65 protein-coding genes and 1 tRNA gene (2 of these 66 cut by a window edge) are annotated in these 53,552 nt (G+C 64.3%); 21 read left to right on the forward strand and 45 right to left on the reverse strand.

Going from position 1 to position 53,552, the window contains the following annotated elements; genetic code table 11:
* The 3 genes in view from B2W22_RS03480 to B2W22_RS03490 are tightly spaced (at most 30 nt apart) and all read left to right on the forward strand, a layout consistent with a single transcriptional unit that may run on beyond the window.
* A protein-coding gene (locus B2W22_RS03480; RefSeq protein ID WP_217467861.1) for a beta-glucosidase crosses the window boundary here: on the forward strand, window positions 1-897 show its 3' portion. The gene continues 249 nt to the left of window position 1, outside the view; the window shows 897 of its 1,146 coding nt (coding positions 250-1,146); its start codon lies beyond the left edge, outside the window; its stop codon occupies window positions 895-897.
* A 3-nt stretch (window positions 898-900) separates the two neighbouring features.
* The gene (locus B2W22_RS03485) at window positions 901-2,697 is read left to right on the forward strand and encodes an ABC transporter ATP-binding protein (protein WP_175185712.1); all 1,797 of its coding nucleotides are present in this window, start codon (window positions 901-903) and stop codon (window positions 2,695-2,697) included.
* 30 nt (window positions 2,698-2,727) lie between these two features.
* The gene (locus B2W22_RS03490; protein ID WP_286936196.1) at window positions 2,728-3,543 is read left to right on the forward strand and encodes a DUF2243 domain-containing protein; all 816 of its coding nucleotides are present in this window, start codon (window positions 2,728-2,730) and stop codon (window positions 3,541-3,543) included.
* Between the two features lie 445 nt (window positions 3,544-3,988).
* Here the strand turns inward: B2W22_RS03490 and B2W22_RS28430 are convergent, their stop codons facing one another.
* A complete protein-coding gene (locus B2W22_RS28430) occupies window positions 3,989-4,507 on the reverse strand; it encodes an SDR family NAD(P)-dependent oxidoreductase (protein ID WP_349679447.1) in 519 nt (172 codons plus the stop codon).
* A 282-nt stretch (window positions 4,508-4,789) separates the two neighbouring features.
* On the opposite strand from B2W22_RS28430, the gene B2W22_RS03500 reads away from it, so the two are divergent.
* On the forward strand, window positions 4,790-5,683 hold the full coding sequence (locus B2W22_RS03500; RefSeq protein WP_175124313.1) for a manganese catalase family protein: 894 nt from the start codon (window positions 4,790-4,792) through the stop codon (window positions 5,681-5,683).
* 61 nt (window positions 5,684-5,744) lie between these two features.
* Here B2W22_RS03500 and B2W22_RS03505 read toward each other — a convergent pair whose 3' ends face one another.
* Both B2W22_RS03505 and B2W22_RS03510 read right to left on the reverse strand, forming a co-directional pair.
* Window positions 5,745-5,984, reverse strand: a complete 240-nt coding sequence (locus B2W22_RS03505; RefSeq protein ID WP_175124314.1) for a hypothetical protein — start codon at window positions 5,982-5,984, stop codon at window positions 5,745-5,747.
* Between the two features lie 22 nt (window positions 5,985-6,006).
* A complete protein-coding gene (locus tag B2W22_RS03510; protein WP_175124315.1) occupies window positions 6,007-6,735 on the reverse strand; it encodes an SDR family oxidoreductase in 729 nt (242 codons plus the stop codon).
* A 141-nt stretch (window positions 6,736-6,876) separates the two neighbouring features.
* Here B2W22_RS03510 and B2W22_RS03515 point away from each other — a divergent pair, with 141 nt between their 5' ends.
* Window positions 6,877-7,101: a hypothetical protein gene (locus B2W22_RS03515; protein WP_175124316.1), complete on the forward strand. Its 225-nt coding sequence runs from the start codon at window positions 6,877-6,879 to the stop codon at window positions 7,099-7,101.
* 28 nt (window positions 7,102-7,129) lie between these two features.
* On the opposite strand, the gene B2W22_RS03520 is transcribed toward B2W22_RS03515, so the two are convergent.
* The 4 genes from B2W22_RS03520 to B2W22_RS03535 all read right to left on the reverse strand — a co-directional run bounded on the left by B2W22_RS03520 (window position 7,130) and on the right by B2W22_RS03535 (window position 8,998).
* Entirely contained in the window at window positions 7,130-7,276 is a 147-nt protein-coding gene (locus tag B2W22_RS03520; protein ID WP_175124317.1) for a hypothetical protein, read from the reverse strand.
* A gap of 106 nt (window positions 7,277-7,382) precedes the next feature.
* Window positions 7,383-7,892: a ferritin-like domain-containing protein gene (locus tag B2W22_RS03525; RefSeq protein WP_286936197.1), complete on the reverse strand. Its 510-nt coding sequence runs from the start codon at window positions 7,890-7,892 to the stop codon at window positions 7,383-7,385.
* A 152-nt stretch (window positions 7,893-8,044) separates the two neighbouring features.
* Window positions 8,045-8,608, reverse strand: a complete 564-nt coding sequence (locus tag B2W22_RS03530; RefSeq protein ID WP_286936198.1) for a DUF4142 domain-containing protein — start codon at window positions 8,606-8,608, stop codon at window positions 8,045-8,047.
* 132 nt (window positions 8,609-8,740) lie between these two features.
* Entirely contained in the window at window positions 8,741-8,998 is a 258-nt protein-coding gene (locus B2W22_RS03535; protein ID WP_175124320.1) for a DUF1488 family protein, read from the reverse strand.
* 457 nt (window positions 8,999-9,455) lie between these two features.
* Between B2W22_RS03535 and B2W22_RS03540 the strand changes: the two genes are divergently transcribed.
* The 5 genes from B2W22_RS03540 to B2W22_RS03560 all read left to right on the forward strand — a co-directional run bounded on the left by B2W22_RS03540 (window position 9,456) and on the right by B2W22_RS03560 (window position 12,448).
* Window positions 9,456-9,680 (forward strand): CrpP-related protein, encoded by a 225-nt coding sequence (locus B2W22_RS03540; RefSeq protein WP_175124321.1) that lies wholly within the window; start codon window positions 9,456-9,458, stop codon window positions 9,678-9,680.
* A 216-nt stretch (window positions 9,681-9,896) separates the two neighbouring features.
* Window positions 9,897-10,148, forward strand: a complete 252-nt coding sequence (locus B2W22_RS03545) for a hypothetical protein (protein WP_175124322.1) — start codon at window positions 9,897-9,899, stop codon at window positions 10,146-10,148.
* 354 nt (window positions 10,149-10,502) lie between these two features.
* A complete protein-coding gene (locus B2W22_RS03550) occupies window positions 10,503-11,381 on the forward strand; it encodes a ZIP family metal transporter (protein ID WP_175124404.1) in 879 nt (292 codons plus the stop codon).
* Between the two features lie 194 nt (window positions 11,382-11,575).
* Window positions 11,576-11,875, forward strand: coding sequence for an acid-activated periplasmic chaperone HdeA (hdeA, locus tag B2W22_RS03555; RefSeq protein WP_056563757.1), 300 nt, complete (start codon window positions 11,576-11,578; stop codon window positions 11,873-11,875).
* Window positions 11,876-12,139: 264 nt separating this feature from the next.
* Window positions 12,140-12,448: a hypothetical protein gene (locus tag B2W22_RS03560; protein WP_175124323.1), complete on the forward strand. Its 309-nt coding sequence runs from the start codon at window positions 12,140-12,142 to the stop codon at window positions 12,446-12,448.
* An 11-nt stretch (window positions 12,449-12,459) separates the two neighbouring features.
* Here B2W22_RS03560 and B2W22_RS03565 read toward each other — a convergent pair whose 3' ends face one another.
* The gene (locus B2W22_RS03565; RefSeq protein WP_286936199.1) at window positions 12,460-13,545 is read right to left on the reverse strand and encodes a calcium:proton antiporter; all 1,086 of its coding nucleotides are present in this window, start codon (window positions 13,543-13,545) and stop codon (window positions 12,460-12,462) included.
* 138 nt (window positions 13,546-13,683) lie between these two features.
* On the opposite strand from B2W22_RS03565, the gene B2W22_RS03570 reads away from it, so the two are divergent.
* Window positions 13,684-14,133 (forward strand): low affinity iron permease family protein, encoded by a 450-nt coding sequence (locus tag B2W22_RS03570; RefSeq protein ID WP_286936200.1) that lies wholly within the window; start codon window positions 13,684-13,686, stop codon window positions 14,131-14,133.
* A gap of 49 nt (window positions 14,134-14,182) precedes the next feature.
* On the opposite strand, the gene B2W22_RS03575 is transcribed toward B2W22_RS03570, so the two are convergent.
* From B2W22_RS03575 to B2W22_RS03710, 29 genes are all read right to left on the reverse strand, one after another.
* Window positions 14,183-14,770 (reverse strand): TetR/AcrR family transcriptional regulator, encoded by a 588-nt coding sequence (locus B2W22_RS03575; RefSeq protein WP_286936201.1) that lies wholly within the window; start codon window positions 14,768-14,770, stop codon window positions 14,183-14,185.
* A 111-nt stretch (window positions 14,771-14,881) separates the two neighbouring features.
* Window positions 14,882-15,472 carry a hypothetical protein gene (locus tag B2W22_RS03580; RefSeq protein ID WP_175124326.1) on the reverse strand — a complete coding sequence of 197 codons (591 nt, stop codon included), beginning with the start codon at window positions 15,470-15,472 and terminating at the stop codon, window positions 14,882-14,884.
* The gene (locus B2W22_RS03585; protein WP_175124327.1) at window positions 15,447-15,839 is read right to left on the reverse strand and encodes a phage holin family protein; all 393 of its coding nucleotides are present in this window, start codon (window positions 15,837-15,839) and stop codon (window positions 15,447-15,449) included. The genes B2W22_RS03580 and B2W22_RS03585 overlap by 26 nt, the downstream gene beginning before the upstream one ends.
* A 160-nt stretch (window positions 15,840-15,999) precedes the next feature.
* Window positions 16,000-17,688, reverse strand: coding sequence for an ATP-binding protein (locus tag B2W22_RS03590; RefSeq protein WP_175124328.1), 1,689 nt, complete (start codon window positions 17,686-17,688; stop codon window positions 16,000-16,002).
* Window positions 17,675-19,198, reverse strand: coding sequence for an ATPase domain-containing protein (locus B2W22_RS03595; RefSeq protein ID WP_175124329.1), 1,524 nt, complete (start codon window positions 19,196-19,198; stop codon window positions 17,675-17,677). The genes B2W22_RS03590 and B2W22_RS03595 overlap by 14 nt, the downstream gene beginning before the upstream one ends.
* A gap of 266 nt (window positions 19,199-19,464) precedes the next feature.
* A complete protein-coding gene (locus B2W22_RS03600) occupies window positions 19,465-20,343 on the reverse strand; it encodes a putative Ig domain-containing protein (protein ID WP_175124330.1) in 879 nt (292 codons plus the stop codon).
* 477 nt (window positions 20,344-20,820) lie between these two features.
* Window positions 20,821-21,642 (reverse strand): response regulator transcription factor, encoded by an 822-nt coding sequence (locus B2W22_RS03605; RefSeq protein WP_175124331.1) that lies wholly within the window; start codon window positions 21,640-21,642, stop codon window positions 20,821-20,823.
* A gap of 151 nt (window positions 21,643-21,793) precedes the next feature.
* A complete protein-coding gene (lysC, locus tag B2W22_RS28570; RefSeq protein ID WP_422652830.1) occupies window positions 21,794-21,994 on the reverse strand; it encodes an Rz1-like lysis system protein LysC in 201 nt (66 codons plus the stop codon).
* Window positions 21,897-22,295, reverse strand: coding sequence for a hypothetical protein (locus B2W22_RS03610; protein ID WP_175124332.1), 399 nt, complete (start codon window positions 22,293-22,295; stop codon window positions 21,897-21,899). Before B2W22_RS03610 ends, lysC begins: the two co-directional genes overlap by 98 nt.
* Window positions 22,292-22,702, reverse strand: coding sequence for a M15 family metallopeptidase (locus B2W22_RS03615; protein ID WP_175124333.1), 411 nt, complete (start codon window positions 22,700-22,702; stop codon window positions 22,292-22,294). Before B2W22_RS03615 ends, B2W22_RS03610 begins: the two co-directional genes overlap by 4 nt.
* Window positions 22,703-22,738: 36 nt before the next feature.
* Entirely contained in the window at window positions 22,739-23,047 is a 309-nt protein-coding gene (locus tag B2W22_RS03620) for a hypothetical protein (RefSeq protein WP_286936202.1), read from the reverse strand.
* Between the two features lie 109 nt (window positions 23,048-23,156).
* Complete coding sequence (locus B2W22_RS03625) at window positions 23,157-23,585, reverse strand: hypothetical protein (protein ID WP_286936203.1); 429 nt, start codon at window positions 23,583-23,585, stop codon at window positions 23,157-23,159.
* Window positions 23,585-24,802 (reverse strand): hypothetical protein, encoded by a 1,218-nt coding sequence (locus B2W22_RS03630; protein ID WP_286936204.1) that lies wholly within the window; start codon window positions 24,800-24,802, stop codon window positions 23,585-23,587. Before B2W22_RS03630 ends, B2W22_RS03625 begins: the two co-directional genes overlap by 1 nt.
* Entirely contained in the window at window positions 24,792-25,466 is a 675-nt protein-coding gene (locus B2W22_RS03635; RefSeq protein WP_286936205.1) for a DUF2612 domain-containing protein, read from the reverse strand. The genes B2W22_RS03630 and B2W22_RS03635 overlap by 11 nt, the downstream gene beginning before the upstream one ends.
* A complete protein-coding gene (locus tag B2W22_RS03640; protein ID WP_286936206.1) occupies window positions 25,463-26,674 on the reverse strand; it encodes a baseplate J/gp47 family protein in 1,212 nt (403 codons plus the stop codon). The genes B2W22_RS03635 and B2W22_RS03640 overlap by 4 nt, the downstream gene beginning before the upstream one ends.
* 7 nt (window positions 26,675-26,681) lie before the next feature.
* Window positions 26,682-27,032 (reverse strand): hypothetical protein, encoded by a 351-nt coding sequence (locus B2W22_RS03645; RefSeq protein WP_175124339.1) that lies wholly within the window; start codon window positions 27,030-27,032, stop codon window positions 26,682-26,684.
* Window positions 27,029-27,760: a Gp138 family membrane-puncturing spike protein gene (locus tag B2W22_RS03650; protein WP_175124340.1), complete on the reverse strand. Its 732-nt coding sequence runs from the start codon at window positions 27,758-27,760 to the stop codon at window positions 27,029-27,031. Before B2W22_RS03650 ends, B2W22_RS03645 begins: the two co-directional genes overlap by 4 nt.
* Complete coding sequence (locus B2W22_RS03655; protein ID WP_286936207.1) at window positions 27,753-28,616, reverse strand: baseplate hub protein; 864 nt, start codon at window positions 28,614-28,616, stop codon at window positions 27,753-27,755. The genes B2W22_RS03650 and B2W22_RS03655 overlap by 8 nt, the downstream gene beginning before the upstream one ends.
* Window positions 28,613-28,912: a hypothetical protein gene (locus B2W22_RS03660; protein ID WP_175124342.1), complete on the reverse strand. Its 300-nt coding sequence runs from the start codon at window positions 28,910-28,912 to the stop codon at window positions 28,613-28,615. The genes B2W22_RS03655 and B2W22_RS03660 overlap by 4 nt, the downstream gene beginning before the upstream one ends.
* On the reverse strand, window positions 28,909-29,553 hold the full coding sequence (locus tag B2W22_RS03665; protein WP_286936208.1) for a hypothetical protein: 645 nt from the start codon (window positions 29,551-29,553) through the stop codon (window positions 28,909-28,911). Before B2W22_RS03665 ends, B2W22_RS03660 begins: the two co-directional genes overlap by 4 nt.
* Entirely contained in the window at window positions 29,553-31,217 is a 1,665-nt protein-coding gene (locus B2W22_RS03670) for a phage tail tip lysozyme (RefSeq protein WP_286936209.1), read from the reverse strand. Before B2W22_RS03670 ends, B2W22_RS03665 begins: the two co-directional genes overlap by 1 nt.
* Window positions 31,218-31,385: 168 nt before the next feature.
* A complete protein-coding gene (locus tag B2W22_RS03675; protein WP_175124345.1) occupies window positions 31,386-31,820 on the reverse strand; it encodes a hypothetical protein in 435 nt (144 codons plus the stop codon).
* Between the two features lies 1 nt (window position 31,821).
* Window positions 31,822-32,253: a phage tail fiber protein gene (locus B2W22_RS03680; RefSeq protein ID WP_175124346.1), complete on the reverse strand. Its 432-nt coding sequence runs from the start codon at window positions 32,251-32,253 to the stop codon at window positions 31,822-31,824.
* 9 nt (window positions 32,254-32,262) lie between these two features.
* Window positions 32,263-33,741, reverse strand: coding sequence for a DUF3383 domain-containing protein (locus B2W22_RS03685; RefSeq protein ID WP_175124347.1), 1,479 nt, complete (start codon window positions 33,739-33,741; stop codon window positions 32,263-32,265).
* 4 nt (window positions 33,742-33,745) lie between these two features.
* Window positions 33,746-34,279, reverse strand: coding sequence for a phage neck terminator protein (locus B2W22_RS03690; protein WP_175124348.1), 534 nt, complete (start codon window positions 34,277-34,279; stop codon window positions 33,746-33,748).
* A 292-nt stretch (window positions 34,280-34,571) separates the two neighbouring features.
* Window positions 34,572-34,841, reverse strand: a complete 270-nt coding sequence (locus B2W22_RS03695; protein ID WP_286936210.1) for a hypothetical protein — start codon at window positions 34,839-34,841, stop codon at window positions 34,572-34,574.
* Window positions 34,838-35,194 (reverse strand): hypothetical protein, encoded by a 357-nt coding sequence (locus B2W22_RS03700; protein WP_175124350.1) that lies wholly within the window; start codon window positions 35,192-35,194, stop codon window positions 34,838-34,840. Before B2W22_RS03700 ends, B2W22_RS03695 begins: the two co-directional genes overlap by 4 nt.
* Window positions 35,175-35,930: a hypothetical protein gene (locus tag B2W22_RS03705; protein WP_175124351.1), complete on the reverse strand. Its 756-nt coding sequence runs from the start codon at window positions 35,928-35,930 to the stop codon at window positions 35,175-35,177. Before B2W22_RS03705 ends, B2W22_RS03700 begins: the two co-directional genes overlap by 20 nt.
* Complete coding sequence (locus B2W22_RS03710) at window positions 35,917-36,705, reverse strand: YdaU family protein (RefSeq protein WP_286936211.1); 789 nt, start codon at window positions 36,703-36,705, stop codon at window positions 35,917-35,919. The genes B2W22_RS03705 and B2W22_RS03710 overlap by 14 nt, the downstream gene beginning before the upstream one ends.
* 415 nt (window positions 36,706-37,120) lie before the next feature.
* Here B2W22_RS03710 and B2W22_RS03720 point away from each other — a divergent pair, with 415 nt between their 5' ends.
* Window positions 37,121-38,218: a S24 family peptidase gene (locus B2W22_RS03720; protein WP_175124353.1), complete on the forward strand. Its 1,098-nt coding sequence runs from the start codon at window positions 37,121-37,123 to the stop codon at window positions 38,216-38,218.
* 426 nt (window positions 38,219-38,644) lie between these two features.
* Window positions 38,645-39,916: an MFS transporter gene (locus tag B2W22_RS03725; RefSeq protein ID WP_286936214.1), complete on the forward strand. Its 1,272-nt coding sequence runs from the start codon at window positions 38,645-38,647 to the stop codon at window positions 39,914-39,916.
* A gap of 57 nt (window positions 39,917-39,973) precedes the next feature.
* On the opposite strand, the gene B2W22_RS03730 is transcribed toward B2W22_RS03725, so the two are convergent.
* Window positions 39,974-40,846 (reverse strand): NAD(P)-dependent oxidoreductase, encoded by an 873-nt coding sequence (locus B2W22_RS03730; RefSeq protein WP_191579344.1) that lies wholly within the window; start codon window positions 40,844-40,846, stop codon window positions 39,974-39,976.
* 196 nt (window positions 40,847-41,042) lie between these two features.
* On the opposite strand from B2W22_RS03730, the gene B2W22_RS03735 reads away from it, so the two are divergent.
* Window positions 41,043-41,471 (forward strand): PaaI family thioesterase, encoded by a 429-nt coding sequence (locus B2W22_RS03735; protein WP_056563788.1) that lies wholly within the window; start codon window positions 41,043-41,045, stop codon window positions 41,469-41,471.
* 67 nt (window positions 41,472-41,538) lie between these two features.
* Here B2W22_RS03735 and B2W22_RS03740 read toward each other — a convergent pair whose 3' ends face one another.
* The gene (locus B2W22_RS03740; protein WP_175185727.1) at window positions 41,539-42,996 is read right to left on the reverse strand and encodes a phospholipase D-like domain-containing protein; all 1,458 of its coding nucleotides are present in this window, start codon (window positions 42,994-42,996) and stop codon (window positions 41,539-41,541) included.
* Between the two features lie 217 nt (window positions 42,997-43,213).
* On the opposite strand from B2W22_RS03740, the gene B2W22_RS03745 reads away from it, so the two are divergent.
* Window positions 43,214-43,289: transfer RNA gene (locus B2W22_RS03745), tRNA-His, on the forward strand.
* Between the two features lie 292 nt (window positions 43,290-43,581).
* Here the strand turns inward: B2W22_RS03745 and B2W22_RS03750 are convergent.
* Window positions 43,582-44,238: a GntR family transcriptional regulator gene (locus tag B2W22_RS03750; RefSeq protein ID WP_175185728.1), complete on the reverse strand. Its 657-nt coding sequence runs from the start codon at window positions 44,236-44,238 to the stop codon at window positions 43,582-43,584.
* Window positions 44,239-44,453: 215 nt separating this feature from the next.
* Here B2W22_RS03750 and B2W22_RS03755 point away from each other — a divergent pair, with 215 nt between their 5' ends.
* From B2W22_RS03755 to B2W22_RS03770, 4 genes are all read left to right on the forward strand, one after another.
* Entirely contained in the window at window positions 44,454-45,428 is a 975-nt protein-coding gene (locus tag B2W22_RS03755; protein WP_175124358.1) for a Bug family tripartite tricarboxylate transporter substrate binding protein, read from the forward strand.
* Between the two features lie 24 nt (window positions 45,429-45,452).
* On the forward strand, window positions 45,453-47,048 hold the full coding sequence (gene ggt / locus B2W22_RS03760) for a gamma-glutamyltransferase (protein ID WP_217481065.1): 1,596 nt from the start codon (window positions 45,453-45,455) through the stop codon (window positions 47,046-47,048).
* Window positions 47,049-47,208: 160 nt separating this feature from the next.
* Complete coding sequence (locus tag B2W22_RS03765; protein WP_286936219.1) at window positions 47,209-48,612, forward strand: trypsin-like peptidase domain-containing protein; 1,404 nt, start codon at window positions 47,209-47,211, stop codon at window positions 48,610-48,612.
* Between the two features lie 123 nt (window positions 48,613-48,735).
* On the forward strand, window positions 48,736-49,284 hold the full coding sequence (locus B2W22_RS03770; RefSeq protein WP_286936220.1) for a DUF3455 domain-containing protein: 549 nt from the start codon (window positions 48,736-48,738) through the stop codon (window positions 49,282-49,284).
* Window positions 49,285-49,417: 133 nt separating this feature from the next.
* Here B2W22_RS03770 and B2W22_RS03775 read toward each other — a convergent pair whose 3' ends face one another.
* The gene (locus B2W22_RS03775) at window positions 49,418-49,873 is read right to left on the reverse strand and encodes a hypothetical protein (protein WP_218344415.1); all 456 of its coding nucleotides are present in this window, start codon (window positions 49,871-49,873) and stop codon (window positions 49,418-49,420) included.
* A gap of 158 nt (window positions 49,874-50,031) precedes the next feature.
* On the opposite strand from B2W22_RS03775, the gene B2W22_RS03780 reads away from it, so the two are divergent.
* Window positions 50,032-50,397 (forward strand): hypothetical protein, encoded by a 366-nt coding sequence (locus B2W22_RS03780; protein ID WP_286936222.1) that lies wholly within the window; start codon window positions 50,032-50,034, stop codon window positions 50,395-50,397.
* Between the two features lie 458 nt (window positions 50,398-50,855).
* On the opposite strand, the gene B2W22_RS03785 is transcribed toward B2W22_RS03780, so the two are convergent.
* The 3 genes from B2W22_RS03785 to B2W22_RS03795 all read right to left on the reverse strand — a co-directional run bounded on the left by B2W22_RS03785 (window position 50,856) and on the right by B2W22_RS03795 (window position 53,117).
* The gene (locus B2W22_RS03785; RefSeq protein WP_175124363.1) at window positions 50,856-51,962 is read right to left on the reverse strand and encodes a porin; all 1,107 of its coding nucleotides are present in this window, start codon (window positions 51,960-51,962) and stop codon (window positions 50,856-50,858) included.
* 231 nt (window positions 51,963-52,193) lie between these two features.
* Window positions 52,194-52,913, reverse strand: coding sequence for a glutamine amidotransferase (locus tag B2W22_RS03790; RefSeq protein ID WP_286936225.1), 720 nt, complete (start codon window positions 52,911-52,913; stop codon window positions 52,194-52,196).
* 36 nt (window positions 52,914-52,949) lie between these two features.
* Entirely contained in the window at window positions 52,950-53,117 is a 168-nt protein-coding gene (locus B2W22_RS03795) for a hypothetical protein (RefSeq protein WP_313065589.1), read from the reverse strand.
* Here B2W22_RS03795 and B2W22_RS03800 point away from each other — a divergent pair.
* On the forward strand, window positions 53,116-53,286 hold the full coding sequence (locus B2W22_RS03800; RefSeq protein WP_254594319.1) for a hypothetical protein: 171 nt from the start codon (window positions 53,116-53,118) through the stop codon (window positions 53,284-53,286). The genes B2W22_RS03795 and B2W22_RS03800 overlap by 2 nt on opposite strands.
* Here the strand turns inward: B2W22_RS03800 and B2W22_RS03805 are convergent.
* Window positions 53,283-53,552, reverse strand: partial view of a LysR family transcriptional regulator gene (locus B2W22_RS03805; RefSeq protein ID WP_175124366.1) — the 3' end only. Its footprint extends 651 nt past the window's final position; the window shows 270 of its 921 coding nt (coding positions 652-921); its start codon lies beyond the right edge, outside the window; the stop codon is at window positions 53,283-53,285. The genes B2W22_RS03800 and B2W22_RS03805 overlap by 4 nt on opposite strands.

Here is a 53,552-nt window from a genome sequence, read left to right on the forward strand (position 1 = left end):
GTCGAAGTGATCTGGGACCTGTGCCACTACGGCTGGCCGGCGTGGCTGGATATCTGGTCGCCCTCCTTTCCCGAGGCGTTCGCCCGATATGCCGCCGCAACGGCCCGCCTGATTGCAGGAGAAACCGATATGCCCACCTGGTATTGCCCGATGAACGAAATCTCGTACTGGAGCTGGGCGGGCGGCGACATGGCGCACTTCGGGCCATGCACGCTCGGCCGCGGCCTGGAACTCAAGCGGCAGCTCGCCCGCGCCGCCATCCAGGCCAGCGACGCGATCCAGGAAGCCGACCCGGACGCGCGTCTGGTCTGCGCCGAGCCGCTGATTGCCATTCAGCCCGCGCAACCCGGCGACGCCCTGGAAGCCGCGGCGGCCAGCGAGGCCCAGTTCGAAGCACTCGACATGCTGTGCGGACGCGGGCACGCGGACCTGGGCGGCGACGAGCGCTACGTCGACGTCATCGGGTTGAACTACTACCCCCACAACCAATGGCTGCACCGCGGCGCGCCCCTGCCATGGGACGACGCGCGCTACACGTCCCTGGCCCACCTTCTGCAGGGTTGCGCGCACCGCTACGGCAAGCCCTTGTTCATTGCAGAAACCGGGGCCGAAGGTCTCGCTCGCCCCCGCTGGATGCGCTATGTCGCCGACCAGGTCGCGCTGGCGCAGGCGCGCGGCGTCGACGTCGCGGGCATCTGCCTGTATCCGGTGACGGACTACCCAGGCTGGGAAGACGACCGCCACTGCCCGACCGGCCTCCTCAGCGCGCCCGCGTCCGATGGCCGGCGCAGCGTGTACGCCCCGCTCGAAATCGAACTGCGCGCGCAGGCGGTACGCGCGGGCCGCGGTCCCGCCGGCCTGCTCCCGGCGCCCGCACGCAGCGCCGACGGAGATTGAGCCATGCCAGACCTGCCCGCCCTCCCCACCCATCCCACGGCCTTTCTCTGGCGGTACGTCCGCCAGCGGCCCTGGGCGTTCGGCTTGCTGGGGTTGATCGTCGTCCTGGCCGGGGTGTGCTCGGTGACGGTTCAGTACGCCATGAAGCTCATCGTCGACGCCATGGCCCTGGGCGCAGACGCATCCGTGCAGGTGTGGTGGGCGCTCGGCCTGTTCCTCGCCGTCATCGCCATTGAAGCCGCACTATGGCGCTGCGGCGGATGGCTGGGCTGCCGCAACATCGTGGCCGCCTGCGCGGCGCTGCGGGTCGAGGTCTTCGAGCACCTGAGCCACCATTCCACCCGCTACTTCCGCCAGCACCACTCCGGCGCCCTCGCCAACCGCATCTCGTCCACCGCAAGCGCCGCCGGCGCCATCTACGGCGCCATGGTCTGGAGCATCGTGCCGCCCTGCGTCGACTTCCTGGGCGCCGTCGTCGTGCTCAGCATGGTCGACTGGCGCATGGCCGCCGCCCTGCTCGGCTTCGTCCTCGTGCTGGCCGCCATCATCATCTCCTTCGGCGCGCGCGGGCGCAGCCTGCACCAGCAGTACGGCGAGCAGGCCGCCCACGTCGGCGGAGAAATCGTCGACGCCATCTCCAACATCTGGGCCGTGCAGGCCTTCTCCGCCCAGGCGCGCGAGCGTGCACGCCTTGAAAAGGCGCTCGGCGAAGAAGCCCGCGCCCAACGCCGAAGCTGGATGTACGTCGAAAAGGCACGCGTCATCCATGACGCCTGCCTGTGGCTCGTGGCCGGCGGCATGCTGCTCTGGGTGCTGCGCGCCTGGGAACAGGGCCAAGCCAGCCCCGGCGACGTCGTCGTCGTCAGCGCGCTCACCTTCCGCATCCTGCATGGCTCGCGCGACCTCGCGCTCGCGCTCGTCGGCACCGCGCAGCAGTTCGGCGTCATCGCCGAGATGCTGCGCCTGGTCGGACGGCCACACTCCGTGCCCGATGTACAGAACGCCCAAACGCTGCGCGATCCCGCCGGCGCCATCGCCTTCGAAGGCGTCCAATACACCTACCCCGACGGCTGCCATGCGCTGCGCGGCATCACCCTATCCATCCGCCCCGGCATGAAAGTAGGCCTGGTCGGCGCCTCCGGCGCCGGCAAATCGACCCTGCTCTCGCTATTGCAGCGCGCCGACGAACCGCAACAGGGCCGCATCCTGATCGGCGGCCAGGACATCCGCGAGGTCACGCTAGCAAGCCTGAAAGACGCCATCTCCGTCGTGCCGCAAGACGTCAGCCTCTTTCGCCGGACCATCATGGAAAACATCCGCTACGGCCGGCCCGACGCCACCGAAGAAGACGTCATCACCGCCGCGCGCCAGGCCCATTGCGACACCTTCATCCGGCGCCTGCCCGACGGCTACGCCACCATCGTCGGCGAACGCGGCGCCCTGCTATCCGGCGGCGAACGCCAGCGCATCGGCATCGCCCGCGCGTTTCTGAAGGACGCGCCCATCCTGCTGCTCGACGAAGCCACCTCCGCGCTGGACAGCTACTCCGAACAGCTCATCAAGGACGCCCTGGCCGAACTCATGCGCAGCCGCACCGTCGTCGCCGTCGCGCACCGGCTGTCTTCCCTCACGCGTTACGACCGCATCGTCGTCATCGACGCCGGCCGCATCGTGGAAGACGGCTCGCTCGACGAACTGCTGGCCGCGCGGGGGCCACTCCGTGCGTTGTGGGACATGCAGGCCGGTCACGACCGCCGCAGCAGCCAGGACGGCATCCACCCGATTCCCGCCACCGCCTGACCGCCTTTACCGACTATTCCAGGAGCCCTGATGGAACTCGTCCGCCCTACCGATGATCCGACCGTCCCCCGCCGCCTGCGCCGCGCCAGCTTCCTGCTGGGCTTCGCCATGGGCGGTTTCTTCGATGGCATCCTGCTGCACCAGATCCTGCAATGGCATCACCTGCTCTCCAACATACAGGTCGGCCCCCTGGGCAGCCTGAACGCCCAGGTCGCCGCCGACGGCATCTTCCACGCCATCATGTACGTCATCGCAGCCGCGGGCTTGATCGAGCTATACCGCGCCCGCTCCGCCGCCACGACCGGCCCCGCGCTCCGTCCGCGATGGGGCCACTTCTGGATCGGCTTCGGCGCCTGGCACATCATCGACGCGCTGCTCTTGCACTGGATCACCGGCATCCATCGCATCAAGATGGACGCGGAGAATCCGCTGGTGTGGGACTTGGCCTGGTTTGTCGTATTTGGCGTGCTGCCGCTGCTGTACGGCTGGCGCACACGCAACCATCGCCGTCCGCCGCCCACAGGACGCACGAGCAAGACGTTTGCCAGCTTGCTGGTTGCAGGCGTGCTGACCGGCGGGCTGATGAACCTTTTTCCCTTGCGCGCGGACGCCAACACCACCGTCATCGCACTGCGGCCCGGCGCATCGCCCGGGGCGATGTTTCAGGCGCTGGCCGATACCGATGCGCGCGTCGTGTGGTCAGATTCGCAGGGATCCGTGTGGGTGATGACCGCGATTCCGACGGCGGAGAAGCTGCGGTTGTTTGCGGCCGGCGCGATGTACGTCAGCGGCTCGGTGGCACCGGCCGGTTGTTCGGCGTGGCTGAAGGCAGGCACCACCAGTTGACGTGCGCTTTCCTGCGCCGCCCTCAGACACCCAGCAAAACGATCTGCGGTTCGGAGAAGAGCGCACGCCGCAAGCGCGAAGCGTCATCGCCAAACGCAAAACACCGCGTAAGTCCCACCAGGCCGCCCGCGCGGCCGACGTGGGACGGGCCCCGCAAACCGCTCCATACCCAAAAGACGCAGCCAAGAACCTCAAGAACTCCACCCGCCCCAGCGCCCGCCAAGCTCAAGCCACTGGAGGATCAGATCCGCCGTCAGCCACCGCCCCACCGCGCTGCTGCCGAAACAGCCATCCAGCCATACGGTCCGCCAGCCCCGGCATATTCTGACCCAGCGTAGAAATAGCCCGCGACGCGCTCCCCACGTACAAATCCCGCGTCGGATGCTCCGCCGCGTGCAGAATCGCATCAGCCACCGCCTCAGGCGCGTAAACCGGCGCTGGGAGGCTAGGCTGAACGTCCATATAGTTGCGCGCGTGCGAAGTAAACCCCGTAGCGATCGAAGCCGGCTTGATCAGCGTCACCGACACCGGCGCCGCGCACGATATCGTTCAGCACGCTGTTCAGCCTGTTTTCCTGGCGTCCCACCAACACCACCTTCGCCCCGCGTTCAGCCGCCATCTTCGCTGTCGCCGCGCCGATGCCGCTGCTCGCGCCCGTAATCACCATCACCTGCTCACGTAGCGGTTTCAGTTTCAATTTCATTGAGTGCTCCCGGTTCCTAACGCGAAAACCGCGCAGCGGATCGGGCCAGCAATCCCCATTCCTGAAACGCGCCCCAAACGCCACCCCGTCCGCATCCATCATTTGGCTGCCCGAATTCTCGATGCACCCATCCGGACCGTTGTCGAAAAATTTACCGATGCTGGCAGCGTTGGTAATCGCCGTCGCAAGACGCCTGGTGGTAGTGGCCGACTCGCGCTTCAACGCAACGGCCGCCGTGCTGCAGCCGCCGCAGCGGACCATGCGGAACCCTGTTGCCGGCAACATTCCCGCGCTGGTTCGGCTGGCGGGTCGCGCTCGATGCGATCGCTTTCGTGGCTTTCCTGGCGATCTTTTATCTGATGGTCTTCAAGCAAGCGTGATCGCGAGAAAGCCTGGCCGTCAGGAACATTTGTTGCGGCATCGGTTCGCTGTCCGCGGCTTGCAAGAGGACAGATCCAACCACGGAGCACACACCCTGCGGCACACGTCCGAACGCGCCGCGCACACGCATCCCGGCAGAGCGCCGGGTATCAGGAGAACGTTATGTTTGCACACAACAAGCGACTGCAATACACGGTACGTGTCAGCGAGACCAACCCCGGTCTTGCCAATCTGTTGCTGGAACAGTTTGGCGGCCCGCAGGGCGAACTGGCGGCGGCCTGTCGCTATTTCACGCAGGCGCTGGCCGAAGACGACCCGGGCCGCAAGGACATGCTGCTCGACATCGCCACGGAAGAACTGAGCCATCTGGAAGTCATCGGCACGCTCGTCGCCATGCTGAACAAAGGCGCCAAAGGCGTACTGGCCGAAGCCACGGAATCCGAAGCCGAGATCTACCGGCGTCTGAACGGCCCGGGCAACGACTCGCACGTCACGCAGGTGCTGTATGGCGGCGGTCCGGCATTGATCAATTCGGGCGGCCAGCTCTGGAATGCCGGCTACATCGACACCATCGGCGATCCGTCGGCGGACCTGCGGTCCAACATCGCCGCCGAGGCACGCGCCAAGATCATCTACGAGCGCCTCATCAACGCCACCGATGATCCGGGCGTCAAAGACGCGCTGGGCTTCCTCATGACCCGTGAAGTGTCGCACCAGCGCTCTTTCGAAAAGGCCCTGTATTCGATCGAGCCAAACTTCCCGCCCGGGAAGCTACCCGGCGACCCGCGCTTTGCCTCGGTGTACTTCAACATGTCGCAGGGCGACGGCGACACCCGCGGCCCGTGGAACAGCGACGCCAACTTCGAGTACATCTCGGACCGCGAAGAACAGGGCGCCATCGACGGCGACGGCATGCCCAATGTGAACCTGACCGAAGACGAAGTGCTGGCCCTGCAGGCCATGGCGGCCCGCACGGCGTCGGACCCGAGCAGCGACCCGGTGACGGGTACGGAGCTCGGGCAGGTGAATGCGGCCGACGAACTGAAGCAGCCGTAACGCGACGCGCCGCAGCCCGGCGCATCCCTTGCCCGCCCCGCCCTTTCGGCCGGGCGGGCTTTCATTTTTTGCGGTCGGGCGGCTGACCTTGTCCGGACCGGTTGTCCACGGGCGGGGCGTCCGGCGTGGCGCTTCCCGGGTCCCACACGTCCGCAGGGTCCATGCCGGGCGGAAACTGGCGGCCCGCGCCCGTGCGGTTCGGATCGGCCGGGCGGTCCGAGAGCGTGCGCTCGCCGGGCGGCACCGGCTTGCGGTCCGCGTCGGCGGGGTCGTCCTGATGGGAATGGGGCTTCGTGCTCATGGGTCATCTCCTTGGGGTGTGTTCAGGGCCAGGACGTTTCCTGCATCGGCAACACCATCACCTCGGGCACCACGGTTTCCGGCGGTTGCGTCAATACGAAGCGCACCGCACGCGCGACGTTGGCGGGATCCTGCAGCGTGCTCGTATCGATATCCGGAAGCCGGTCCAGGAGGAACGGCGTGCGCATGCCGCCGGCGATGACGGCGCTGACCTTGATACCCATTCCGCGCAATTCAGCATGCAGGGCATGCGACAGGCCTAGCAATCCCCACTTGCTGGCGTGGTAGGCACTGGCGTTGGGCCACGCACGCCGCGCTGCGGTAGAAGCCACGTTCACGATATGGCCGCCGGGGCTGAGGCGGTTCTTGCCCAGCTTTGCCATCAGGAACGGTCCCGTCAGATTCGTGCGCAGCACGCGCTCCCAGACGTCGGGATCGAGTTGGTCGATGGACGCGGTGACATCGACGCCGGCGCTGTTCACGATCGCGTCCAGCTTGCCGAACTGCCGCACGACCGCGTCCATGCACTCGGCGACGTCGGCCGCCACGCCCACGTCCATGACGCAGGCCATGACGTCCGCGCCGCCTTCTTTCAGCTTGCCCGCGACAGCATTGGCACGCTGCTCGTCGATGTCGCTGACCGCGATACGGGCGCCTTCGGCCGCAAGCTGCTCGCACAGCGCCGCACCCAATCCGCTGCCGCCGCCGGTCACAAGGATTACCCGTCCGTCCAGACTCTCAAATTCATGCATGGTTGCGCTCCATTAAGCCGCGATGCGTGCGGCTGTCCGACGATCGCCGATCCCTGCGCACGAGTCCCGGATGCTGCGATGCGTATTGACCACGCAAAGCCCGCATGCACCAATACCCCGAATGGCGAACAGGAGGCACACATGGCGAACCCCGCATATAAGCGTGTGATGGAGGTGGTGGCAGCCGCCGCCGATGGCACCACCTACCGGATCGACAGATATTGCTCGCAGCCCCAAGGAGATGCGAAGGCCAGTTCTTATTGCTGCCTGCCTGACGGGCAGCTCGTGACATGGCAGGGAGACGGACATTACAAGCTGCCCGACGGCACGATCGTCACGATGGTGGCATCGCGACTGTGCTCCTAGTGCGCTCGGACCGGATCAAGCAGCGCAGCTATATCCCGCGAATCAACAGCCCAACGATGAACAGCACGGCCACGGCGCCAATCCAGACGGCCAGCATCAGCCACGGTCCCCGGCCAGTCCTGGCGCCGCGCCGCGCCGGGCGGGCGCGGCTGGAAGTATCGTCAACAGGTTTCATGATGCGCTCCCGGATCCCCACGCCCCGCTGGTGAGGCGATGACGGCCCTGCGCCGCGAGGACACAGGGCCGCATCAGCATCGTCACCCGCTTCATGCAGGTTGCAATTACTTTGCCTTGCCCGCCTGGGCCGCTTCAGCATTGGTCTGCTGCAGCGCCAGCATGCTCAGCTTCTCGTCGGTGGCCTTTTCTTCGGCCAACGTTTCCTTCAACAGCTTCAGTGCTTCGGTCTCGCCCAGTAGTTGCTTGGCGAAGGTGCAAAGCGTGCCGTAGCTGGCGATCTCGTAATGCTCGACCTTCTGCGCCGCAGCGATCAACGCAGCATCGCGCACCGGGCCTTCCTCAACGTCTTCGATGACGTCTTTGCCTTCTTCCACCAGGCCTTCCATGGCGGCGCACTTGATCCGCTTCAGCCTGAAATCCGCGCCTTCGACGATCTTGTCGATGCGTTCGATCTGTCCGCGCGTCTCTTCAAGGTGCGTGTTGAAGGCTTCGGCCAGCGTGGGGTCAGTAGCGGCGCGTGCCATCTTCGGCAGGGCGCGCGTCAGTTGCTTTTCGGCGCTGTACACATCCGATAGCTCGTGAATAAACAGGTCCTTCAATGTCTTCTGGCTCATGATCACTCCTGTGTGTGGATCGATGGGGAAGCGGGCCTTGCCCGTGCGGTAAACAGCAAGACGCATGCCGGTGAGTCTTACCGAAATAGCGAACGGGCAGGCCCGCTTGATCCATCAGTCGCCGGTGGGGACACCGGCACGTCGCAACGCATTTACTTCTTGGCCGACACGCTTTGCTGCAAGGTCTTTGCGGCCTGCAAGTGCTGCTGCAGGCTGGGCAGCGTTTCGATCGCGAACTGCTTGACCTCCGGGTCCTTCACTTCCTTCGAAGCCTTCTCGAACAGCTTGACCGCGTCCTCGTGCGCGTCCACGCCGATCTCGTCGGCGTACGCCTTGTCGAAGCCTTCGTCACGCAGTCCCATGGCCTTGAGCTTGGCCGTCTGCATCATCGAAGGATCCTTGGGCGGCTCAAAGCCCTTGCTCTTGGCCAAGGCCTCGAGCTGCTGGGCCAACTTGGTGTGATCGTCGATCATCTTCTGCGCAAATTGCTTGACCTCGGCGTTCTGCGACTTTTCCAGCGCCATCTTGCTGCCGGCAACCTCGAGATGGCCGGACTCCGCGGCGTCTGTCAAAAAGCCGCGAGCCTCGCTATCGAGCTTGTTCGTTGCAGCGGGCACCTGGGCGCCAGGGGCCGCCGGGGTTTGCGCAAGCGCAACCGAACTCATGCCGAGGACAATTGCAGCGCCAAGCCCTGCTTTCAAAAGACGGTTTTTCATTCGGACCTCCAGTAGAAAATAAGTCGCCGGCTGTCGGCCTGATGCCGCCCGGCGAACAAGGAACATCCAGCAAACGTCATGCCCGTCCGCGCCGCGAAGCGCGGCCTGCCAGCGACGCGTCCGCGTTCGCAATTAGCCAAAATCGCCCTCGCCCACCTGGATAGGACCGTCGGTCGGCACCCACTGCGTGCGGTGCGCCAGTTCGCGCAACGCATCGGCGCCGCTTTCGAATGCACGCAGCAATTCCGGCGCGGTGTCATCGGCGGCGCCGAACCGCTGCCGCAGCACATCGCCCGATATCTCGAACTGCCGCGTCACACCGGCCGTTTCCATCTCGAATACGATGGCATCGCCTTGTGCTTTCGCGTTGGTCGCTTTGGTGAATTTCATTTCGGTCCCTCCTCGCGAGTGGTTGTCGGAGACGCGCCGCGGTGCGGAGCGCTTGCGGCAAAGGCAGCAAGTCGTGTTCCGTCACACCGCGCAAGTCAAATCTTCCGATCGTGTAGAAATCGCAGCAGTGCATGCGCATCAGCACGCGCGACGCGCCGTCATCTTTCCGCCACGCGCGACGGGAACAATAGTTGCGGCGATCCGGGAGTCACAGCGGCAGGGTTACCGGTCTCTGGTTGGGGAGTCCGGTGGCTGGCACGGCCTCGCCACGTCGCTGTGACCTTTGCGTTTTGTTGGACCGTGAGTCTTCGCCCCGCATCGCGCGGGGCGCTTTTTTGCGGCAGAAATAGCGTGTTTTACGGCGATGTAACAAAGAAACGCAGCGTTACACGCCCTCCGTTGCGCGAGCGCAGTGCCGTCGGCACACTAGCTGCTCGCATCTTTTGGGAGAGTTGCCATGCAAGTGGATATCCAGAAGTTGGGAGCAGACGCCGCGCGCCAGGGGTTGACCCTTTTGGATTGCCCCTATCTTCGCTCCGCAGCCATGCCTGCGCAGACCGGCGAATCAGTCCATGAATGGCGCAGCCGCGTCGAGATGTGGAAAGCCGGCTGGAAAGACGGCGTCAGATCTCGCGTCGTCGGCCGCGCGCCGTCATCCCCCTTCACGATCACCCGCAGGTAGTCACTGCCTGCGGTGCGTATCCCGCCAGGGCCCTGGGCATTGTCCAGGGCCCGATTCATTTGAAGAACCGGCGGGCATTTGGCGGCGCGTTTTCATGGACAAATTCGCTTGCGGGCCTTGGTCGGGAATTCTTGCACTTTGTTGCACCCGCGCGGAGGCAGTTTTTGGAAAATCCCGGGCAGGAAATTTTCCGAACACCACGCTCTGGAGCGCACGATGAATACTGAAAAGGGTATTTGCGTAGATGGATTCAAAGTCCACTGCGATGTCATTGAGTTGCCGAGCGGCAAGTATCGGCTCGACGTCACGACCCGGCGTGACGGCGAACACGACGGGAAGGCCGTCTGGCCCATCCCGAGCGGCAAGCTTTTCTCGGCGCAGCACGAGGCCGAGCGTCACGCCAAATGGATCCTCAAGGGCATCCGGCGCGTCGACGCCAGCGGCGTCCCGCAGTTCTGCCTGACCTGATCTTTGCAAGACCCGGCGCATTGCGCGCTTAAGTCTTCTGGAGCGCCCTCGGGCGCTCTTTTTTCGTTGACCCCGCCCCCGCCGCGGGTCCGGGCACGCGCATTGCTCTGGCGTCACGGTCCTGTAGTGTCAATGCGCTATCGCACCACCGCAGAACCACAGCACGACATGGCCGGCAGCCCAGCAACGAGGCGCCGGCCCTTCAAACCGAGGAGCATCATGAAACGGCCACGCCACCGCACGCAAAAGGATTCAGCGCTTACGGCATACGCATGGCCATCTTGGCCGCTGACGTCGCGACGCTTTCCGGGATCGCGTTAAGTGCCCCGCCCCGCCGTGCAGGACGGCCAAACCCTGCCGGATCCGCGCGCGTCCACGCTGAAGGGCCTGCTTGGAACCTGTCTGCTCGCACTCAGCGCGTTCGGCGTCTTCGCGCTGTGGCGTTACCTGGACGCCTCGCATCCGGCGGTGGGTGCAGCGCTGCTGGGCGGCTTGCTTGCCGCTGGCGCCACCGCGCTGGGCGCGTTGCCGGTGGCCTTTTCGCAACGGGTGCCCGAACGGGTCCAGGACACGTTGCTGGGATTCGGCGCCGGCATCATGCTGGCCGCCTGCGCCTTTTCTCTCATCATTCCGGGCCTGGACGCCGCCCGCGAGCTCGGCAGAGGGCCATGGGGCGCCGGACTCTCCATCGCCGGCGCCATCCTGCTCGGCGCGTCGGCGCTGCTGATTCTGGACCGCGTCTTGCCGCACGAGCACTTCATCAAGGGCAAGGAAGGCAAGCCTGCCCGCAACCTGCGGCGAACGTGGCTGTTCGTGTTTGCGATCACGCTGCACAACTTTCCCGAAGGCCTGGCGATCGGCGTCGGTTATGCCGGAGCAGACCCAGTGCAGGCCGGCTCGCTGGCCTTGGGGATCTCGATTCAGGACGTGCCCGAAGGCCTGGTAGTGGCCATCGCGCTGCTGGCCGCCGGGTATCGGCGCGCGTTCGCGGTGGGATTCGGCATGGCCTCCGGCCTGGTGGAACCGCTGGGCGCAGTGCTGGGTGCAACCATCGTCGGCTGGTCGGCGTCGTTGCTGCCGTGGGGGTTGGGCTTTGCCGCGGGCGCCATGCTGTTCGTCATCAGCCACGAAATCATCCCTGAGACCCATCGGAAAGGTCACGAAGTCCCCGCCACCTGCGGTCTGATGCTGGGATTTGTGTTGATGATGGTGCTGGACACGGCCCTGCAGTGACGTCAGGCCAGCGATACGGCTTAACCGGTATACACGCGTCATTCAGCCCTTTGGTGCAATGTGCGTTGACGACGCTCATCCGTTTTCAGTAATTTAGGCCGGTGAGCCTCGCGCTCACGTTTTTTGTATAGGCCGTTTTTGTCCGTTTCTCAGTAAGCCGTTTCGTCTGCAAGCCAACCCCCAGGAGCTCGAATATGAAGAAGCACCTACTGATGATTGGTCTTATTGGCTCAATGACCTTCGCGGTCACCGGCCAGGCAGCTGATGCGAAAAAGCCTCTCGCGCTATGGCAATGCCAGGATTTCCTAGGCGTCCAAGAGACCTATCGCCCCGTCGTCGTCAGCTATGCAGAAGCGCTTAACAACAAGGGCAAGCCCGAAGAGGCCGTGCTTGACGTCGAGGGCATCAGCACCCGCACGCCGATGCTCGTCAAGCAGTGCAACGAAAACCCCAAACAGATGCTGCGCGACGCCCTGGCGGGTCTGAAGAAATAATTGTTCGCGCTCCCCTGGAGCCTGCGCTCCGGGGGATTTGGCTGAATCCCCCGTTCCCTCACGCTTTTCCCCCGCGCTGCCCATCGGCGGTGTCGCGGTCGCCCTCGCGATGCAGACGGTCCAGAACCGACTAGCGCATGCAGCATGCGTAGCATCGTCCCCATCAACGCGCCCCAAGGTGACGAAGCGGCCGAGCCGGTACTGGCGTCGGCGCGCGGATAGGCACGCGGCTTGCAGCCGGAATGCGTTTTCAAGGAGAACACCATGAACGCCATCCATCCCGGCGGCCGCGATACGGCCGCAGACGCCCACGATCCGGCGCGTGCCGCCACGACCGCAGACGGCAATCCCGCCCCCGACCCGTCGACCGAAGACCAGGTCGATATCGCGGATCGTGTGCAGAAGGATCTCGCCAAGGCCAACGACCGGGAGCGCGCCCGGCAAGATGCGTCAGTGGAGCAACAGGCCATTGATGGCAATTCCGCGCCGCAGCCGGACGTGGAAGGCGGCATGTTCAAGCCGGCCGACGACACGCCGGCCGTGCTGCCGGAGAAGTCCGGGCCGAAGGAGTAAACCTTCCGTCGCTATAGCCCCAGGGTCAGCAGCATCAGGAACGCGCCAAACAGCACAAAGTGCGTCAGGCCTTCGATAGCGTTGGTCTGGCCGTCATTCAGGTTGATGGCCGCCACGATCAACGTGACCAGCATCATCAGCGTCTGCAGCGGCGTCATCGCCATGTCGATCCGCTGGCCGGTGAAGAGGGCCATGGCCTCCATCGCCGGAACGGTCAGGATCACGGTCGACAGCGACGCGCCGAGCGCGATGTTGACCACCGACTGCATGCGATTGGCAAGCGCCGCCCGGAAGGCCGTCAACATCTCGGGCGCGGCCGAGATGCCCGCCACCACCAGGGCGATCAGCCCGACCGGCACATCCATCCCTTCCAGACTGCGGTTCAGCGCATGCGACATCAGCTCGGCCAGCGCGCCCACCGCCACGATGCCGACCGCCATCACGGCGGCCGACTGGCGCCAGCCGGGACCGCCGCCGGGCGGCACGGGCGTGCGCGTCTTTTTTTCGGGATAGCTGTAGCTGAAGAAATAGCTGTGAGGCCCGGTCTGCATGCGCACAAACACGCCGTACATCAGCAGCATCGACACCACGGTGAAGGCGCTATAGGCGCGCCAACTGGGCTGCGGCACGAACTCGGGAATGATCATCGACACCGTAACGGCGGTCAGGATCATCACGCTGTACGTGCGCGCCGAATCGTCGTTGTATGCCTGCTCGCCGTGCTTGAACCCGCCGATCAGGGCGGCCACGCCAAGAATGCCGTTGATATCCAGCATGACCGCCGAATAGATGCTGTCGCGAACCAGCGTCGGCGAGCCCGCCTTGGACGACACGATCACCAGCACGATCACTTCCACCAACACTGCTGACAGCGTCAGGATCATGCTGCCGTACGGGTCGCCGAGCTTCTGCGCGATGCGTTCGGCATGGCGCGCAACGCTCAGGGAGGCGGCAAGGATCGCCGCGATCAGCACGGCCGTTTCCGCCAGGCTTGCTGCTTGGCCTAGACCCTCCAGTTGCGGGTCGATCATGAACCCCGCGATCGCAAGCAGGCAGGCGAGCAGCAGGAACTTTTCGGAATGCAGTAGGGATTTCATCGCAACGTGGCGGGCCGGAACATCGAGAGCCTAGCACGCACCGTTCCAGCCGAGGCGCGCGGAATCGGGCATGCGGCTTGCTGTCCATGGGGTCCGTGCATGTATGGATGGAGCGCCATGCCGAAAAGGAACGCAGCAATGCGGCAAACGAGATCCAGGCCGCAACCACGACCCCGGAAGACCGGCAAACCCAATCCGGTTTCCCATTTTTTTGACCGCTTCGCGTCGCTTGTGACCAAGTGGGCGGGCTCACCCGTCGCCTTTGGCATCGCGCTGATCGCGGTGGTGTTATGGGGGATCTCGGGCCCCGCGTTCGGCTTCTCCGAGACCTGGCAACTGGTCATCAACACTGGCACCACCATCATCACCTTCCTGATGGTTTTCCTGATTCAGCAGAGCCAGAACAAGGACAGCGAGGCGCTGCATCTGAAACTGGACGAGCTGCTGATTGCGGTCAAGGGGGCCGACGAGCAACTTGTCGACGCCGAGCGTCTGGATGAAGACAAGCTGCTTGCCTTGGCGTCCGCATTGACGGCCCGCGCCCGCAAGCAGCATCGTCAACGGGCACGCGGCCGCCGCCGCGATTGACCCATTACCGGGCCGTCGGGCGCGCACTTTCGCACGCGTCGTGCTGCTTTCACGCCTGCACAGCCATTTGCCGGATCGCGGCCTGGGTGATCGCGGCAAACGCCTTCGGATCGTTGAACGCACGCGCGGTCAGCATGGCGCCATGCACGGTGGACATGAAGGCCTGCGCCTCGACCTGCGCGCTATCGCGCAATTGGAGCTGCCCTGCCGTCGCCCCGGCTTCAAGCACCGAGGCGAGCCAAGCGGTCAAATCCTTGAAATAAGCCCGCACCTCGGCCGCGACTTCCTGGGGAATCATCGGCGACTCCGCCGCCAGCATCGCGCAGATGCACATCGACGCGCTGCCTTCGCGGATGCACTTGGCCCAGTAGTCCGTGTAGGCGGTCAGGCGTTCCACCGGATCTGCCACGTGCTGATCCAGCGCCGCCAGACCCGCGAGCGCTTCTTCGCGATGGCGGACGACGACGGTCAGGACGAGTTCGGCCTTCGTCGGGAAGTGATGATGGATGCTGGGTTTGCCGATGCGCACGCGTTCGGACACATCGGCATAGCTGAACCCGTGATAGCCGCCTTCGGCGAGCAGCAGTTTGGTGTGCGCGACGATCTCGGCGGCGCGGGCAGAAAGTTCCAGGCTCATGGCCAGAATGACTCCGATTGGCGGGGGGCAAGTCGATGCGAATGCGCGCCAATCTACTAGTTGGTCGGTTGCGTGTCAAGACGGCCACCGCGCCGCCTTGTCCGTGTCCAACTATGGAATCGCCGACACGTCCCGGCCGGTAGGCGCCTCGAGATTGCCCGAAGGATGCGCCGGCCGCGACAACTGCGCCGGACTCGACCGGGCCGAAGGCATCGGCGGACGTCCCGTACGTGACACACTCGCCGGATCCGCAGGCCGCAACGCGCGAGAGGCTTGCGTGGCCTGCAACGCCCGCGCTGTCCGCAGCCGCCTCACCTGGTCGTCCAGCTGCGCACGCAAGCGCTCGATCTCCGCGTCATCGGCCGAGCGCAACGCGGCAGCGCGCACTTCCTCAATCATCTTTTCCAGCCGCGTCATGTCCGGATCAGGCAATGGATTGCTGACGCGCCGCACCTGCATGCGGCCCATCAACTCGTTAACGCGGTCGCGCAGCGCCACGGCAGCCATCGCGCGCAGGGGCTGCCGTATAAACTTTGGCCATCCGAGCGAAGCTCCCGCGGCCAGTGCCGCCGTCCGCGCCCACGCCCCGCCGACCTTGCTGCGGGGCGCGCTGCGCGCCATGGGAACGGAGAGCGCCTGGCGGTCACGTTCCATCTTGGCCAGAAGGGCCGCCTTGTCAGCTAGCGTGGTCATCTTGGGCATAGTGGCTCCGTGCAGCAGCGGTATCGAGGCGCACCTGGTGGCTCAGCTCCGCAAAGGGCGATCCCTTCGGTGCGCTACGTGTCGAAATGGCGAGCGAAATGAGCGTGATGAGCAACCACGCGCCGGCAACGAGCCACGCGGCAAGTTTGCGATGCTCCGTGTCCCAGAAGCTCACGATGGCGGCCACCGACACGAACCCCAACGTGCCCAGACCGCAGAAAACCAGGGCCACACTGCTGATCACCGTGGCGACGAGCGCGGCCCGGTACAGGGACAGTTCGATGCCGACCAACTCGACATAGTCCCCCGAGCGTTCGGCAGCAAAAGCCGCGATGCGGCGCAATCTGCGCAAGCGTTCTGAAATCATGGCGTCTCCTTGGGGCGATGACGGGCGATGTCAGCAAATCTCATACCCGTTCGCCCCGCGAGACGCCACAACGCGGCTGTTAACGCCAATGCGCCGGCCAGAGCTGCACGTGGAGTCTGAGCGATTGGCCGGCGACGCGATCCTGCTGGAAGGTGTCGCCCTATCCTCGCCCGGCAGCGCGTCTGCCAGTCAGGCGCAGCAGCAACCCCGCCAGTTGCTCCAGCCGATAAGGCTTGGACAACAGCGGAATACCTTCTTGCCCCGCCCTTTTCACTTCCTCGCCCAGAAAGCCGGTCATCAACGCCACCGGAAGATCGGGCCTCTGGGCGCGCACTTCCCGCGCCAGTTGAATGCCGCTCTTGCCACCGGGCATCATGGCATCCGTCAGCATCACATCAATAGCGGCGCCGTCATTCAACACGTCCAAGGCTTCGGCGGCACTGGCGGCGGGCGTCACGACATAACCCAGCTCTTCCAGCATGCTGGCGGTCAGGGTCGCAACGTCCGCGTCGTCTTCCACCAGCAGCACGTTCAAGGCCGCCGGCCGCTCCTGGACCACGCCGGACTCGCCCGATTTTCCCTGCGCAGCCAGCCGCCGTTTCGACCGCGGCAACAAGACCGAAACCGTGGTGCCGACGTCCATCTCGGTGGAGAGATCGATGGCGCCGCCCGATTGTTTGGCAAAGCCGTACGCCTGCGCCAGTCCCAGCCCCGATCCCTTGCCGACATCCTTGGTGGTGAAAAACGGTTCAAACACGCGTTCAGCCACCGCCGGGCTCATGCCGGTCCCCGTGTCCGACACCCGCAATGCAATGTGATCGACGGTCAATTCACCCTTCCCGGATGCGGTCATGTTCTCGGTCCGGATTTCGATCACACCGCCGTCCGGCATGGCGTCGCGCGCGTTGACCGCCAGATTCAGGATGACGAGTTCCAACTCGCCAGGGTCCACTTCGACCGGCCAGAGGTCGTCGGCCAGCGCCAACGCAATGACGATGTCGCCGCGCAGGCTGCGCTCGAGCATCTCGAGCATGTTTTGAACGACCGTGTTCAGGTTGAGAACCTCCGGACGCAACGCCTGGCGGCGCGCGAACGTCAGCAATTGGCGAGACAACGAGGCGCCGCGGTCCACCGCCTGTCGCATCGAGCCATACAAGCGGGTGCGCCGCGCTTCGTCGATGGGACGCTGCAGCATTTGCAGCCCGCCGGAAATGACCATCAGGAGGTTATTGAAGTCGTGCGCCACCCCACCGGTGAGCTGACCCAGCGCTTCGAGTTTCTGAGCCTGGCGCAGCGATTCCTCGATCCTGCTGCGCTCGCGCATCTGCTGCTGAAGCTCGGCGTTGGCCAGTTCCAGTTCGCGCGTCCGGCTTGCCACGACCGACTCAAGCGCCTGCGCGGCCTGCTTCTCAGCTTGCAGCAACGTGCGGATTTCATATTGCCGGGTCCGGGCGCGCGCCGCCGTTTGAACCGTGGTGGTCAATGCGAGGCTCTGAACCGGCCGTTCCAGGAGCGAGACATTGCCCAATAACTCGGTCATTTTCTCGCGCCAGCGCACGATGGGACCGGTTTGCGTCTTGCCGGTCAACACGACGAACGGCAGCCCCGACCACGCCGGCTGCGCCTTCAACCACTCGGACACCAGTTCCAGGTTTTTGCCAAACAGACCTTCCTCGGTCAGGCAGACGGCCAGGGCGCCAGCGTCCGCCTGCGCCAGCACCTCCTCGATATTGCGACAGACGAACGTGTCGAAACCCGCGCGCTGCAGCAGCCGCGCGCCGGCTTCCCCGTCTCGGCCGATCGGTGCGTAGACGAGCACCCGCGATTCAGCGTCCTCAGGTCGATGCATCGGGATTGTTCAGCAGAAGGCGCAAATCGTCGCCGGTGTATTGCGGCGTTCCCGAAAATATTCCGTGAAACGAGGTCAACGGCGGGCCAACGACCAGCCCATCTTCGGACATGCTGAATTCGCGGATGGCATGTTCGTGCGCGCCACTGCGCTTCTTGACGACGGAGATGGCTCGCCGGACGCGTCCGTCGTGCTCGAAATACCGCAACATGATCACCGTATCGCTGAGATAGCTGATGTCCATGGGCGTTTCCATCGGGCCCACCAGACCGTGCTGGGCCAGGATCATCACCGTCGTCACGCCCTGCTGCCCCAGGTAGCTCAGCAATTCGTGCATCTGCAGAATCAAAAAGCGCCCGTCGGGCATGGCGTTCAGATAGCCGTTCAAACTGTCGAACACCACCACGCGCGCGCCATCATCTTCAACCGCGCGGCGAACTATCGCCGTGAATTCGCCCGGCGCCATCTCCGCGGGATCGACTTGTCTGAAGGTCAGAAGCCCTGCGTCCAGCGCGGATTCCAGCGGCATTCCCAGTGCACGTGAGCGCGCGAAGAACGTGGCCCGGGACTCGTCGAACGCGAAAATGGCTGCGTGCTCGCCGCGCTGCGTCGATGCCAGCGCATAGGTTGCCGCAAGCGAAGACTTGCCCACCCCCGCCGCGCCGATCAGCAGAACATTCGTCCCGCGGTCCAACCCGCCGCCCAGCAAGCTATCCAGTTCGGCGTTGCCGCTGGGCGTGGGCGTCGGGGAAAACGCTTTGTGATGCTCCGCCGCAACGAGCCTCGGATAGACCTCGAGCCCGCCCTTCCTGATCGTGAAGTCGTGGTAGCCACCGCGAAAATCCATGCCGCGCATTTTCAATATGCGCAGCCGCCGTCGCTGGGCGCCGTAGTCGACCGCCAATTGCTCAAGTGCGATCACGCCGTGCGAGATCGAGTGCAATTGCAGGTCGTCCTCTTTGGCCGCCTGGTCGTCCAGCAGGATCACCGTACACCGGCGATTAGCGAAAAAATGCTTCATCGCCAGAATCTGCCGGCGATAACGCAGTGAGCCCTGCGCCAGCAGGCGCAGTTCCGACAGGCTATCGATGACGACCCGTGCTGGGTCAAGCTGTTCAACCTTGTCCAGGATCAGGCGCGTGGTCTCGGTCAGCTCCATCTCGGCGGGGTGCAGAACGGTGAGTTCCCGCTCGGGATCCAACACGTCTTCGGACACCAGTTCCAGGATCTCGACACCGTCCAATGACCACCCGTGGCGATGGGCGACCAGACTGAGTTCGGCCGGACTTTCGGAAAGCGCGACATAAAGCGCGCGCTCGCCGTGACGGACGCCTTCCAACAGGAATTGCATTCCCATGGTCGTCTTGCCCGTGCCCGGCCTTCCCTCGCAAAGATACATTTTGTTGGGATCCAAGCCGCCGCCGAGAATGTCATCGATGCCGAGGTTTCCGGTCGAAATTCGGGGGTCTGGCTTGAAAGCCGCAGTCTGTTCTTCAATCGTTGCGCTCATGGCTTTCCCGTAAAAACGAGTGAGAAAGCAAGCATATCGCCATCGTCAATCCCGAATGGCATCCAGCACGAAAGATATGTTACGTACTGAATCGCACCCATCGGACGAGAATCGCGGCTTCAAGTCCGACCAGAAGGAGGTCAGCGCGGGATTGCACGGCCTGGCTCGCCGCTTGGCCCTGTAACAAAGGCGCAATGCAACCCGCAAGAAAACGCCCGCCTTCTGCATACGAATGCAGAAGGCGGGCGTCTTGCGGGTCAATCAGCTTATTCGAACGAAATCTGAAGTTGAGGATTGATCTTCCATTCGAATCGGGCACTGGCCTCGCCGCCGCCGGCGTCCTGGGCCAACACCACATACCGGCCTTCTTGCGGGGTCGGCGGCACCAAGCCCCGTAGCGTGCCGGTGGCCTCGTCGAACTGCAGGCCTTCCGGAAGCCGGGCGGGCGTCGTGCCGTCCTTGTCGAATAGCGTGTAGCGCACCGCACCGCTTCCGCCCGTGGCGTTTACCACCGGCACCGCCGACGGCATCGTGGCGCCCGCCGTGAGTTCGATCGGAAGGGTGGAGACCTCCAGCGCGGGCGCCAGGTTGAAATCGACGGGAATGGAAACGCGGGCGCCGCCCTCGTCGCTGATGGTGGCCGTAAGCCCCGCCATTTTTTCCAGGGACTTGGGCACCGCGCCGCTGACACGGCCGCTGCCGTCGAGCACCAGCCCGGAAGGCATGCGCATGGCGCTGCCGTCGGGATTGGAATAGGAAACGGCGTAGTTGCCGGTGCCGCCGCTGACGTTGATGAACTTGACGGGGCTCTTGATGCGCCCGCCCGCCGTCGCTTGAATGGAGCCGCCCTCAACGTTCAAGGGCGGATTGATGGTCAGTTGCACGGTACGGCTGGCCTTGCCGCCGCCGCTGTCTTCAACCTGGATGAGATACGTCAACGTCTTGGGGCTGGCCACGGAAGGAGCGGCGCCAGACAGCGAACCGTCGGATCCGAACACCAGCCCGGCCGGCAGTTCGGCAGGTTTGCCGCTGGTATCAAGCAGCCGGAAGTTCAACGCCCCGGTGCCGCCCGACGTGCGCACCCGGATCAACTGGGAATTGAGCGTTGCGCCCGAGGTGATGGAGAGGCCCTTGTCCGGTGCCACGGCAGCCGGGCGGGCGCGGGTGATGTCTTGAGATCCCGTGGTTGCCGCGGACGCCGCCGGCGCTTTGGTGCCGGATGAAGGTGCCCCCTTGGCAGGCGCGGCACGCTGAGTGATTTTCCCCACGGGCGGTTTGAAGTCTTCGGCAGCGATGGCTTGGCCAGGCGTGACTGCGATCAGTCCAACAGCGGCTCCCAAGCACGCGAATCGGGAGATTATCTTTTTATTCATAACGGTCCTTGTGACTTAATCAACGATGCGCAGTGCGCATTACACGTCTCTCTACAAGCTGGGCGCGTCGCCCGCCTTATGAGACCCCAATTACCCTGTGCCTTTCAGCTAGGCCTTGATGCTCCGCTTTGCCTCGTTGCATTTACATAACGGAGTCGCGCAAGGCTGCAGGCCACGTTCAGCGTCAACGAATCTGGAAACTGGGCGACACATTATTCCAAGATCAACAGACCGGAATGCAGAGTAGAACTACCTCTTTGCATGCCCAAAATCGCGGTGCGCCTGAGCGAGCCGCCCGTCGCCCTCGGGCTTTATCAGACCGATGAAAAGGCGGGCCAAGGCGAGCGATGTGTTGATGTTCAACTTCGAATAAATGCGCGCCTTGTGGTTGTCCACGGTTCGGACTGAGATATGGAGATCCTCGGCAATCTCCTTGCTGGAGTTTCCAGCGATGACGCCTTGGACGATCACGAGTTCGCGCGGCGTGAGCATGGCTTTGCGCGCTTCTTCCTGGTCCGCGCAGACACGGTTCAAATGGGCACCACGGCTCAGGCGCAGCGCAAAATGAATGGCCTGGCCGAGCCGGCTTGAGTTCAACGGCTTGGCGAAGAAATCGACCGCGCCGCGCCGCATGGCTTCAACCGCATCGCCGAATTCGGGATCTGCCTTGATGAAGATTGTTGGCAACGCCGCGTTCGCCTGGACCAGGTCGCGCTGCAAGGCGGTCTCGGCAGCCGGCTTTCCGAAATCCATGATCAGGCAATCGCACTCGCCAGCCGTATAGATGGATAAGAATTCGCGGACCGTTCGGCTCTGCACGACCTCGATGGAAAAGTCCGCAAGTATTCGGCGGACCGCCCACGCCGACGACTCGTCTTCGTCAACGATGTAAGCCTTTGCGCCTGGGGGGGTGGGATTCGGCCCGGCCGCGGACGCAGCCTTTGCCTGCGGCGCCAGGCGGGAGTCATGGAAGATACGCGGGTGGTACTGCCCCCACCTCAGCGACTGTTCGAAATACGGCATCATCAGTAATGGCAAGAATGCAAAGCGTCTGACATGGCTGGCACCCATCGCTGCTCGCGTCTACCGCTTGAGCGAGCCATCCGGATTGGCCTGCACAGCGCACCGAAGTATAGATACGCGTCCCCTACCCTCCCATCAGAGGATTATTAATCTCGCGGGGGCAAAGACCTCTTCTGTTGATTGCGCCGCGAAGCCGCCGCTACGGCGTGGCCCAGGCCTTCAAGAGAGCGCCATGCCGGACCGCGCATTCGCCATACTGCACCGCAAGCGCCATATAACTGCGGGCTAGATCGTCCCAGTTGTCACTTGTGACTTCCGGCACCGGCGGGCACGGTTGACCCAGGTTCGCCGGAAGAATTGGCCAGACGGCCGGCTTCGTTGATGTGCCGCAGGCGCTCAGCGTCAATGCGGCAGTCAGCAGGCAGAGGCCTCTGAGCTTCGACACGGGTGTACCTCTGGATTGTCATGGAACGGGCAGCGCGCAATATGGCGAGCGCATCCTCCAGACTGTTGGAAACGACGGCCAGGCGCATCGTCTGATTTTTGAATTCGTGCAACTCGGTCAACGTGTGTTCAGCGTTCGCTTTTGCCATGCCGGCGTGAAACTGGTGAAAGCCATACCACCGGACGCTCATGAACAGCGCCGCCACCAACGTTGCGCCGATCAGGTACGGCGCAATATTGCGCAGTTGCGAAATCAAGGGCGTCCCTCCCACTCGCGTGGAATCTGGAAGTGTGGGCCGTCCTTGAGCGTCTTCCAGTCTCCGCCCCACTCCACCGGAACGCCAAGTTCGGCGGCGCAGCCCTTGACCACGGCGGCCAGATCGGCAAAAGCCTGCCAGTCGCTCCATGGAATGCCGCCGTTGACGATGGGCGCCAGATCGACTGCATGGCTCAAGCCGTCCCGCTGAGGCAGGTGGTAGCTGGCCATGGTCTGACTGGCGCCGCGACGCACATAATCATGCTGCTGCGCGAGGGTTCGCACGCCCTCAACCACGGTGAAATCGACCGAGGTGCGCTGGATGGCGAGCTGCACAACATCGACCAGATCCGGGTGCACCCCCTCAAGGCGAGCGAGGCTGCGCTGCGAAAGTCGAAAGACGCTCATCTTTTCAAACTCCTGAGTTTTTACGGGGCGCCCATGTCAGGGCCTTTTTCCGCGAACGCGGTCGATAACGGCCTGCCACAACGCTGGAATCGGCATGGCCTGCACGGCGTCCCAAGCGCGAGAAACAATAGCCATGCCAAACATCCCGGTAAGAAACCCCGTCAAGCCCTCGGGGATTCCCAACATGACCGAAAGATAAGGCGCCGCGTAGTAAGCGCCGAGCGACCCGCTCAACGCCATACTCAATCGGGCAGGCCACGACCCCTGCAGGTATTGCACGGACACAACCGCGCCGAGCACGCCGGCGAACTTTGCCGCGAGGGCGTCGATGTCCTGGATGTTCAAGTGGGCCTCCTGTTGTCGTAAAAAAGCCCGCGGAGGGCGGGCATGGAAAGCGGATCATCGACACGAAGCGCAAGGAGGTACGGGCGAAGAACGCTGAGCAGCTCCACGCTCAACTGGAGACATCATCGGGACCCGCCGGCCGCAGAAGTTCGGCGCGACGCTCCGGCACCAACAATCCTTTGGCTATGTAGAGATCAAGCCCAGCGGCGATGTGAGGATCCTCCACGTTGATAATTCCAGCTCGATTAAAGTCGTCATACACGAGACCCACCTCCATATCGGTGAGCTGTGCCTTCCTGATCCGGATTTGCTCCTCGACAGCGAATCGCTTCATATACTCACGCGGAGAAAAAACGCTTTTCGCCACGGCGGGAACCTCGGGCGCGGCGAACTTGCCGTTTTCATAGAGATAACCCTCCTGCACCCCTGCGTGCGCTTCGACCCACTTGAATTCGGGATGAAAGCGCCCCGCAGGATCGATGCTCGTTGTTTCAGTAACGCGGCCTTCTTGAATCAATGCCCAAATAGTCATCATCATCACCATTCGATAAATACAACACCGGCGCCGCCTGCGCCCCCTGCTGCGGTGGCGTTATACGCCGCACCGCCCGAGCCCCCCGCACCATGAAATCCGGTGGCACCGTTCACGCCCAACGTTACGTTGCCTGTCAGATTGACGGCGTTGGGGCAAGCGCCATAGAGCGTCGCGCCGCCAGGGCCGGACATGGCGTACACGCCATTCAGCACCGCCGCAAAGCTGCCTGCGGAACCGGGCACCCCCAATTGGCCTGTTCCCGAAGCGCCGCCCCCGCCGGAACCGCCGGGCACCCCACTAACGTTCGGCGCCGGGCTTCCACCAGTCGCCGAAACAAACGTACCGAAGGAAGACATTCCGCCGGATGTACCGACCGTGGTGTTGGAGACGCCGCCACTGCCGCCGGCGCCAACCGTGACCACAACGCTAGAGGCCCCCGCCAGCTCTACCAGGCTGATGACCGACATGCCGCCGCCTCCGCCGCCGGCTGCTGCACCAACAACGGCAGGACAAAAAGCACCTCCGCCGCCACCGCCGCCGCCAATGACTGTCACCCGAACCCGGGACACGCCATTCGGCACGCTCCACGTGTGAACGCCCGCCGTGTCGAATAGTCGAAGGCCGCGTTGCGGAAATAGCTGAGGAAGCGAAGAAGGCGAGATGGCTTTACGCGTCTCGTTGCCGACGAGCGTTTCGGCTGCGGTAGCGATCCGGATAAGACCCTGCCGCGTACTGTCTGCGGTCAAGCTTGCCAGGCTTGCCGGCGTCACCGCCCGGCTGGCATCCAGTCCGCTAATGACATCGGCGGAGGTAGCAATTCCGGCCGGAAGCGCCACCCACCCCGTACCGCCCGTATCGGGATTCGAAGAATTTGCATTTACGGTACTCAGCCAATACCGGTTCTCGGCAGCCGAGAGCAAGATTGCGCCTTTCGGATATCCGGAGATCGCGGCGGAAAACTCGGGATCGTACTTGTAGCCGCCGCCCGCGGCAGCCCACCGTTGGCCGTCGGTGACAAAATTCAAAATCCCATTGAAATCCGCCCCATAAGGCGGCACGCCCCCCGCCGCCAGCGGCGTCATGGTCAGCGGCGGAAATCCGTCGGTAAACGATGCCGCGCCGGGCGTCACGCCGATCTGCGAGCCGACGGGAATGGTGTTCTTGGTGCCGAACTGCGCGAACGGCACGGCGGACTTGCTGGGTGCATTGCTAGCTTGCATGGATAAGCCCCGAAGATGTGAAAAATGCGCCGGATCCGAAAGGCTGCATCAGCGCCTCGCGGAACCCGAAGGTGGTTGGAAGGTCGACCTGCAGCACGCTGGCCTGGACCGCAGCCGGCTTGGGGATCGCGCCCGATTGGGTCAGGATGGCGATTTCGTAAGGTTCGAGCGCGAACTCGAACACATAGCGGAACTCCATGTTCCCCGTGTCCGATACGTAGCAGCGCCCGCGGCCGGCGAAGAGGTTGGAGAGCAGCCGGTTCAGGCTGGCCGAAGTGCAGTCGGAGATATTGGCCAGCGCCTTGACCAGGATGAGCTTGCGGTATGCGTCGTCAGTCAGGCGGAAGGTCTGGGTCGCCTGCAAGCCGGCGAAGAACGGCGCCTCATCAAACGGCTTCCAGCTGATCGCCTCCTCAAAACCCAAGTAGGAAACATCGCCCGGTACGGTCAGCATGCGGCCGATGTCGACTATCCTGCCCCAGATGTCCAGACCGAACCCCCGCGCCGTCTCCACGTTCCAGACGAAGTCGAAGAACGCATCGAAATCCGCGTCGGGGTTGATGTACTCGTCCATGTTGTTGATCAACTGGACGAGCGTCGGGCTGTTGGCGTACTGGCTGATGAGCGTGCGGGCGACCAGTCCCGGCTTTGGATAGACCGTCATACCAGCGTCACCGAAATGTCGTCGGCCGTGACGGTGGGTCGGCGGTTGATGGGCACCGTGAGGCTGGCTGCGGTCGGCGTCGATGTGCCCAGCAGCAGCGACAGGATCGACACGGACGGGCTCAGCTGCGAGATCGACGCGTAGAACCGGCTGGCGTAGAGCGTCGAGCCGATGCGCGCTCGCAGGCCGCCGTCACCGCCATTGAAGGCGTTGATGATCGCCTGCCGGGTCAGGGCAACGATGTCCGACGGCAGCGTCGGGTTGTCCGCCAACTGCACCTCGAAGAGCACCGGCAAGGCGGCAGGGGTTTCCCACTGCACGACGTACGAGGGATAGGGATAGGAATATCCCTCCCGGTCCTCGACCGTGTACGACATATTGCCGTTGTAGTCGGCGCCGTTGCTCTTCTTGCGCCAGATCGCATCGGCGATGTCCGCCGCCTCGCCGCCCGCCACCGCCACCCAGATCGAGTGCGGCTTCAAGACCACGCCGCCGATCGATTTCGGCGTCGACTGGGTGTTCTCGGTGACGTAGGCATCGATGACGCCCTCGACGTTGGCCACGTTGGCGTACAGCGCGGGAACCGAGCCGCGGGCGTTCAGCGCCACGGACTGGCGCCGGCGCGCTTCGAATTCCGCGCGGCTTTCCACGTCGGCGCCCATCGTGCCGGCGTCGGCGTTCGATATCGAGTCCCAGCCCGGAATAGCCTGGTAGATCCGGTTCAACGCGCCCGGCGCACAATCCACCGGCCCGTCGACCGAGCAGGCGAACGGCAGGTCGATGCGGCCACTGGCCGGGATCGTGCCGGCCTGCGTGCACAGGTACAGATGCCCATCCAGGGCTTCTGCCCGGGCGCCGACCGGGATGGTCACACCGGTAAGGCCTGCGCACGTCGCAATCACGGACGTGGGCAAGCCGGGTTTGCGGTCCAGAAAATAGATCCGCCCGATGGCGTCCTGCATGCGGCCATTGGCAAACGCCGGGTCGACCTGGTTCACATACGACGCGAACTCGTTGTTCTTGTCGCCGATGATGGCGGTCGTGCTGGAGGCCAGCTGCCCTTGCGGCGTTTCCAGGGCGTCGTTCAGTCCACCGCCGAACGCGGCGTCCATGTCCGACTGAACCCCGGCCAGGATCGCGGATTCGCTGGGCAGCACCAGTCCTTCCGGCGTGAACTGCACGCGCGGAACGTGAGAGATATTCGACATGGTTTCCTCAGAAGCTGACGGTTTGGGTCGTGCCGTCTTGCAAGGTGATTTCAACGTGGCCCGCCAGGGCCCGATCGGAGAAGGACGTGAGCGTGCAGACGGCATCGGCCACGCCCGGCACCGTCAGCGCGGCTCGCCGGACATGCTCGCGCACCAGCGACAACGGGGGCCGGTGTCCGAGGAATTCCTCCCAGTACGGAACGCCCGGATTGGTGTTGTAGAAGAGCTCGCCGCGAAACAGCTTGATGGCGCTGGCCACGTCCTGCGCCACAGCGTAGGGATCGGCGGCCATCGCAATGTTGCCGGCCGCGTCGAGCACCAGGTCCCACGCGGTCCGGTCCAGCAGTAGTGTGTTCAATTGGGCGCTCCCGTGTTGGACGGCCCGCCTTGCACGCCGGAGTGGGTGTGGGTGCTTCCCACGTCCTTGCCGTTGTTGCGCAGCGTGCCCAGCGTGTTCATGTCGCCTTGCCACGTCGACGTGCCGCCGAAGGATCCGGCGCCCTGCCGCACCGTGCCGTTCAGCACGATCTGCGGCGCGTTGATCGCGCATTGCGTGCTGGCGTTCAACTCGATGTCCGGCGACGTGACCGTCACCTTCGTCGGCGACACCACATTGATGCCCTCGGCCGTGAACTGCACGTATTGGGCCGGCGCGCCGTTCAGCAGGCCGCCGAAATAAAGGCCGTCGGCCATGTCGTGCGACCGCCACGAGCCGGGATTGCTCTGCGCCTTGGCGGCCTTCACGCCGGAGATGTCACGGTTCGCAAAGGCCGCCATGCCGATGTCCCCGGCCTTGGGGTCCAGGATGATCGCGTCCGTGCCGCCCTGCAGGCGGAAGTACGGCAAGCGGTGCAGCACGCCATGCGGCACGGCGTTACCGGCGCCATCGAGCTGGTTGACGAGCGGCTGCACGTCCACGAAACCCACCGGCGACAGGCCGCCCGCATTGGTCACCGAGACCACCTTGACCAGCGTCGCCGTGTTCAAACGCAGCAGGGCCTGGCTGATCAGGAACTGCAGCGCACCGTACTCACTGTCGCCCTGCCCGGCTTGCGCCAGGCCTGCGTATCCATATTGCTCAGCCATCGAGATTCCTTTTGCAGATGACCGTCGACTGCCAGACGCCGCCGGGGACTTCCGCCTCAAGCTTGTGGGCGAGGCTTGTGATTGTCCATACGCCTTGGGCGGGTTGGAGGGAGCTGGTGACGTGCACCCGCTTGCCGACGCAGAGGTGGGGGTTGTAGAGCGTCGTGAAAGTGATGCCGGTGCTGTTGAACGTCGGGTAGCCGATCAGCCCGGTCTCCGGCGAAATGTCCAAGACATCGCCATCCCTGAAGCCGTCCGCATGCCAGACCGACACGACGCCGCGGTCGATTGTGAAGCTGATGCGTGCAGCCAGCGCACAACTGCGCAGCTGGTCCATATCCGTCCCGCAAAAATAGGGGTTTGCCAGGACGACGTCCTTTCCCGACTTTTCGAACGCGTATCCCATCGACGCTGCAATTTTGCTCGCAACGTCTTGAGCGACTGTTGCGCCGGGAAAAGATCGGGGAGGCACAGGCTTGCACTCTTTGGCGCCGGCCACTTGGCCCCTGACGTAGAAAACCCCTTCAGGGGCCTTCCCAAAGTCAGCCCATGCCGAAGTGATATCCCCTTCATAGACCAGATGGGGAACGTCCAAGCCGCTCCTGGCCATCACTCTAATGATGTTCATTCCTCGGCGTTCCCTCATGTTGGGTCCTACTGTCGTCAGCCGGTTCATCATTTCCAGGCTCAAACCATAAATGCTCAGCTGCACCTCGGAGCTTTCGGCGGACGCGTTGGACGGAGTTTCGACTGCGACCCGGTAGCCGCTGAGCGTCATTTCCGGTCCCGGCTCATCCCCAAGCGCACCCTTCCCCAGGCTGATGGTCACATCGATGCTGCGTTTGACGAAGCTCATAGCTCGAGTGGCTCCATGCAGGCCAGGACGAAACGCGACCCAAAGCCGGTGTACTCCGGATCTGCGTGCCCCTGGGTGTCAACGAAAGTTAGATCACCGACAAAGCCGAGGTATTCCGAACGGACCAACCTCACCCTGTCGTGGCAAAGCACCGCCGTCACGATTGGCGAATTGTTGATGTGGAGATCAAGATAGACGCCCGTGCTCTTCTGGTACACGGAGATCTGGCAGTTCTGGCCGTTCAGCAAGACACTGAGTGTTTGCGACGGCACCGGTTTCAGGGGAATTCCTTTCATTGAATTGGCTCCAGTTCTCCCACCTTGTTTTGGTCTCGCGTGGGATAAGGATCGATCTTGAACACCTGCACCTGGCCGCCGCTCTCCTGATCTGCGCCACTGGGCTCACGCTGCGCCATTGGCCGCAACACCGCCGTCTGTCTCACTTCATTGAACGTCAGCTCGACGACCAGCAGACTGGAACCACTGCTGGCGCTCCGGTTGTACAGATACTTCCCCAGGCTTGCCGACAGGTAGACAATTTCGGGCGTCGCCACCGAGTACAGTTCAGTGCCGCTGGCTATCCGATCCAGGACGGAGAGCATTTGTTTACGCGTCGCCTGGTCGCCGGCATGCGCCAGCTTGATGAGCGCCTGGTACGGGCCAACGACCTTGTTGAACGAGGAGAAGCCACCCTGTTCCAAAGCGAAGCTCGATATCGTGCCAGCACGGTCAAAGTTGACGCTCAGAAACGTGTCGAACAGCAGAACCGGCTGCCCATCTTCGCCATACACCCCCCAGCGAGGGGCGCTGGAGTTCCAATCGACGAGGTGCGCCAGCCCGACGTTCGCCGGTGCGAAAAACGAAGGAACTACGACATCGCGAAAGACTGCGGGGACACCGGAACTCGCCGGCACGTCGGGAAAGGAGATAAGCGGCATCAGAAGACCCCCGAGTTGGCTTGTTGAACAATACGTTGGGAGTCACCAAGCGTGCCCAACTCACGAGCCAGCCCCGGACCGTCGGTCGCTGGCGTCACAATCGTTATGGGTCCATGGATGTGCGTTTCAGACGTCGTAGTCGTCGTGGTGTTGTTGCTTGCAGCGCCAATTGCGCCGGCTTGCGCAGCGCTAGTGATCGATGCAGCTGCCGCACTCGCTTGCTCCCGACGTTCCATGTCAGCCACCCCAGCGATCACTGACGCTGCAAGCTCGCGCTTGCGCGCATCGGCAGCATCGATTGCCTGGTAACGGTCGAGACCGAAGTAGCGATAGGCAGCAACGCCGGCCTGAGCGGCATTCGTAGACTCAGCCAGTTTTTCGCGAGCGCCCCGTTTACTGTTCCTCAGTTCCCAATCCACGAATTCCAATTGCTGCTCAAGCGTCGACTGCTCGATGACTACTCCGATCGCCTGCCGGAAATCAGCTTGGCGCGCGCGATCCCACAACGCGATACCGTAGAACCTGCCGTCTTCTGCATCCGCACGGGGATCGAATCCGCTTTGGATTTGCAAGTGCGCTGCCAGACCGGCGGCCTCGTCGAGGCTATAGCCCTTGCGTTCGAAGAACCTGACCGCATCGCCGACTTCCTTGGTTCTAAGCGCCGGATCGTTATGCGCTCGCACAATCTGCGTTTCGCCAACGTTCAAGTCTTCGCTATAAAGCGCGAGCGCAACGCCCGCCCCAATCCGTCCAGCCGCTCTCAAGGCTGCAGCTCCCACGCCTCTCAATGCCGCCAAACCCTTGCTGGCACCGGCACCACCCAATGCCGCTAGGGCGAAGGCCACTTCCCTCAACGCGGATGCCAGACCCAGCAGCGAATTAGCCCAGGACAAAATCTTTAGCGCCCCCAGGGCGAGCAGCGCGTTCTGCCATCCGCCCACCGCCTGCGCAGCGGCGTCCACCACGTCGATGAATGCCACGACGGCCTTCGCCGTGCCGTCGACCCACTTGGCAATCACATCCTCGTTCTCAAGAAACCAATCGCCCCAGCCTTGAAGGACCTCGAGTGCCCGTTCGAACGCCGGAATGAGCGCGACCAGGATCCTCATGGCCACTGATTCAAAGGTGTCGCGCAAATCCAGATAGCGGTCGCGCAGACGAGCGGCTGCATCCGCGTCCTGCGCGGAAACTGCGGACCGTCGTTCTTGAGCCTGCAACAGCTTTTCCAGTTCAACCGGTCCGCGACGGAACAAGTCGAACAGGGCCTCATTGACACCCATTTCCTCAGCGACTTGAGCGGCGCGGCTCCGGTCCTTCTGATATAGATCGGCGATGATCCGCGACCTGGCCAAAAGGTACGTATTCCCGTCTCTCAGATCCGAGACATTCCCGCCGTTCTGAAGAAAAGCGGGCACGGAATCCGCAGCCTGACCACGATTGAACTTGCTGATCTGCCCCGCTGATTCCCTCAATTGGGCGGAGATAGCTTCGGCAGTCCCGCCAGCCCGCTCGGCTGCCTTCTGCCAGGCAGTAAGCCGTTCGGTGCTGATGCCAAGATTCTGTGCCATCTGGCCCAGACTCGCCGCCGCGGCAATGGAGTCCACTGCGAAGCGCTTCGGATCAAAGCCAACGGAGGCGGCAAGGGCATCGATGATGGTCGCCATGCAATTACCTCGGTTCAGTTAAGACGCGCCTGTTGTGTGCGTCCACCGCAAACACCTCAAGCAGGTTGTACAGGTCTTCGGCGCCATAGACCGTTTGCAGATCATGCAGCAGGTCTGGGCGACGAGAGATCACTACGCCAACATTGCGCGGAATGTTGGCGTAGTGAATCAGGCGCGGGCCGCCACCGGGGACCTGGAGCCCGAAGTCGATGGCGTGGCGGCCATAAAAAAATCCAGGTGCAGGCCCAGGACTTTCTGGCGCAGCGTGAGCAGGGTCGACACCTCTTCGATATCGCCGGAAATGAGCTCTCGCCGCACATCGGGACTCGGCTGGATCTGCACGCAATCCATCATCTTGTCCAGCAGCGGTTTGGCGCTATCGAAGGGCAGCTTGGCAATCGCCTTCAGGCCCATGGCAGCCACGCCTGCCAGACCGGCCTGCGCGATGTTGGCCGGAACTTCGACGCCGGCGTTCATCAACGCGAACAAGGCTCGGCCCGCCCATTCTTCGGCGTCGTAAGCCGACAGTTCCGTCAGGATGAAGGCCTTCCCCTGATCGCGCCCTTCCGAATTGATGGTGACGGTGATCTGCTTTCTTGCCATGTCACACCAACGCCGGCGAGACGTTCTGCCAGGTGATCTGGAACGTCATGGGTTGAAGGAGCGCCTTGGCGTCCGGCGCCGGCGGGATCTGGGTCAGCACGCCACGCGTCAACGTGTACTTGCGATCGATCGACGGAATGCTGAGCGTGCCGTTTGCATAGAACACTTCCCGGGCCGTTTCGCCAGCCGCAGCCCAGATCTCGAAGATGCGCAGGGAAGGAGAGTCGGGTTGGATGGAAATGGTCTGGACGCGGGGAACCGGCACGTAGCTTGCCGACATTCGCCCATCCACTCCCATGGTTACCTGTGCGGGCTTGGCCGCTTCAAAAGCGAACGCGGTTTCCGAGGCGTAGCCCTCGATCTTCTGCGGCACCGGAAAAATCCCGCCCACCGCAAGCATCAGAACGGAATTGGCACTGGTCAAAGTCGCCATGTTGAATCCTTAAAGAATGGCCAGCGAGGCCAGGGTGATGTTTTGGACGGAACCGCCGTCCATGTACCAGAACGTCATGGGCGGGGTGCCGCGCGCTTCGCGCACCTGCGGGGTGGCGTCCTTGATCTGCAAGTACCAGCCGCGGCTCTGCAGCGTGTCTGAGATGTCGACGCCGGCCATGTTGTTGACCTGCGCCTTTTGCTGGCTCGACAGCGTCACGCCGGCGCGGATGGCGCCGAAGTTGACCGCGGCGTTGATCGGGTCCAGGCAGGCCGCGTCGATCAGCGTGTAGCCGTCAAGGTTGTAGGGCACCGAGTTCACCTGGGTCAGCAGCGACATCAGCGCCTGCTGGAAGGCCGCGTTCAGCCAGATCTGGTTGACGTAGGAGTCGACCCATTTCCAGTTGCCGCTGATCTGGCCCGGGTACAGAAACCGGAAGCGATCGTTGCTGGTCGCGTAATCGCCGTAGAAGTTGTAGCCGTTGTCGATCAGCGTCTGCGCGGTCGTGGCGTCGGTCACGGAGAACGCGAGGCCGGACTGGCCTTTGAAGGCCAGCGTGGCGCGGCCGTTGGTGCGTTCGAAGTCGAGCGACGCAATGGCGCCCAGGATGAAGGCCGCGTGGTGGACGTCCTGATAGACCGGCACCGAGCCCGAGTACTCGTTGGCGCTGACGATGGCGGCCCAGTGCGAGGTATTGCCCTGCTGCGTGGCGGTGACATCCGTGTCCCAGCCGACGTAGGCGTAGCGATCGCCCTGGGCGTTGGTCCATGCCGAGAACGCCGTCTTGCCAGCGGTATCGGGCTCGAAGGTCGTCATGAACGCGGCCCAGTTCTGGGTCAGGTCGGTGATCTGGCTCATGTTCACGGCCGGCACACCTGCCCCTACGCCTTGCGACACGACGGCGCCGGCGGCCTGCGTCAGCTTCAGGCCCGACGCGATGGACCCACTGCCGTGCGACACGGTGCTGGCTGCGCCGTCGCTGGCCGACGTGATCACGAAGGCGGCGCGCTGCGCGTCATAGGCGCAGTCCGCGCCCAACGCGGTGAAGGCCGCTTCGATGACGGATGCGGCGTTCGAAAAGCTGGTTGCCGCCGACAGGTCGATGTTGCCGGACGTCTTGGCCACGCCGTCCACGGTCACGGTCAGGGTGCCGGACAGCGCCTGCAGTTCGACAAGCGTGACCGTGGCCATGGAGCCGCCGCGCAGATAGGCGGCAACCGGTTCGGCGGGATATTGCGCGAACAGCAGGTTGCCCGGCTTGCGGGTCGAGTTGTCGAACCCGTTGAAATAGACGTCGGCCAGGTTGGCCTCGGTCGAGGTCGGACCGAAAAAGCGCTGCACGTCGCGCGCCGTCGCGAAACTCTGGACGGCGCCGATGGGGACGGCCGTATCGTTGGTCAGGATCAGGCCGTTCAAATCGAGGGCCGATCCGCCGGCTGCGATCACGCCCGGGACGACCTGGACGATTTCACTGGCGGGAATGGACATAGCGTTAAGCTCCCGTAGGGTAGGTGGTGTCGACCTCGATGAGGCCCACGTGAAGTTGGGCCGCAAACTGCTGCGGCATGGTGATGGAAGGGTTGAACTGCAAGGCGGTGTCGAATGACCACCGTTCAAAGCGCGGGTGGTCCGCGCCGTCGATAGGCAAATGGGTGATCTCACCCGAGTACAGCGGCTGCGCGTGGCCAAGCTCCTTCAGGAAGTCGCAGCCGTGCTGACTGCGCAAAGCCATTGCCAGCGTCAGAGCGTGGTCCTGCGCCTGTTCGCCGTAGCTGTCCACCCGCGCCGACCATTGCGTGGCCTGCGTGATGGTCCGCGCGCCCGATGCGGGCGAGGGATCGGCATAGGTCATGAGCGGCAGCGAGAGTCCCAGCGCGGCCATCGGCGTGATGACGATGCACTCGCGCATGGGAGCAGGAAGCTGGTCAGGAAGACCGCGAATCACTTCGCCATCCACCAGGGTCTTGAAGAAGATGACCAGGTCTTCGACCAGCTGACTTTCAGTGATGCTTATCTGAATGCGCATGGCGCTGGATTCCTGCCTGAAAGGGTTGAACCGAAGCTCGCCCCCAAAACAAAAAGCCCCGGCATGGCCGGGGCTTCGTTTGCTTGGGACGCAATGTCCCGGGCCTATTGTGACCGAACGCGTGACCGATAAGGCGAGGGCTTGTGACGGAACCGTCACACGCGATGTCCCATGCGATCCGCGTCCGGCATGAAGCGGCCAGCGACGGAACAGTGCTACGGAAAGCAAAAAGCCCCGGCGGACCGGGGCTGCATTGGTGATGGGCGCAATGCCCCGGGCCCATTGTGACCGATTACGTGACCGCGATGACGGCGCCTTGTGACGGTTCCGTCACACGCCATGCATACGACCTGCCGTGGCCGCCGGTTTCCGGCTCTTGAATGATGACGCTGCCGGTGTCCTGCAACGCATCCATGGCGCGCTGGATGCCGCGCTGCAATCGCGTCTTCTCGGCGGGCGACAAAGTGCGGCCGTGCGACACATGGCGAACCAGTTCCATCAGTCGAAACGACCGGCCGGGATAGCAGGCCATCAGATCCATCACTTCGTGCGCGTACTTCACGCCAGCCTCCTTTCCACCTGGCTGCGAAACAGGCCCAGGTACAGTTTGTATTCGGTTTCAGTCAGCACCACACCGGTCGTGCGGGCAATCCAGTCCAAGGCCTTTGCCCTGCGCTCGCGCGCCAGCAGCTCACCAAACATCGCGTGCTTCTGGGGATACTCGGCGATGATGATCATTCGTTCATGCCAAGGCAGCGCGGCATGCATCGCTTCCACCACCTGCGCGTGGTGATCGTTGATCGGCCGGTAGTCGTCCTCTTCGGACACGTGCACTGGCATATTGCCCACGGACGCGCCCGACCACGTCCACCTCGCCCAATTCCACATCAGGTCGTCACCCGTCAACTTTCGCATCGTTCGCCTCGCATGGTTTGCCTTGCTTTCCGTGTGCCTTTCCCTTGCTGTCGCACGCCGTCTCTTCGCGTTCGCCCTTGGCGCGCGCGATCATCTGGGCGATGCCCAGGCTGGGGTGATCGCCGCGCGCGATACGCGCCTCCCACTTGGCGATCCAGCTGCGATGCGGGCGTCCCTGTTGTCTCAACAGTTTTTCCGCGCCCATGGTTTTCAAGGCCGCCTCGGCCTCGGCGCGTGTGGCCAGCGTGCGGCCCGGCGCGGGAAGCGCCGTTCTCGGTTGCGGAATGTCCGGCCACGATCCTTTGGCCAGCTCGTCGCTTAGCGTCTTTTCCCAGCGTGTCTTGATGGCCCCATAGGTGCAGCCCAGCAGATCCACGGTGCTCACGCCTACTGCGGCCCAATACACCGCAGGATGCGACCAGGCGCCCTGCTCTCCCCGCCTGCGAGCCGTCATGCCACGCACCGCTTCGTGATACGCCACCTCCGGGACCGTCCACGGACAACACAGCTTGATGAACTGGGGCAAGGTCGGCGGCCATTCCTGCGTGAGGCAGGCCACCAGGCCGCGCCGAACCTGGCTTTCGTTCAGGCCCTCGAGCTTCTGGTTCCATGCGTCTTTCAGTTCGCGCGCCGTCAGGCCCTGCCATTGCTGCGCGAATTTCGAGCCGTACATGAGCCACATTTCGTTGACCACCAGCGCGCCCAGGCTCGTGGGCTGGATGTCAGTGGCTTGCATCGATCGTCCCCATGAACTTTTCCCGCGGGCGGCCATCGCTGGCCAGCACGTCGCGCAGATCGTCGGTCCAGTCCGCGAGGCGTTGCGCCCGGCTTGCCGGCACATTCGATTGGGCTTGAACCCGCGGCGGATAGAGCCCCTGATACCCGCCCGCGATGCTGTTCGCGATCACGGCGCCCGGTTGATGTCCTTCGGCCAGATAGGCGGCAAGCTGTTGCAGCTGGCGCCGGGCCGCCTCCTGCGTCACCGGCTTTCGGCGAACCCTCCGGTCAGCAACCCAACTGCACCATTCCTCGCGATCAAGCCAGTCCGGAAGTTCGATGGTCGAGGCATCGAACCCGTTCACCCGTGCGCGGGGGCTGGGGGGAGTCTCTTTCAATTCCTGGTTCTTGGTTTCTGGTTCTTGGTTGGCTTGCGATCCGGTTTCCGGTGGGTTTACGCCCGGCCCCTCCTTTCTGGGCCGCCCTCCCCGCTTGCCGTTGGCTTTGGCCGTCTCGGCCTTGACGTGATAGGCGGCGATCTCCGCGTCGGCGCGTTTGTTGCGCCAATAGCCCTCGTGCAGTTGAAAGTACTCGGCGAGAATCTGTGCGGTGGCCTCCTTTTCTTCATCGGTACGCGCGCCGACCCAGCGAAAGATCTGCGCCAGGTTGTCGACGATGGGTTCTTCCTCCGCGTAGTACCGCCGCAGCAGGCGGCTGTAGATGGCGTCTTCCACGAGGCTCAGATGGGTCGTCGCCTGGGCGTAGTCGCCGATGTTGTGGCTGTAGTAGTTCATGCGTGCTCCAGCAGCCCGGCGGCGAGCAAGGCGCCCGGCAGGTTTGTGAATGGCTTTGATAGGTGGACTTGCTGAATCCGGCAGCAAGGCCGGTGCAAGCGAGGGACCGGCAACGGGCCCCATCGGAACGTCAGGGCGGCCGCTGATCCTCAAGCCCGATTCGCCTGGCCTCCCACGCCTTGACGGCCTCGGGGCGTGCCAGCCGCAGGAACTCTCGCCACGCCTTCGGGACGCCGTTGGTTCGCCACTGGGATACCGCCCCGGGCGTGATCCCGCAAAGGGATGCCACGCGGCCCGTCCCGCCCAGTGCATCAATAAGAGACGAGTCGATCGTTTTTGCTCTCATGCATAAATCTTAGAATGCTAAGATACTGAAAGCAAGCCACCTAAGAACATTTTTGTTTAGCATCCTAAGATGACCTTTCAAAAGCGAATCACCCAGGCGTTCAACGAGGAAGCGTCCCGCCGCGCGGATGCTGCAGAGCCTCGGCTGACCAAGACCGATCTATGGAAGGCTGCCAACGCCTCTTCCGGTGCTGCCACGCACTGGTTCAACGGTTCCAACGGCATGGATATGGCGACCTGCATGAGGGTCGCCCCGCTTTTGCGCGTGAACGCGCAATGGCTCTATGACGGCACCGGTCCGAAGTCGCCCGTCGGCAACGGGGCTGGCGCCACATTCCCGCCCGCGCAGCCCTCCGCACCATGGCCCTTCCCCAGCATCCCGGAAGCGCAGGTGCGCGCGCTGTCTCCCGACCAGTTGAACAAGCTGCAAGGCGCGTTGGCATTGGCGATCGCGCAATTGAAACTGGGTCTGGACGTGTCGCCCGCGCCCGTCGTTGCCCCGATCCCGACCGTGTTGCGCAGTGACTCGCTGGTCGACACGTACCTGTCGCGGGACGAGTTTCCGATGCGGATCGAGGGCCTGTCTCCCCCGCCTTGGGACGGTGGCAAAACCACTCACCAGTCCGAACGCGAGCGCCGTGTTCGAATCAGCACCGAGACCGGCGTCGTGACGAACGTGGGCGCCGGCGAACCACCCGCCGCCAACGACAAGTTCGAACGGGTTCCCGAGTTGGCGGACGTACGCCTGGCCGCCGGCGAGCCGATCGAAAACCACACCGAAGAACAGACGGGAATGATCCAGTTCCGCAAGTCATTCCTGAAGTCGGTGGGTGCAGCCCATGGAAAGGGCCGCGTCGTTTACGCCAAGGGCGACAGCATGGAACCCATCATCCGCGACGGGGCGGCCTTGCTAGTGGTGCCCAACGAAAGCCTGACGTTGCACGATGTCGCGGCGGGCGGCGTCTACGCCATCAACTACGACGGCAAGATGATCGTGAAGACGGTATCAAAGGACAGGGTTACGGGCTTGTGGGTAGCGCGGTCGTTTAACCCGTCGCACGCTGACATTCCGCTCGAAAACGGCGTACCTGTTCGTGTACTGGGCCGTGTGGTCTGGGCGGGCGCCCGACTGCGCCACGACGACGCCGGTCAGTGGGTAAAAGCGTAGCCGCAAGATCGGACGGGACGTGGCGAAAAGTCTTACTCGACTAAGCTTTTCCGCTGTCTCTAACCGGCAGGTGATGCTTCGTCATATTAATGATTCACTAATACTGTTTTTGCATCATTAATGAGTCATCTAGCTGCTAGCGTCGCAACGCTTAGGCTGTTCATCTACAGCAGCGGATCCGCAAAACACCGCCACAGGGAATCTGGCCGCTCACATGACAGGATTTTCTGACTTGGCCGGATTCGGCTTTATAGCCAGGAGTAATATGACGCGTCTGGCGTCAAACCCGCCGGCGCAAGCAAGCCGATTCACGCCTGGTCCTTCCCACCCCCTGTCGACAGCGGAGCGTCCCTCCGTGCCTGCCCTCGGTGTCTGCAAGCCCTGGCGCGCAAGCGGCCACAAGAAAAGACATCGAGGAGAAGCGGATTGGACAAGCAAGAGTCGGGCGGCTGGTACTTCGGCTGGAACATCGTCGGCGCCGCCACGGTACTCACCCTGTTTACGGTCGGCCTGCGCATGGGCATCGGACCGTTCTTTCTGCCCATGGCCGAGAGCCTGGGTTTTTCGCGCAGCCTGCTGTCGGGCATCGTCGCCATCGGCATGCTGTGCTATGGCCTGGGCATGCCGCTGGCGGGTTATCTGGTCAGCATCCGCGGCACGCGCTTCGTCCTGCTGACCGGCACGGCCATCGTGGTATTGGCTTCCATCTGGACCGTCTTCGCGCGCGGACCGCTCGAATTCTTGCTGGCCTTTGGCGTTGCGCTATCCGTGGGTCTGGCCTTCACCAGTCCGGTCGCGCTGACGCCGGTGATCAGCCGCTGGTTCACGCGCCAGCGCGGCATGGCGCTCTTCTTCCTGTCCACCGGGTCGATGGCCGGCATCGCGCTGATGACCCCGACGCTCACCTACGCCATCTCGGCGGTCGGCTGGCAGGAAACGCTGCTGGGCTTTGCCGTGCTGTTTGCGCTGCTGACAGTGCCAGTCGCGCTTTTCGTGATGCGCGACGAGGCGCCCGAGCACACCGACCTGCTGCCCCATCAGATCATCGAAAAGACCGGCACGGCCAAGCCGACAGCCAAGGCGCCCGCGCCGGGGCTGGGCGAGGCCCTGCGCACGTTGCCGTTCTGGCAGGTCGCGCTGGGTCTGTTTGCCTGTGGTTTCAGCATGAACCTGCTGGGCACGCACGGCATGCCCATGCTGATGGACCACGGCTTTGACGCCACCACCAGCTCGCTGGGAATCGGCCTGATAGGCCTTGTCGCCATTTTCAGCACGCTGGTGCTGGGCCGCATGTCCGACCAGGTCGAACGCCGCAACATCCTTGCGGCCATCTATCTGGTGCGGGGACTGGGATTCTTCGCGCTGGTCATGGTGGGCGCACATTGGGAACTGTATCTGGCTGCGACCATCGGCGGCATCGTCTGGGCCGGCAGCATTGCGCTGTCCTCGGCCATCCTGGCGGACGTGTATGGCATCCGGCTGGTTGGCGTGCTGTACGGGCTGACGTATCTGGGCCACCAGATCGGCGGCATGATCAGCTCGTGGCTGGGCGGCTGGGCGTTCGAGACCTTTGGCACGCACTGGGTGGCCTTCGGATCGGCCGGCGCGCTGCTGTTCCTGGCCGCATTCATCTCGATGCGCCTGCCGCCGCGCGGAATCCTGCGCGCGCCACGGGCAGTGCCTGCCGCCGGACGCTGAATCGCCCGCGCCTTGGGCGACTTGCCGAGGGTGCGCCGCACCCCCGGCCCGCAGGCGTTAACGGTCTTTCAGCAACGACACCAGCTCGGGCACATAACGTTCGCCGCCGCCTTGCGCAACGGCCTGGTCGAACGTTTGCTGCACGGCGGCGCCGATCTCGCGGACCGCCCCGGCTTCGGCGGCCATGGTGTTGTAGTACGAAAGATCCTTCTGCGCGTTCGACATGAAAAAGCGCAGGGACGACGGATCCTGTTCCAGCAGATACGGCTTGATGCGCTCCAGCGCCACGCCGCCGCCGCCGCCCTTGGCCAGCACTTCCGCAAAGACGGCCGGGTCGATGTCCGAACGCAGCGCGCACGCCGCGGCTTCGGACAGCAGCGCCACCACGCCCAGCGACACATAGTTGTGCAGCAGCTTCATGCGATGGCCGGCGCCCACCGGGCCGGCATGCGTGATGTTTTCAGCGAAGCAGGCCAAGAGCGGCTTGCATTCGTCAAACAACGCCGCATCGCCGCCCACCAGCAGGTTAAGACGGCCTTCGGCGGCTTCTTTCGGGGTGCGCGTCATGGGCGCGTCCAGAAAGCGTCCGCCGCTTTCGGTGACGGCCTGCGCGACCTTCACGGTCGACGACGGAATGGCCGTTGAGCAATCGATGATGACGGTGCCGGGACGCAGCCCCTCGAGCACACCGGCCGGCGACAGCAGCACGGCTTCGACCTGCGGGCTGCCGGTGACGCACAGGATGATCACATCCGACTGCGCAGCCAGCTCGGCCCCGCTGGTCACGCTGACCGCGCCGGCCGCCTTGAGCGCGTCCAGCGGCTGGTTGCCCGGGTGTTCGAGCACGGTCAGCGCGTGACCATGCTTGACCAGGTTGCTTGCAATGCCGTGGCCCATGAGGCCGATACCAACCATGCCGACTTTCGCCATCTTCAAATGCTCCTGCCATGTAGGGTGATTGTTGTGCCGTAAATCTTACCCTCAGAAGATGAGCGCTGGGCCGGGGGGTTGCACGGCGTGGTGACAATTCCGCGTGCGTCCGCGCCCCGATCACCGCGCTATGCCTGCGCGGGCGCGTCTGGAATACTTTCGGGGATCGTCCTACGGGACTCTTGCATCGCCAGCCATGACAGACTCCCTTCCCGCCGGTTTCACGCCCTGGTATCCCAGCAGCCAGTTCATGCGCCACCTGAACGACCTGGGCCCGTTCTACCGCCGCAAGGCCGACAACGTGTTGGCCCTGCGGGTTACCACGGCGCACGGCAACATGCACGGCATGGCACACGGCGGATTTCTGGCCACGTTTGCCGACAGTGCGCTGGGCCTCGTCATTTCCGAAGACGCCCACGTGTCCGTCGTCACGGCGCAGATGTCCGTCGAGTTTCTGAATGCCGTCAATCCGGGTGATTGGCTCGAAGCCCACGTGCAGATCGACAAACAGGGCAAGCGGCTCATCTACGCGACCTGCCGCCTTCAGGTGGAGGGCCGCGTCATGCTCAAAGCGAGCGCCGTGTTCGCGGTGCGACATGCGGCGGTGCCTGCTTCGGACGGCTGATCGACGAAGCGGGCATGGCCGGCGGCACAGGCTTGCCGGCCGGGGCCCGCGCTACAAGGGACCCACGCTACAGATAAGGCGTAGCCAGCCAGATCACCTTGTTGCGCAGGCGCTTCGCGAACGGCGCCTGCAGCAGATCTTCCAGCGTCACGCGGTGCGCGTTGGCGATCAACGCATCAACGCGCGCGCCGATCCAGCGCGCCACCTCGGGATCGTAGATCTCGGTGTCCAATTCAAAATTCAATCGCAGGCTGCGCGGATCCAGGTTCGACGAGCCGGCGTAAGTCCACGCGCCGTCCACCGTCATCAGCTTGGAGTGATCGAACGCACCGCTCGACCGCCAGACGCGGCAGCCCGTTCGCACCACCTGATCAAGCTGCGCCGTCATCGCGTAGTCCACCAGCCGCAGGTTGTTCTTGCCCGGAATCACGATGTCCACGACGATCCCACGTCGCGCCGCCGTGGCCAGCGCGCCGATCAGCGTCTGGTCGGGCAGAAAGTAAGGCGATTGGATCCGCACGTGATGCCGCGCCACCGCCAACGCGCCCAGCAGCATGTTGTGCGTGCTGCCGATTGCGCGGTCCGGGCCGGACGGCACGCAGCGGATTGGCACACGGCCCGACGGCGGCAGGTAGTCAGGGTCGAACCACGGCTTGGCGGACAGCGACTCGTGCGTCGTGAAATTCCAGTCGTGCGCGAACACCGACATCAACTGCGTCACGATCGGCCCTTCCACGCGGAAGTGCGTGTCGTGGTTGGTGGCATCCCCCGCCAGCGCGCTGACAAACGCCGCCCGCACGTTCATGCCGCCCGTAAACCCCACACGTCCGTCCACCACCAGCACCTTGCGGTGGCTGCGCAGATTGGCGTAGGGCATGCGCAGCACGCCCATCGGATTGGTCATGAACCGCGCCACCGGCACGTTCGCCTTCGCCAGCATGCGCACGATCGGCGGGCGTGAATACTTGGAACCCACGGCGTCGATCAGCACCCGCACCTGCACACCGCGCGCCTGCGCTTCGATCAGCGCCTCGGCCACCTCGCGCCCGATCGGATCGTTATCGAAGATGTAGCTCTGCATCGCTACCGTGTGCCGCGCCTCGCGGATGGCCTGCAGCATCGCGGGATACGTCTCGTCGCCACCCGCCAGCGGCCGCACCTGGTTGCCGCCCAGCAGCTCGAACCGGCTGACGCGGTCGCCAAGCACTTTCAATGACGCAAACTGCTCGCCCGATATGGGCACCACATCCACCGGCGCCGTCGCGACCTGCCCAGCGTCCTCGAGCATCGCGTCGTCCCGCTGCTGCGACACCCGCGTCTTGCGAATGCGGTTGATCCCCGCCACGAAATAGAAAAGCGCCCCGAGGATCGGCGAGAACATCGCCACCCCCACCCAGCCAATGGCCGCCCGCACATCCTGCTTGGTCATCGCGGCATGCACCGCCGCGCCCGTGCCCGCCACGATGCTGATGGCAAAGGCAACATGAGGCCAGTATTCGATCAAAAATGCGTGTATGCGATCCATGGCGATGGCTTGAAACACGGCCTCCAGTGGTTAACCAGCGCAAGAATAGCAAGGCTGCCGCCGGTGGCAAGACTACTTTTTGAAGGCGATTTCACACCCTTCAAAAAAACGTGCTAGAATTCGGCCTCTTCGTTGTTGAGCAGCTTTCGAAACAAAATTCAAAGACGCAAAACGACGAAAGCACTGAAGGAAACTGAAGTGCAACGCAGTACCAGTGGTGGCTGTAGCTCAGTTGGTAGAGTCCCGGATTGTGATTCCGGTTGTCGTGGGTTCGAGCCCCATCAGCCACCCCAAGAATTCATTTAAAATCAGCCGCTTTTAGCGGCTTTTTTCTTTTCTGGCGCTAATTAAATTCAATAATCCAGGCGCTGGATAACAAGTTTTGATATTGAGTCGCGGGCCAAAGCGCTCGTCAAATCGCACCATCACGGCGCACATCACAGCGCACATCAAATCGCCCGTCAAAACGCATCGCAAGGCAAAATTCGACCGGCCGCCCCGCTGCCGGTCGAAGTTGCGAATGAACGGTGTCTGCCGCCCATGACACGGTTGCGCCAAGGGATGGCTATCGCAGCGACACCTGGATCAGCCACCCTGCTCCAAAAACGCCTGCAAAGCGGGCACCGTATTCAGCACGTGCTGGCGCATCGCGGCCTCGCAACGTGCCGCGTCGCGGGTCTGTAGCGCGTCGATCAGTTCCTGGTGCGATTCGCGCACGCGCAGCACGCGGCCGGGTTGGGCAGCCCAGAGGCGCATGTAGGGTTCGACAACCGAATGCAGTTCGGAGATCTGATTCAACAGGCGCGGTTGTTTACAGAAGCTGCACAGGTATTCATGGAATTCGCGGTGCGCGGCGGTCCAGTCAAGATCTTCGTTTGCGCCCTGATCCAACTGCTCGAGCATGTTCGACAGCCGGCGGAGGTGTTCGGGGCCCATGTTTTCCACGGCATTGCGCGTGGCCAACCCTTCGAGCACGGAGCGCATCTCGAAGACCTCGAGCATCTCCTGCTGATTCAAGCCGCGCACCACGGCGCCGCGATTGGCGCGGATCTCGACCAGACCTTCCGACGCCAGGCGGCGCAGCGCGCCGCGCACGGGCATGCGGCTGGTGCCGATCTCGGCGGCAACCACGTCGGGCACGAGGCGCTGGCCGGGCGCGTAGCGGCCCAGGCGGATTTCACGCTGTAAATGCAGGTACGCCTCGTCTTCGGCGCTGATGGCTGTCTTCTGGAATTGCAGCACTGACGTCCCCGGGCTTGGAAAGCCGCCATGATAGATAAGGGCGAAAATAACACAAATTGGATCCAATGATCCATGGATGCAAATACCTATGGCCGGGGGTTCGCGCGTTGCGTTTAATCCAGGGCAGGACGCGGCAGACCGCGCCCGCTCGGCCGGAACGGGCATCAGACCCGACCCGGCCCATACGCTTTCCATAACGCGATCAAGGGGAATCCATGAAATTTCGTCTCATCCGGGCGCTGGCAGGCGCCGCCGCGATGGCCTTCGGGGCGCAAGCGGCCGCGCAAGCCACGGACTGGCCGCAGCATCCCGTGCGCATCGTCGTGCCCTTCCAGGCCGGCTCGGCCACGGACCTGATCTCGCGCCAGCTTGGCGCGGCGCTGTCCGCCGAACTGGGCCAGCCCTTTGTCATCGAGGCCCGTCCGGGCGCCGCGGCCGCGATCGGCAGCGCGTCGGTCGCGCGGTCGGCGGCGGACGGCTACACGTTGCTGATGGGCGGTCCGGCCGCCGTCGTCACCAACCGCTTCCTGCAGAAACGTCTGGCCTACGACCCCGACGCTTTCGAGCTGGTGTCGATGGTGGCCTACACGCCGAATATCCTGCTGGCCAATCCGTCGCAGCCGTTCAAGACGCTGCCCGAAATGGTGGCCTATGCGCGCGCCAATCCCGGCAAGCTGACCTATGCCTCGTTCGGCACGGGCACGACCTCCCACATGGCGGGCGAGATGCTCAAGTCCGTCGCTGGCATCGACATTCTGCACGTGCCCTACAAGGGCGCCGGCGAAGCCATTCCCGCCCTGCTGAGCGGCCAGGTGTCGATGTACTTCGACACCATCATGACCGGACTGCCCCAAGCCAAGAGCGGCTCGCTGCTGGCGCTGGGCATGTCCAATTCGCAGCGCTCGGCGCTGGCGCCGGACATCCCGACGATCGCCGAGCAAGGCTTCTCGGGCTACGACATCGCGCCGTGGTACGGTCTGGTCGCGCCTCAAGGCACGCCCGCACCGATCCTCGACAAGCTCAACAAAGCCGTCAACAAAGTGCTCGCCGACCCCGCATTGCGCGGTAAGCTCGCCGAAGCCGGCGCCGAGCCGCGTGGCGGCAGCCGCGAGGAATTCGCCGCCTTCATCAAGGCCGAGATTCCGCGCACCAAGCAGCTGATCGACCAGGCCGGCATCACCCCGCAGTAATTTTTCCAACGAGTTCCAGCACCCATGTCCTCCCCCTTCGATTGGTCTTTTCCGTACGCTTCCCGAAAAATGCCGGTCCTGGCCGCCAACGCGGTCGCGACCAGCCAGCCGCTGGCTGCGCAGGCGGGACTACGCATGCTGCTGGCCGGTGGCAATGCCGTTGACAGCGCCATTGCCACCGCGATCGCCCTGACCGTCGTCGAGCCCGTGATGAACGGGATCGGCGGCGACATGTTTGCCCTGATCTGGCACGACGGCCAGCTTCACGGCCTGAACTCCAGCGGCTGTGCGCCGGCCGCGTGGACGCCCGAGTACTTCAAGGGCCGCGACGCCATGCCGGGCACCGGCTGGGGCACGGTCACGGTGCCGGGTCAGATCGCGGGCTGGAAGGCCTTGTCCGACCGCTTCGGCAAGCTTCCCTTCGCCAAGCTCTTCGAACCCGCCATCGCATACGCCGAGGAAGGCTTTGCGGTGTCGCCCACCATTGCGCGCCAATGGGCCAATCAGGCGCCCAAGCTTGCGGCCGAGCCGGGCTTTGCCGAGGCCTTCCTGCCGCAGGGCCGCGCGCCGCAGGCGGGCGAATGGTGGCGCTTTCCCGACCAGGCCAAGACCTTGCGCGACATCGCCGAAACCGGTGGTGAAAGCTTCTACCGCGGCGAACTGGCCCGCAAGATCGCGGACTTCGCGGCCAAGACGGGCGGCGCGCTCAGCGCCGTCGATCTGGCCGAACACCAGGCCGAATGGGTCAAGCCCATCTCGCAGTCATTCCGCGACTACGAGCTGCACGAAATCCCGCCCAGCGGCCAAGGCATCTCGGCGCTGATGGCGCTGGGCATGCTGGAACAATTCGACCTGGAAGGCATGGGCCGCGACAGCGCCGACTACTACCACGTCAGCATCGAAGCCATGAAGCTGGCGTTTGCCGACCTGCACCATCACGTCGCCGATCCGCGCCACATGCGCACCGACGCGCGTGCCCTGCTCGACCGCGCCTACCTGGCCGAGCGCGCCCGCCTGATCTCGATGGACCGCGCCAGCGTGCCCACTGCGGGCACGCCCGCCACCGGCGGCACCGTTTACCTGACCGCGGCGGACGCCAGCGGCACGATGGTGTCGTTCATCCAGTCCAACTATCACGGCTTTGGTTCGGGCGTGGTCGTGCCGGGCACCGGCATCAGCCTGCACAACCGTGGCCTGAATTTCGTGCTGACGCCCGACCACGTCAACCAGGTCGCGCCGCGCAAGAAGCCGATGCACACCATCATCCCCGCGTTCGTGACGCGCGGCGGCCAGCCGGTCATGTCGTTTGGCGTGATGGGCGGGTCGATGCAGGCGCAGGGCCATCTGCAGATGGTCACGCGTCTGGCGGCCTTCGGCCAGAACCCGCAGGCCATGAGCGACGCGCCGCGCTTCCGCGTCGAGAAGGGCCCGGTCGTGAACGTGGAATCGCACCTGCCGGCCGACGTGGTCGACACGCTGCGCGCGCGCGGCCACAACGTCGCGGTGGCCCCGGTGGACAGCCTGGAATTCGGCTCGGCGCAGCTCATCTGCCGCCTGCCGCAAGGCGGCTACGTGGCGGCGTCGGACTCGCGCCGCGACGGGCAAGCCGTCGGCTTCTGACGCGTGGCGGGGCTCGCCGGACGTCCCTTGCGGAAGTTCGGCGACAATCCGTGACCTGCCGGCGCGCGCCCGCGCGCTGGCAGCCTGCCGCCTTCGCGCGCCGTCACATACCTGCAGCAGCGCCGCCCGATACTGCCGCGTCGCTGCATGAAGGACCGAAATGCCCCACCCGGCTTCACCGCCCCGCCTCAAACGCGCGCGCCCAGCGCAGCGTTTTCTTCTGACCCTGCAACGCTTACCCGCCACGCTGGCCGCCGTCGGCCTGCTGGTGCTGACGTCGGCGCCCACGCCCGGCCGCGCCGCGCTGCCTGTGGCCGTCGGTGGTCAACCGCTGCCTTCGCTGGCGCCCATGCTCGAACGCGTCACGCCGGCCGTCGTCAATATTTCAGCGTCTACCGACGCTGCGGCATCGAGCGGCGGCCGCGCGTCCACGCCCGGCAGCCTGCGGCAGAACGTGGGTTCGGGCGTCATCGTCGACGCCACCCAGGGCAACATCCTGACCAACCATCACGTGGTGCGCGGTGCGTCCGCCATCCGCGTGTCCCTGCAGGATGGGCGCAGCTTCCACGCCACGGTGGTGGGCAGCGATCCGGACACGGATCTGGCCGTGCTGCGCATCGCCGCGCAAAACCTGCAGGCGCTGACCCTGTCCGACTCCAGCGACCTGCGCGTGGGCGATTTCGTGGTGGCGATCGGTGATCCCTACGGCCTCGGACAGTCGGCGTCGTCCGGCATCGTGTCCGCGCTGGACCGGTCCAGCCTGCGCGCCGCGGGCTACCAGAACTTCATTCAGACCGACGCGTCCATCAACCCCGGCAACTCGGGCGGCGCGCTGGTCAATCTGAACGGCGACCTGGTCGGCATCAACACCATGATCTACACGCCGTCGGGCGGGAATGTAGGCATCGGCTTTGCCATTCCGTCGAATCTGGCGGGCGAAGTCATGCAGCAACTGTTGCAGCACGGGCAGGTGCAGCGCGGCGGACTTGGACTGGACACGCTGGACATCACGCCGCGCAATACCCGCCAGCTTGGACTGGCGCCGGGATCGACCGGCGTCGTCGTGGCGCGCGTCGCCGATGGCTCGCCGGCGCAAAAGGCAGGCGTCCAGGCCCGCGACCAGATCCTGTCCATCGACGGCAAGACAATCGGCTCCAGCGCCCAACTGCGCAATGCGGAGGGTCTGTTGCCGGTCGGGCGCCAGGTGCGGCTGGGATTGTCCCGCGCCGGCGCAAGGACCGAGGTCCTGCTGCGCATCGAGCCGGAGCAGAACGAGCGCCTGCATGCAGGTTCACTGGACGCCCGGATGATGGGCGTAGAGTTTTCCGAGGTGGGACGCGCGCAACGCGTGCAAGGCAACGACGGCGCCGCGGTCAGCGCCACGTTTCCCGATCGCGGCCCCGTAGCCGCGCGGCTGCAGCGCGGGGATATCGTCATCGGCGTGAATCAGCGCCCCGTCAGCACGCTTGCTGACCTGCGCAACCTGCTGACCGGCGCGGGCGCGCAGCCGCTCGTGCTGACGCTGCTGCGCGGACGGACCGCCTACACGCTGCAGGTGAACTGAGCGAGGGGCTGCCCGGGAATCGTGGCAGAATGGCCCGACCCGGCGTTCGGCGCCGGTTCCAAGGCTAGCCGTCACGACAAACCATGCATCGCGGGCGCGCCCGGCCCGCCAGAAGGAGCACGGATGAACCGCATTCCGCCTCACACCCGCCAAAAGCTGCCCCGCCTGCTGCTGGCGGCCGGCCTCGCAATCATCGCGACCGGCGCGGCCGCACAGGACAAGGCGCCGCAGATCATGCAGGTGCCGGCCGACAACCGCATCGTCTGGCAGGCGCCGGCGGAAGGCGACATCACGTATGAATGCCGGCTGACGCAGACCGACGGCGCGCGCTACGCGTGGGTCATCGCGGGCGCGGCTGCGACGCTTGGCGCGGGCCAATCCGGCCAGACCGGCACCTACAAAAGTCCGCCTGAAACCTGGCGGGCGGCCGACGGGTCGACGCTGACCGGCATGGAAACCGTGCGCGCCAATGCCGGGCCGGACCGCCTGTACGACCAGCTCGTCCTGGCCAATCCGTCGTCGGGCGTGGGTCTGTTGACCGGCGTGACCTACATCCAGCGCTTCGTGCGCGCGGGTGGCGGCGCGCCGCAGACGCCCTGCTCGGCGGCCAACAAGGGCCAACGGGCGCAGGTCAAATACCAGGCCGATTACGTGTTCTGGAAACCGAACTGAGGGTGGTTCGCTGAACGGACGTCCGGCGGCGGTCGCATTGCGGCAATGCACCGCGCCGGTCTTACCGCGGCTGACCCACAGCGGCGGCCCCTGCTGCGCCGCTCGTGCGCCCGCCTCGGGCAGATGCCGGGCGTTACTGCGCGACGGACATGCCCTGCTTCAAGGCATCGACCAGCCCGGGATGCCGGGCCTTTTCCTGCGTGAGCGTGTAGGCAGAGAACGTCACCACCTTCTTGCCCGACGCCGCGAACAGCGCCGTCAGCTCGGCCGGGCGGCCCGACAATTTGCTGGTCGCGTCCACTTGAAAAACGCCGATGCTGCCAACCTTGAAAGCGCCATCTCCCGTCTTTTTGAACGTCGGCACCGCTTCCTTCTGCTGCGACTGAAAGCCTGCGGCCATCGCGCCCAATGTGAACGCGTCGTCGTCGCCGACGGCCAGTTCGACCGGCACATCGATCACGATGATCGCCTGCATGGTGGCGCGATTCAGGTAGATCTTGCCGGAGACCTCGGGCGTTGCCGGGTCCGACGGAAATTCGGTTTCGGTGAAGCCGGCGGGGATGAGGACCTTGAGCTTGCCGTCCAGCACCTGCAGCGTTTGCGGCTGCGGCGGGGGAGCGGCGGCGTCCGCCGTCGCGCCATTCGGGTCTTGTTGCGCAGCAGGCGAACCGGCGGCCGGCGATCCGGCGGCCGGCGATCCGGCGGTGGGCGATCCAGCTGCGGGCGATCCTGCGGCCGGAGGAGCCGGTGTCGGCGATGCCGGTGTCGGCGCGGCTGGCGCTGACGGCGCCGGCGCTGCTGGAGCAGGTGCTGATGGGGCGGGTGCTGCCGGGGCGGGTGCTGCCGGGGCGGGCGCTGCCGGTGTTGGCGTGGCTGCTGCTGGGGCTGGCGCTGCCGCTGCGGGCGTGGCTGCGGCTGGCGCGGCTGGCGCGGCCGGCGCCGGCGATGCAGGCGCTGCCCCTGCTGGGGCGGGCGCTGCCGCTGCTGACGCGGCAGATGCCGGCGACGCAGGTGCCGGCGAAGCAGGCGCTGGTTTCGCAGACGCCGATGCCGCAGGTGCAGTTGCGGGCGCCGTCGATGCCGCCGCCGGCGCTGTCGCTGCTGGCGGCTTAGCCGCAGGTGAAGCCGCAGCAGGCGCTCCGCCTGCGGCCGCCGCATCCCCCGGCTGAACATTCTGTGCCTGCGCAGAGGCGCCCGCGGCCATGGCCAGCGTCAACGCCAATGTCATTTCTGCGAGCCGTGCGTTGTGCGTGTGCATAGCTATCCGATGATTAGGCTGAGCGTTCAATACTACAACGACACTCACCCTGCCCTCGGGCGACGACGGCCGGCAGGGTGATCCAAAATGCTACGCAATCCGGCCTCAACAAATGACGAAGCCCGCGCAAGCCTGCGCGGGCCTTCAAATTGCCATGATCGGAGTTCGGGTGAGCGGACTGGGAGTGGAGCTAGGGAGGTGGCCGCTTTTTTCGCGTCTGTGGCCGGGTAAGACGCCCAATCCGCTCAGTGCAACCGCGGTGCAGGGCGCAAGCGGCGCGCGCCTGGCGCGCGCCGCTCATCACGTCTGCCGCTTAGAAGCGATGACGGACACCGACCATGCCCACCGTGCTCTTCACGCCGTCGATGAACGCGAAGTCCGTGGCGTAGGAGCCCAGCGCGTACAGGTTCGTACGCTTGGACAGGTTGTACGTGTAGCCGATGCTGTACACGTTCATGGCCGAATCGCCACCGGTCAGCAGATCGCTGTCCGGATCGGCACGTTGCCACGAAGCCAGGATGGTGCTGGCGCCAAGCGGAACGGTCACGCCGACCATGTACGAATTGGCCTTGAAGTCTTCGACGCCAACGTTCGAGCTGAAGCTCTTGGCCTCGGGGCTGCCGCTGCCGAAGGCGTTGATGCTTTGGCCGGTGAACCAGCCGTCACGCGTCTGACCGAAGGCGGCCGCCAGCTTCACGACTTCAAAGTCGTACGAAGCGCCGATGCTCCATGCCTTGGGCGTGGCGTCATTGCCAAGCTGGTTGGCCGGGTTCAGTTGGTCGTACGTCAGGGCGACGTTCAGCGGACCGTTCACGTAGCGCACGCCGGCCGTGATGGCGCGGGTGTTGTCAGCGGTGCGGAAGCCGGTCTGTGCGGCGGTCGTGTCGGCGATGTTGAACGAGTAGCCGACGCCAGCCTGGAAGCCGCCGAACGACGGGGTCGCGTACTGGACCATGTTGTCGTAGCGGACGGTGTTGGCGGCGCTGAACGCGTTGCCGATGTTGGCTTGGCCGTAGCTGGCGCCGAACGGATCGATCGCGCCCAGGTACTTGGAAGCGATGTTGGTCTGGCGGCCGAATTCCAGCAAGCCCCACGACGAGCTCTTCAGACCGATGGTGGCTTGGCGGCCGAACAGGCGGCTGCTCTGGCCCGACTGGCCGTTGGCCGAGTTGAATCCACTTTCCAGCGTGAACACGGCGGAGAGGCCGTCGCCCAGGTCTTCCGAACCGCGCAGGCCCCAGCGCGAACCGCTGGAAACGCCGTTGCTCATGCCGACCTTGGATTCATGGTAGCCATCGCCCTTGATCCGCTGATAGCCCACGCCCGTATCGATCAAGCCGTACAGCGTCACCGAGGTTTCCGCCTGCGCCATGCCGGACAGCGCGGCAAAGATGGCGGTGGCGAACAGAGTCTTTTTCATTACAGATTCCCATTGATGTGAACAGACATGCGCATGTGGCCAGACCCACATTGCAGGCGGCACAGTGATGCACACGGCGCATGGCAGGAACGGATTCTAGGGACGCAATATGTCAGTTCTGGGGACACAAGCGATTTCGCAGCAAGAAATGGAAAAAATCGCTTTTTTGTGGCGCGACGCCGACAGCGGCGCGCACATCGGCCACGCCGGCAGGCGTGTCATGGGCGTGTGCTATGAAGACAGGATGCGCGCAAACGTGCGCAGCAGTTGGCGCGCATCGTGCGTGGGGACAAGGCACGCCACCATCGCCGCCACGTCGTGGCCCTCCGCCTCGAACACCGGCGCGCGGCGCGACAGGCATGCCGACATCAGCGTCGGCGAGAACTCGGGATGGAATTGCACCGACCACGCGTTCGGCCCATATCGCAGGACCTGATGCGGATCGTGCCGTGAACGGGCCAGCACTTCGGCGCCCGGCGGCGGCGTCAACACGCTTTGCTCATGCGTCAGATTGGCCAGAAAACGCCGCGGCAGCGCGCCAAGCAGCGCATCGTCGCCAACGTCCGCGCAGAAGTCGATGGCATGCTGGCCGATCTCGCGGCCCTGCGGATGAAAGTCGACGACGCCGCCCAGCGCGTGCGCCATCAGTTGATGGCCGTAGCAGATGCCCAAGAGCGGCAACCGCGCGCCATGCGCGCCGCGCAGCCACTCGGCCGTGCGCTCGCTCCAGGGCTCGCGATCCGTCACCATGGACCACGATCCCGTCAACACCGCGCCGGACACGTCATTCCACGTGGGCAGGGGTTCGTCGTCGTGGGGCTTGAAGACCCGCACCGGCAGGTCCGGATCTTCAAGCGCGGCCAGCATCCAGTCGGATTGTTCGCCTTGCGCCTGCCGCAGATCTTCGGGCGGGCGGCCCATCTGAATGATGGCGAGCGGTTTTCGGGTCATGGACAACGATTCTGCGGATTGAAAGGATGACGGAGTTTACTTTCCGAACAGGCGCCGCAGACGCTGGGACTCGGCGAGGTTCAGGCGCTTGGCTTCGTCTTCGGCGTAATCCCGCTCGCCGACATCGTAGGACCCTTCGTGCAGGCACTTCTTGCGATTGGCCTTGCACTCATCGTTGGACCGGGCCGGCGTGGTGGCCGCCATGCTGGCCTTTTCCGCAGCCGTCGGCTTGCTCGACGAGCACCCCGCCACCACCGCGACAAAAAACAACGCCGCGCCGCAGCGGCTGATCGTGAATATCGACATTTTCCCGGCCCTACAGAAACGCTATAGCCGCTTTTATAGCAAACGCGCGCTGGGAAAGGCGTGTTAAGTCGTAGCAGACGCGCGATCCGATTCAGCGCGATACCGCAGCGCCTCTATCACCAGCGCCAACGCCGGCGAGAGCTGCCGGCGATTTGCGTAGTAAAGGTGATAGCCCGGAAACACCGGCCACCAATCCTCCAGCACGGGCGCCAGCCGGCCCGCTTCGATGTGCGGTTTGACCAGGTCATAGGGCACATAAGCCAGGCCCATGCCATCGAGCGCCGCCTGCAGCATCAGGAACGTATTGTTGAACACGGTCTGCCCGTTCACGCG

It is taken from the genome of Achromobacter sp. UBA4530 (assembly GCF_002388205.1).
GTDB lineage: Bacteria > Pseudomonadota > Gammaproteobacteria > Burkholderiales > Burkholderiaceae_B > Achromobacter > Achromobacter animicus.

Coding starts and splice junctions, on each gene's coding strand:
- B2W22_RS03535 (WP_175124320.1), bottom strand. CDS start 8,998: ATGAAATTCACCAAAGCGACCAACGCGAAAGCACAAGGCGATGCCATC.
- B2W22_RS03770 (WP_286936220.1), top strand. CDS start 48,736: ATGAACCGCATTCCGCCTCACACCCGCCAAAAGCTGCCCCGCCTGCTG.
- ggt (WP_217481065.1), top strand. CDS start 45,453: ATGTCCTCCCCCTTCGATTGGTCTTTTCCGTACGCTTCCCGAAAAATG.
- B2W22_RS03755 (WP_175124358.1), top strand. CDS start 44,454: ATGAAATTTCGTCTCATCCGGGCGCTGGCAGGCGCCGCCGCGATGGCC.
- B2W22_RS03650 (WP_175124340.1), bottom strand. CDS start 27,760: ATGGCTGAGCAATATGGATACGCAGGCCTGGCGCAAGCCGGGCAGGGC.
- B2W22_RS03525 (WP_286936197.1), bottom strand. CDS start 7,892: ATGAGCCAGAAGACATTGAAGGACCTGTTTATTCACGAGCTATCGGAT.
- B2W22_RS03735 (WP_056563788.1), top strand. CDS start 41,043: ATGACAGACTCCCTTCCCGCCGGTTTCACGCCCTGGTATCCCAGCAGC.
- B2W22_RS03545 (WP_175124322.1), top strand. CDS start 9,897: ATGAATACTGAAAAGGGTATTTGCGTAGATGGATTCAAAGTCCACTGC.
- hdeA (WP_056563757.1), top strand. CDS start 11,576: ATGAAGAAGCACCTACTGATGATTGGTCTTATTGGCTCAATGACCTTC.
- B2W22_RS03520 (WP_175124317.1), bottom strand. CDS start 7,276: ATGAAACCTGTTGACGATACTTCCAGCCGCGCCCGCCCGGCGCGGCGC.
- B2W22_RS03540 (WP_175124321.1), top strand. CDS start 9,456: ATGCAAGTGGATATCCAGAAGTTGGGAGCAGACGCCGCGCGCCAGGGG.
- B2W22_RS03720 (WP_175124353.1), top strand. CDS start 37,121: ATGACCTTTCAAAAGCGAATCACCCAGGCGTTCAACGAGGAAGCGTCC.
- B2W22_RS03765 (WP_286936219.1), top strand. CDS start 47,209: ATGCCCCACCCGGCTTCACCGCCCCGCCTCAAACGCGCGCGCCCAGCG.
- B2W22_RS03595 (WP_175124329.1), bottom strand. CDS start 19,198: ATGAGCGCAACGATTGAAGAACAGACTGCGGCTTTCAAGCCAGACCCC.
- B2W22_RS03515 (WP_175124316.1), top strand. CDS start 6,877: ATGGCGAACCCCGCATATAAGCGTGTGATGGAGGTGGTGGCAGCCGCC.
- B2W22_RS03560 (WP_175124323.1), top strand. CDS start 12,140: ATGAACGCCATCCATCCCGGCGGCCGCGATACGGCCGCAGACGCCCAC.
- B2W22_RS03505 (WP_175124314.1), bottom strand. CDS start 5,984: ATGAGCACGAAGCCCCATTCCCATCAGGACGACCCCGCCGACGCGGAC.
- B2W22_RS03630 (WP_286936204.1), bottom strand. CDS start 24,802: ATGCAAGCTAGCAATGCACCCAGCAAGTCCGCCGTGCCGTTCGCGCAG.
- B2W22_RS03640 (WP_286936206.1), bottom strand. CDS start 26,674: ATGTCGAATATCTCTCACGTTCCGCGCGTGCAGTTCACGCCGGAAGGA.
- B2W22_RS03710 (WP_286936211.1), bottom strand. CDS start 36,705: ATGAACTACTACAGCCACAACATCGGCGACTACGCCCAGGCGACGACC.
- B2W22_RS03530 (WP_286936198.1), bottom strand. CDS start 8,608: ATGAAAAACCGTCTTTTGAAAGCAGGGCTTGGCGCTGCAATTGTCCTC.
- B2W22_RS03685 (WP_175124347.1), bottom strand. CDS start 33,741: ATGTCCATTCCCGCCAGTGAAATCGTCCAGGTCGTCCCGGGCGTGATC.
- B2W22_RS03635 (WP_286936205.1), bottom strand. CDS start 25,466: ATGACGGTCTATCCAAAGCCGGGACTGGTCGCCCGCACGCTCATCAGC.
- B2W22_RS28430 (WP_349679447.1), bottom strand. CDS start 4,507: ATGGTCCGCTGCGGCGGCTGCAGCACGGCGGCCGTTGCGTTGAAGCGC.
- B2W22_RS03615 (WP_175124333.1), bottom strand. CDS start 22,702: ATGAGCGTCTTTCGACTTTCGCAGCGCAGCCTCGCTCGCCTTGAGGGG.
- B2W22_RS03590 (WP_175124328.1), bottom strand. CDS start 17,688: ATGCATCGACCTGAGGACGCTGAATCGCGGGTGCTCGTCTACGCACCG.
- B2W22_RS03585 (WP_175124327.1), bottom strand. CDS start 15,839: ATGATTTCAGAACGCTTGCGCAGATTGCGCCGCATCGCGGCTTTTGCT.
- B2W22_RS03605 (WP_175124331.1), bottom strand. CDS start 21,642: ATGGGTGCCAGCCATGTCAGACGCTTTGCATTCTTGCCATTACTGATG.
- B2W22_RS03690 (WP_175124348.1), bottom strand. CDS start 34,279: ATGCGCATTCAGATAAGCATCACTGAAAGTCAGCTGGTCGAAGACCTG.
- B2W22_RS03795 (WP_313065589.1), bottom strand. CDS start 53,117: ATGGCGGCCACCACGCCGGCCCGGTCCAACGATGAGTGCAAGGCCAAT.
- B2W22_RS03730 (WP_191579344.1), bottom strand. CDS start 40,846: ATGGCGAAAGTCGGCATGGTTGGTATCGGCCTCATGGGCCACGGCATT.
- B2W22_RS03655 (WP_286936207.1), bottom strand. CDS start 28,616: ATGAGCTTCGTCAAACGCAGCATCGATGTGACCATCAGCCTGGGGAAG.
- B2W22_RS03510 (WP_175124315.1), bottom strand. CDS start 6,735: ATGCATGAATTTGAGAGTCTGGACGGACGGGTAATCCTTGTGACCGGC.
- B2W22_RS03570 (WP_286936200.1), top strand. CDS start 13,684: ATGCGGCAAACGAGATCCAGGCCGCAACCACGACCCCGGAAGACCGGC.
- B2W22_RS03660 (WP_175124342.1), bottom strand. CDS start 28,912: ATGAAAGGAATTCCCCTGAAACCGGTGCCGTCGCAAACACTCAGTGTC.
- B2W22_RS03790 (WP_286936225.1), bottom strand. CDS start 52,913: ATGACCCGAAAACCGCTCGCCATCATTCAGATGGGCCGCCCGCCCGAA.
- B2W22_RS03665 (WP_286936208.1), bottom strand. CDS start 29,553: ATGCCGCTTATCTCCTTTCCCGACGTGCCGGCGAGTTCCGGTGTCCCC.
- B2W22_RS03785 (WP_175124363.1), bottom strand. CDS start 51,962: ATGAAAAAGACTCTGTTCGCCACCGCCATCTTTGCCGCGCTGTCCGGC.
- B2W22_RS03625 (WP_286936203.1), bottom strand. CDS start 23,585: ATGATGATGACTATTTGGGCATTGATTCAAGAAGGCCGCGTTACTGAA.
- B2W22_RS03680 (WP_175124346.1), bottom strand. CDS start 32,253: ATGGCGACTTTGACCAGTGCCAATTCCGTTCTGATGCTTGCGGTGGGC.
- B2W22_RS03675 (WP_175124345.1), bottom strand. CDS start 31,820: ATGGCAAGAAAGCAGATCACCGTCACCATCAATTCGGAAGGGCGCGAT.
- B2W22_RS03500 (WP_175124313.1), top strand. CDS start 4,790: ATGTTTGCACACAACAAGCGACTGCAATACACGGTACGTGTCAGCGAG.
- B2W22_RS03485 (WP_175185712.1), top strand. CDS start 901: ATGCCAGACCTGCCCGCCCTCCCCACCCATCCCACGGCCTTTCTCTGG.
- B2W22_RS03700 (WP_175124350.1), bottom strand. CDS start 35,194: ATGCGAAAGTTGACGGGTGACGACCTGATGTGGAATTGGGCGAGGTGG.
- B2W22_RS03740 (WP_175185727.1), bottom strand. CDS start 42,996: ATGGATCGCATACACGCATTTTTGATCGAATACTGGCCTCATGTTGCC.
- B2W22_RS03670 (WP_286936209.1), bottom strand. CDS start 31,217: ATGGCGACCATCATCGATGCCCTTGCCGCCTCCGTTGGCTTTGATCCG.
- B2W22_RS03575 (WP_286936201.1), bottom strand. CDS start 14,770: ATGAGCCTGGAACTTTCTGCCCGCGCCGCCGAGATCGTCGCGCACACC.
- B2W22_RS03580 (WP_175124326.1), bottom strand. CDS start 15,472: ATGCCCAAGATGACCACGCTAGCTGACAAGGCGGCCCTTCTGGCCAAG.
- B2W22_RS03490 (WP_286936196.1), top strand. CDS start 2,728: ATGGAACTCGTCCGCCCTACCGATGATCCGACCGTCCCCCGCCGCCTG.
- B2W22_RS03800 (WP_254594319.1), top strand. CDS start 53,116: ATGCTGGCCTTTTCCGCAGCCGTCGGCTTGCTCGACGAGCACCCCGCC.
- B2W22_RS03705 (WP_175124351.1), bottom strand. CDS start 35,930: ATGCAAGCCACTGACATCCAGCCCACGAGCCTGGGCGCGCTGGTGGTC.
- B2W22_RS03565 (WP_286936199.1), bottom strand. CDS start 13,545: ATGAAATCCCTACTGCATTCCGAAAAGTTCCTGCTGCTCGCCTGCCTG.